Origin of the sequence: Flavobacterium sp. (assembly GCF_034111225.1) — a bacterium.
In the GTDB taxonomy this organism is placed as follows: Bacteria; Bacteroidota; Bacteroidia; order Flavobacteriales; family Flavobacteriaceae; genus Flavobacterium.
Genome location: NZ_JAWUXR010000016.1, coordinates 57,672 through 115,342 on the forward strand (window position 1 = coordinate 57,672; position 57,671 = coordinate 115,342).

The 57,671-nt window shown below is 30.7% G+C and carries 54 protein-coding genes (2 of these 54 cut by a window edge); 30 read left to right on the forward strand and 24 right to left on the reverse strand.

From position 1 onward, the window contains the following. A protein-coding gene (gene truB, locus UXY25_RS11445; RefSeq protein ID WP_320816157.1) for a tRNA pseudouridine(55) synthase TruB crosses the window boundary here: on the forward strand, positions 1-11 show its end. The gene continues 688 nt to the left of window position 1, outside the view; the window shows 11 of its 699 coding nt (coding positions 689-699); its start codon lies beyond the left edge, outside the window; it ends in the stop codon at positions 9-11. Then, entirely contained in the window at positions 1-618 is a 618-nt protein-coding gene (locus UXY25_RS11450; protein WP_320816158.1) for a YiiX/YebB-like N1pC/P60 family cysteine hydrolase, read from the forward strand. Before truB ends, UXY25_RS11450 begins: the two co-directional genes overlap by 11 nt. Here UXY25_RS11450 and UXY25_RS11455 read toward each other — a convergent pair. Continuing rightward, positions 610-1,218, reverse strand: coding sequence for a thioredoxin family protein (locus tag UXY25_RS11455; protein ID WP_320816159.1), 609 nt, complete (start codon positions 1,216-1,218; stop codon positions 610-612). The two genes, UXY25_RS11450 and UXY25_RS11455, sit on opposite strands and share 9 nt — an antisense overlap. A gap of 81 nt (positions 1,219-1,299) precedes the next feature. Between UXY25_RS11455 and UXY25_RS11460 the strand changes: the two genes are divergently transcribed. The 8 genes from UXY25_RS11460 to UXY25_RS11495 all read left to right on the forward strand — a co-directional run bounded on the left by UXY25_RS11460 (position 1,300) and on the right by UXY25_RS11495 (position 12,194). Then, entirely contained in the window at positions 1,300-2,079 is a 780-nt protein-coding gene (locus tag UXY25_RS11460) for a patatin-like phospholipase family protein (protein ID WP_320816160.1), read from the forward strand. Between the two features lie 95 nt (positions 2,080-2,174). After that, on the forward strand, positions 2,175-2,882 hold the full coding sequence (gene pyrH / locus UXY25_RS11465) for a UMP kinase (protein WP_320816161.1): 708 nt from the start codon (positions 2,175-2,177) through the stop codon (positions 2,880-2,882). Positions 2,883-2,945: 63 nt separating this feature from the next. Next, positions 2,946-3,509 (forward strand): ribosome recycling factor, encoded by a 564-nt coding sequence (frr, locus tag UXY25_RS11470; protein ID WP_320816162.1) that lies wholly within the window; start codon positions 2,946-2,948, stop codon positions 3,507-3,509. 72 nt (positions 3,510-3,581) lie between these two features. Then, positions 3,582-6,065 (forward strand): DUF5686 family protein, encoded by a 2,484-nt coding sequence (locus tag UXY25_RS11475; protein ID WP_320816163.1) that lies wholly within the window; start codon positions 3,582-3,584, stop codon positions 6,063-6,065. A 74-nt stretch (positions 6,066-6,139) separates the two neighbouring features. Continuing rightward, positions 6,140-8,545: an efflux RND transporter permease subunit gene (locus UXY25_RS11480; protein ID WP_320816164.1), complete on the forward strand. Its 2,406-nt coding sequence runs from the start codon at positions 6,140-6,142 to the stop codon at positions 8,543-8,545. A 67-nt stretch (positions 8,546-8,612) separates the two neighbouring features. Next, positions 8,613-10,046: an asparagine--tRNA ligase gene (gene asnS / locus UXY25_RS11485; protein WP_320816165.1), complete on the forward strand. Its 1,434-nt coding sequence runs from the start codon at positions 8,613-8,615 to the stop codon at positions 10,044-10,046. Between the two features lie 68 nt (positions 10,047-10,114). Continuing rightward, entirely contained in the window at positions 10,115-11,572 is a 1,458-nt protein-coding gene (rpoN, locus tag UXY25_RS11490; RefSeq protein WP_320816166.1) for an RNA polymerase factor sigma-54, read from the forward strand. A gap of 1 nt (position 11,573) precedes the next feature. Continuing rightward, entirely contained in the window at positions 11,574-12,194 is a 621-nt protein-coding gene (locus UXY25_RS11495; protein WP_320816167.1) for a hypothetical protein, read from the forward strand. Here UXY25_RS11495 and UXY25_RS11500 read toward each other — a convergent pair. The 8 genes from UXY25_RS11500 to UXY25_RS11535 all read right to left on the reverse strand — a co-directional run bounded on the left by UXY25_RS11500 (position 12,189) and on the right by UXY25_RS11535 (position 18,521). Next, on the reverse strand, positions 12,189-12,869 hold the full coding sequence (locus tag UXY25_RS11500) for a porin family protein (protein WP_320816168.1): 681 nt from the start codon (positions 12,867-12,869) through the stop codon (positions 12,189-12,191). The two genes, UXY25_RS11495 and UXY25_RS11500, sit on opposite strands and share 6 nt — an antisense overlap. A 72-nt stretch (positions 12,870-12,941) precedes the next feature. Beyond that, the gene (locus UXY25_RS11505) at positions 12,942-13,415 is read right to left on the reverse strand and encodes a biopolymer transporter ExbD (RefSeq protein ID WP_320816169.1); all 474 of its coding nucleotides are present in this window, start codon (positions 13,413-13,415) and stop codon (positions 12,942-12,944) included. A gap of 19 nt (positions 13,416-13,434) precedes the next feature. Then, complete coding sequence (locus UXY25_RS11510; RefSeq protein WP_320816170.1) at positions 13,435-14,049, reverse strand: biopolymer transporter ExbD; 615 nt, start codon at positions 14,047-14,049, stop codon at positions 13,435-13,437. A gap of 2 nt (positions 14,050-14,051) precedes the next feature. After that, positions 14,052-14,471 (reverse strand): hypothetical protein, encoded by a 420-nt coding sequence (locus UXY25_RS11515; protein ID WP_320816171.1) that lies wholly within the window; start codon positions 14,469-14,471, stop codon positions 14,052-14,054. Between the two features lie 25 nt (positions 14,472-14,496). Then, on the reverse strand, positions 14,497-15,288 hold the full coding sequence (locus tag UXY25_RS11520; protein ID WP_320816172.1) for a MotA/TolQ/ExbB proton channel family protein: 792 nt from the start codon (positions 15,286-15,288) through the stop codon (positions 14,497-14,499). A 243-nt stretch (positions 15,289-15,531) separates the two neighbouring features. Next, positions 15,532-16,563 carry an asparaginase gene (locus tag UXY25_RS11525; RefSeq protein WP_320816173.1) on the reverse strand — a complete coding sequence of 344 codons (1,032 nt, stop codon included), beginning with the start codon at positions 16,561-16,563 and terminating at the stop codon, positions 15,532-15,534. Then, a complete protein-coding gene (locus UXY25_RS11530) occupies positions 16,550-17,689 on the reverse strand; it encodes a 1-acyl-sn-glycerol-3-phosphate acyltransferase (RefSeq protein ID WP_320816174.1) in 1,140 nt (379 codons plus the stop codon). The genes UXY25_RS11525 and UXY25_RS11530 overlap by 14 nt, the downstream gene beginning before the upstream one ends. Positions 17,690-17,753: 64 nt before the next feature. After that, positions 17,754-18,521, reverse strand: a complete 768-nt coding sequence (locus UXY25_RS11535; protein ID WP_320816175.1) for a TatD family hydrolase — start codon at positions 18,519-18,521, stop codon at positions 17,754-17,756. Between the two features lie 51 nt (positions 18,522-18,572). Here UXY25_RS11535 and UXY25_RS11540 point away from each other — a divergent pair, with 51 nt between their 5' ends. Beyond that, on the forward strand, positions 18,573-19,010 hold the full coding sequence (locus UXY25_RS11540; RefSeq protein WP_320816176.1) for a retropepsin-like aspartic protease: 438 nt from the start codon (positions 18,573-18,575) through the stop codon (positions 19,008-19,010). A gap of 75 nt (positions 19,011-19,085) precedes the next feature. Here UXY25_RS11540 and odhB read toward each other — a convergent pair whose 3' ends face one another. Beyond that, positions 19,086-20,297, reverse strand: coding sequence for a 2-oxoglutarate dehydrogenase complex dihydrolipoyllysine-residue succinyltransferase (gene odhB / locus UXY25_RS11545; RefSeq protein WP_320816177.1), 1,212 nt, complete (start codon positions 20,295-20,297; stop codon positions 19,086-19,088). Positions 20,298-20,362: 65 nt separating this feature from the next. Next, entirely contained in the window at positions 20,363-23,143 is a 2,781-nt protein-coding gene (locus UXY25_RS11550) for a 2-oxoglutarate dehydrogenase E1 component (protein WP_320816178.1), read from the reverse strand. 115 nt (positions 23,144-23,258) lie between these two features. Here UXY25_RS11550 and UXY25_RS11555 point away from each other — a divergent pair, with 115 nt between their 5' ends. After that, a complete protein-coding gene (locus UXY25_RS11555; protein WP_320816179.1) occupies positions 23,259-23,804 on the forward strand; it encodes a hypothetical protein in 546 nt (181 codons plus the stop codon). 5 nt (positions 23,805-23,809) lie between these two features. Continuing rightward, the gene (locus UXY25_RS11560) at positions 23,810-24,169 is read left to right on the forward strand and encodes a hypothetical protein (RefSeq protein WP_320816180.1); all 360 of its coding nucleotides are present in this window, start codon (positions 23,810-23,812) and stop codon (positions 24,167-24,169) included. On the opposite strand, the gene UXY25_RS11565 is transcribed toward UXY25_RS11560, so the two are convergent. Together UXY25_RS11565 and UXY25_RS11570 are read right to left on the reverse strand one after the other, a co-directional pair. Then, entirely contained in the window at positions 24,166-24,516 is a 351-nt protein-coding gene (locus UXY25_RS11565; protein ID WP_320816181.1) for a hypothetical protein, read from the reverse strand. The two genes, UXY25_RS11560 and UXY25_RS11565, sit on opposite strands and share 4 nt — an antisense overlap. Positions 24,517-24,574: 58 nt before the next feature. Beyond that, on the reverse strand, positions 24,575-25,549 hold the full coding sequence (locus tag UXY25_RS11570) for a polyprenyl synthetase family protein (RefSeq protein WP_320816182.1): 975 nt from the start codon (positions 25,547-25,549) through the stop codon (positions 24,575-24,577). 163 nt (positions 25,550-25,712) lie between these two features. Between UXY25_RS11570 and UXY25_RS11575 the strand changes: the two genes are divergently transcribed. The 4 genes from UXY25_RS11575 to UXY25_RS11590 are packed head-to-tail and all read left to right on the forward strand — an operon-like array spanning position 25,713 to position 32,332. Continuing rightward, positions 25,713-26,315: a TetR/AcrR family transcriptional regulator gene (locus tag UXY25_RS11575; RefSeq protein ID WP_320816183.1), complete on the forward strand. Its 603-nt coding sequence runs from the start codon at positions 25,713-25,715 to the stop codon at positions 26,313-26,315. Positions 26,316-26,318: 3 nt separating this feature from the next. Beyond that, a complete protein-coding gene (locus UXY25_RS11580) occupies positions 26,319-27,662 on the forward strand; it encodes a TolC family protein (protein ID WP_320816184.1) in 1,344 nt (447 codons plus the stop codon). Between the two features lie 11 nt (positions 27,663-27,673). After that, positions 27,674-28,837, forward strand: a complete 1,164-nt coding sequence (locus UXY25_RS11585; RefSeq protein WP_320816185.1) for an efflux RND transporter periplasmic adaptor subunit — start codon at positions 27,674-27,676, stop codon at positions 28,835-28,837. Between the two features lie 12 nt (positions 28,838-28,849). Next, positions 28,850-32,332 carry an efflux RND transporter permease subunit gene (locus UXY25_RS11590; RefSeq protein WP_320816186.1) on the forward strand — a complete coding sequence of 1,161 codons (3,483 nt, stop codon included), beginning with the start codon at positions 28,850-28,852 and terminating at the stop codon, positions 32,330-32,332. A gap of 71 nt (positions 32,333-32,403) precedes the next feature. Here UXY25_RS11590 and UXY25_RS11595 read toward each other — a convergent pair whose 3' ends face one another. From UXY25_RS11595 to UXY25_RS11605, 3 genes are all read right to left on the reverse strand, one after another. Then, positions 32,404-32,748 (reverse strand): membrane-binding protein, encoded by a 345-nt coding sequence (locus UXY25_RS11595; protein ID WP_320816187.1) that lies wholly within the window; start codon positions 32,746-32,748, stop codon positions 32,404-32,406. Between the two features lie 154 nt (positions 32,749-32,902). Next, positions 32,903-33,898: a TlpA disulfide reductase family protein gene (locus UXY25_RS11600; RefSeq protein ID WP_320816188.1), complete on the reverse strand. Its 996-nt coding sequence runs from the start codon at positions 33,896-33,898 to the stop codon at positions 32,903-32,905. 21 nt (positions 33,899-33,919) lie between these two features. After that, entirely contained in the window at positions 33,920-34,918 is a 999-nt protein-coding gene (locus UXY25_RS11605; protein ID WP_320816189.1) for a TlpA disulfide reductase family protein, read from the reverse strand. 137 nt (positions 34,919-35,055) lie between these two features. Between UXY25_RS11605 and aspS the strand changes: the two genes are divergently transcribed. From aspS to UXY25_RS11620, 3 genes are all read left to right on the forward strand, one after another. Then, on the forward strand, positions 35,056-36,810 hold the full coding sequence (gene aspS / locus UXY25_RS11610; RefSeq protein ID WP_320816190.1) for an aspartate--tRNA ligase: 1,755 nt from the start codon (positions 35,056-35,058) through the stop codon (positions 36,808-36,810). Positions 36,811-36,812: 2 nt separating this feature from the next. Next, a complete protein-coding gene (locus UXY25_RS11615; protein WP_320816191.1) occupies positions 36,813-37,046 on the forward strand; it encodes a hypothetical protein in 234 nt (77 codons plus the stop codon). 88 nt (positions 37,047-37,134) lie between these two features. Next, positions 37,135-37,335 carry a cold-shock protein gene (locus UXY25_RS11620; RefSeq protein WP_320816192.1) on the forward strand — a complete coding sequence of 67 codons (201 nt, stop codon included), beginning with the start codon at positions 37,135-37,137 and terminating at the stop codon, positions 37,333-37,335. Between the two features lie 47 nt (positions 37,336-37,382). On the opposite strand, the gene dusB is transcribed toward UXY25_RS11620, so the two are convergent. Continuing rightward, the gene (gene dusB / locus UXY25_RS11625) at positions 37,383-38,381 is read right to left on the reverse strand and encodes a tRNA dihydrouridine synthase DusB (protein WP_320816193.1); all 999 of its coding nucleotides are present in this window, start codon (positions 38,379-38,381) and stop codon (positions 37,383-37,385) included. Between the two features lie 261 nt (positions 38,382-38,642). Here dusB and lepA point away from each other — a divergent pair, with 261 nt between their 5' ends. Continuing rightward, positions 38,643-40,439 carry a translation elongation factor 4 gene (gene lepA, locus UXY25_RS11630; RefSeq protein ID WP_320816194.1) on the forward strand — a complete coding sequence of 599 codons (1,797 nt, stop codon included), beginning with the start codon at positions 38,643-38,645 and terminating at the stop codon, positions 40,437-40,439. Between the two features lie 132 nt (positions 40,440-40,571). After that, complete coding sequence (locus UXY25_RS11635; protein WP_320816195.1) at positions 40,572-44,738, forward strand: choice-of-anchor L domain-containing protein; 4,167 nt, start codon at positions 40,572-40,574, stop codon at positions 44,736-44,738. 32 nt (positions 44,739-44,770) lie between these two features. On the opposite strand, the gene UXY25_RS11640 is transcribed toward UXY25_RS11635, so the two are convergent. From UXY25_RS11640 to UXY25_RS11655, 4 genes are read right to left on the reverse strand one after another with little or no spacing between them, the layout of a single operon-like run. Next, entirely contained in the window at positions 44,771-45,700 is a 930-nt protein-coding gene (locus UXY25_RS11640; RefSeq protein ID WP_320816196.1) for a pseudouridine synthase, read from the reverse strand. Between the two features lie 30 nt (positions 45,701-45,730). Beyond that, positions 45,731-46,651 (reverse strand): geranylgeranylglycerol-phosphate geranylgeranyltransferase, encoded by a 921-nt coding sequence (locus UXY25_RS11645; RefSeq protein ID WP_320816197.1) that lies wholly within the window; start codon positions 46,649-46,651, stop codon positions 45,731-45,733. A gap of 5 nt (positions 46,652-46,656) precedes the next feature. Beyond that, positions 46,657-47,595 (reverse strand): mevalonate kinase, encoded by a 939-nt coding sequence (locus tag UXY25_RS11650; RefSeq protein ID WP_320816198.1) that lies wholly within the window; start codon positions 47,593-47,595, stop codon positions 46,657-46,659. A gap of 35 nt (positions 47,596-47,630) precedes the next feature. Next, complete coding sequence (locus UXY25_RS11655; RefSeq protein WP_320816199.1) at positions 47,631-48,707, reverse strand: diphosphomevalonate decarboxylase; 1,077 nt, start codon at positions 48,705-48,707, stop codon at positions 47,631-47,633. An 84-nt stretch (positions 48,708-48,791) separates the two neighbouring features. Between UXY25_RS11655 and UXY25_RS11660 the strand changes: the two genes are divergently transcribed. Next, a complete protein-coding gene (locus tag UXY25_RS11660) occupies positions 48,792-49,268 on the forward strand; it encodes a TspO/MBR family protein (protein WP_320816200.1) in 477 nt (158 codons plus the stop codon). Here UXY25_RS11660 and UXY25_RS11665 read toward each other — a convergent pair whose 3' ends face one another. Both UXY25_RS11665 and UXY25_RS11670 read right to left on the reverse strand, forming a co-directional pair. Beyond that, positions 49,269-50,477 carry an NAD(P)/FAD-dependent oxidoreductase gene (locus UXY25_RS11665; RefSeq protein ID WP_320816201.1) on the reverse strand — a complete coding sequence of 403 codons (1,209 nt, stop codon included), beginning with the start codon at positions 50,475-50,477 and terminating at the stop codon, positions 49,269-49,271. It lies immediately after the preceding gene. Then, positions 50,474-51,154: a glycerophosphodiester phosphodiesterase gene (locus tag UXY25_RS11670; RefSeq protein ID WP_320816202.1), complete on the reverse strand. Its 681-nt coding sequence runs from the start codon at positions 51,152-51,154 to the stop codon at positions 50,474-50,476. The genes UXY25_RS11665 and UXY25_RS11670 overlap by 4 nt, the downstream gene beginning before the upstream one ends. A gap of 94 nt (positions 51,155-51,248) precedes the next feature. On the opposite strand from UXY25_RS11670, the gene UXY25_RS11675 reads away from it, so the two are divergent. Continuing rightward, positions 51,249-51,686 (forward strand): hypothetical protein, encoded by a 438-nt coding sequence (locus UXY25_RS11675; protein ID WP_320816203.1) that lies wholly within the window; start codon positions 51,249-51,251, stop codon positions 51,684-51,686. Positions 51,687-51,690: 4 nt separating this feature from the next. On the opposite strand, the gene UXY25_RS11680 is transcribed toward UXY25_RS11675, so the two are convergent. Then, a complete protein-coding gene (locus UXY25_RS11680; protein WP_320816204.1) occupies positions 51,691-52,512 on the reverse strand; it encodes a hypothetical protein in 822 nt (273 codons plus the stop codon). A 450-nt stretch (positions 52,513-52,962) separates the two neighbouring features. Here UXY25_RS11680 and UXY25_RS11685 point away from each other — a divergent pair, with 450 nt between their 5' ends. The 6 genes from UXY25_RS11685 to UXY25_RS11710 all read left to right on the forward strand — a co-directional run. Further along, positions 52,963-54,342 (forward strand): phage integrase SAM-like domain-containing protein, encoded by a 1,380-nt coding sequence (locus tag UXY25_RS11685; protein ID WP_320816205.1) that lies wholly within the window; start codon positions 52,963-52,965, stop codon positions 54,340-54,342. Beyond that, positions 54,332-55,081 (forward strand): hypothetical protein, encoded by a 750-nt coding sequence (locus tag UXY25_RS11690; RefSeq protein WP_320816206.1) that lies wholly within the window; start codon positions 54,332-54,334, stop codon positions 55,079-55,081. The genes UXY25_RS11685 and UXY25_RS11690 overlap by 11 nt, the downstream gene beginning before the upstream one ends. A gap of 90 nt (positions 55,082-55,171) precedes the next feature. After that, positions 55,172-55,450, forward strand: a complete 279-nt coding sequence (locus UXY25_RS11695; RefSeq protein ID WP_320816207.1) for a helix-turn-helix domain-containing protein — start codon at positions 55,172-55,174, stop codon at positions 55,448-55,450. A gap of 4 nt (positions 55,451-55,454) precedes the next feature. Next, positions 55,455-55,874 carry a hypothetical protein gene (locus UXY25_RS11700; protein WP_320816208.1) on the forward strand — a complete coding sequence of 140 codons (420 nt, stop codon included), beginning with the start codon at positions 55,455-55,457 and terminating at the stop codon, positions 55,872-55,874. A 101-nt stretch (positions 55,875-55,975) separates the two neighbouring features. Then, positions 55,976-57,220 (forward strand): hypothetical protein, encoded by a 1,245-nt coding sequence (locus tag UXY25_RS11705; RefSeq protein WP_320816209.1) that lies wholly within the window; start codon positions 55,976-55,978, stop codon positions 57,218-57,220. A gap of 208 nt (positions 57,221-57,428) precedes the next feature. Next, on the forward strand, positions 57,429-57,671 hold the 5' end (the start) of the coding sequence (locus UXY25_RS11710; RefSeq protein WP_320816210.1) for a hypothetical protein. Its footprint extends 750 nt past the window's final position; 243 of the gene's 993 nt are visible here — the first part of the coding sequence; it begins with the start codon at positions 57,429-57,431; its stop codon lies off the right edge, out of view.

Consider the following 57,671-nt stretch of genomic DNA (forward strand, 5'->3'; position numbering starts at 1 on the left):
ATGAAATTTAAATTTTTAATTTTTATAATCATCATACAGTTTAGTTTTTCGCAAAATATAAAACTAAAAACTGGCGATATTATTTTTCAATCTATGAATTGCGGACCTTTATGTGAGGCTATTAATCAGGTTACTGAAGGTTATAAAGGAAATGATTTTAGTCATCTTGGCTTGGTTTATATCCAAAATGATTCTATTTACATTATTGAAGCTGCCGGAAGTGCAGTTCAATTGACTCCACTTAAAAAATTTAAATCTTATACAAACGAAACTATGTTTGTAGGGAGATTGAAAAGAAAATACAGGAAGCACATACCGAGTGCAATTACTTTTTCATTGGAGCAAATAGGGGTTCCTTATGATAATGCTTATTTGTATAATAATGGAAGTTATTATTGCTCTGAATTAATTTATGATGCCTTTTTAGACGCTTACGGCGAACCTTTTTTTGAGTTACAGCCTATGACATTTAAGGCGCCAAATTCTGATGCTTATTTTGAAGTATGGCAAGAATATTACGACAAATTAGAAATGGAAGTCCCAGAAGGTCAATTAGGCTGTAACCCTGGCGGAATTTCCAATTCAAACAAACTAAAAGTTATTGGAACTTTAGACTAAAACTTCCTTTGGCATTAAAGCCATAATTTCGTTTTGAGTAGAAATTCCTTTGTCATGTAAATACCATTTTTGTAATTCAATTTTAGCTTCTTCATCCACTACTCCATTTGCAGCTTTATAATCAGCAATAAGTTTTCGGGCAGGTTCAGGTCTAGGTCCCCAATCAGCTAATATTTCATTAGAATCTGCATCAAGAATGATTAATTTTGGAATTGCTTTTCCACCATTTGTTAAAAATTTATTCATTAATACATCATTATCATCTCTTAAAACAATTTGTAAATCAATAAAATTTGACACTTCAGCCATTTTATTAATTATAGGTAGAATTTGAGCTGCATCACCACACCAACCTTCAGAAATAACCAACCAAGTAAGTTTTTTAGATAAATTACCTAATTGTTTTTCAATTTCCGGAACCACTTTAATGTTTTTGTCAAGGCGTTTTAACCTTGTTTCGTTTAATTCTGAATAATGCAACAAATCTTCTGTTTGAGTATGACCTGTAGATTTACCCTCCTCAATTAATTTTGAAACATATTCTCTATACGTTTTGTAAGAAAAACTGCTTTTTAAAGATTTTTGTATGATATTTTTCATATTTACAATATTTACTTGGCAAAAATAATCTTAATTTTGAAAATAGAATGTAAGCTTTATTACATAACTTAAAAATCAACCATGGATTTAAATTCTAAAAATATTGGATTAGTACTTTCAGGTGGTGGTTCAAAAGGGATTGCTCATGCAGGAGTAATTAAATTTTTGGAAGAAAAAAAAATAAAACCCTCAATAATTAGCGGAACTAGTGCAGGTGCAATTATTGCAGCGCTCTATGCTTTTGGGAAAACTCCAAATGAAATTCTTGATTTTTTTAAATCAATTTACTTTTTTCATTGGAGCCATTTTACATTAAAAAAAGCAGGAATTGTAGATTCAGAATCATTTAAAGATTATTTCGATAAAATTTTTGGAGAAACAAAAATTGGAGACCTTGAACTTCCAATTATAATTACCGCAACGGATATGGTAAAAGGAAAATTGAAAATATTTAGACCCGAAACTAAATTATCAGATGCTGTATTAGCTTCATCTGCATTTCCAGGTATAATTTCACCTTATAAAATAAACAAAAGCTTGTATAGTGATGGCGGAATTTTAAACCACTTCCCCACTGATTTAATCCAAGGAAGGTGTGATAGCATAATAGGTGTTTATGTAAGTCCAATTCAAGATATTGTAGAAAAAGATTTGAATTCAATTAAAGCAGTAACAACTAGAGCTTTCGACCTACTTTCTGCTCAAGGTAATTATCAAAAGTTTAGCTTATGTGATTTGGTTATAGAACCAAAAGAGCTTTCAAAATACAGTACGTTTGAAACCAATAAAATAAAAATGGATGCTATTTTTAACATTGGTTATGAAGAGGCAAAAAAATCATTTGAAGAATTAAACGTATAATTTAAACTACATTTTTTTTGCAATAGATATATATTTATATTTGCATCATAATTTTGAATCCTAATTATAGGATTCAAAAATAAATTCAGAATAAAATGAAATATAAAAGAATTCTTCTTAAACTTAGTGGTGAGGCTTTAATGGGCGATAGACAATATGGAATTGACCCTATGAGATTAGCTGAATATGCGCAAGAAATAAAGCAAATTCATGAAAAAGGTATAGAGATTGCTATTGTTATAGGAGGAGGAAATATTTTCAGAGGAGTTGCTGGCGCAAGTAATGGAATGGACAGAGTTCAAGGAGATTACATGGGAATGTTAGCAACTGTAATTAACGGAATGGCTTTGCAAGGAGCGCTTGAAGAAGCAGGAATGCAAACTAGGCTTCAAACTGCCTTAAAAATTGAAGCTATAGCTGAACCTTACATTAAAAGAAAAGCAACTCGACATTTAGAAAAAGGCAGAATTGTAATTTTTGGTGCTGGAACAGGAAACCCTTATTTTACAACTGACACTGCTGCAGTTTTAAGAGGAGTTGAGGTTGGTGCTGATGTTATTTTAAAAGGAACAAGAGTTGACGGTGTTTACAATGCAGATCCTGAAAAAGATAAAACAGCTGTGAAATTTGATTTCATTTCATTCGAAGATGTTTTAGCTAAAGGATTAAATGTAATGGACACAACAGCTTTTACATTAAGTCAAGAAAACAAATTACCTATTATTATATTTGACATGAATAAAGAAGGAAACTTATTAAAGGTTTGTGAAGGACAAAACATAGGAACTACAGTTACAATATAAGTACAAAAGAGAAACAAAAGGGAAAATTAAGTAAAAGACATTATATCTGAAAATCTAAATAAAATGACAGAAGAAATTAATTTTATACTAGACGGAGCAAAAGAATCAATGAACGGTTCTATTTCTCACTTAGAAAAAGAGTTATTAAACATTAGAGCAGGGAAAGCATCTCCTCAAATGCTAGGCGGGGTTTTTGTAGACTATTATGGCTCACAAACTCCATTGTCGCAAATTGCTACTATTAATGCCGCAGATGCAAGAACATTGACAGTTACTCCGTGGGAAAAACCAATGTTACAACCTATTGAAAAAGCAATCATGATTGCAAATTTAGGCTTAAACCCAATGAATAATGGCGACAACATTATTATAAACATTCCGCCATTAACAGAAGAGAGAAGAAGAGACTTGGCTAAACAAGCTAAAAGCGAAGCTGAAGACGCAAAAATTGGTGTTAGAAGCGCTCGTAAAGATGCTAATGACGACATTAAAAAAGAAGAGAAAAATGGTACTTCTGAAGATATTTGTAAATCAGCAGAAGATGAAATTCAAAAACTAACAGATTTTTATAACAGAAAAATAGACGAAATTCTTTCTGTAAAAGAAGCAGAAATAATGAAAGTATAACTTAATTAAAATCCCGAATATATCGGGATTTTTTTATTTAAAAACTGTACTTTAGCAGTTCAAATTCATTGAATGAGACAGATTCTATTATTAGTAATTTTTTTTCTTAGTTATTTTTCGGAAGCTCAAACCAAAATTAACGGTCAAGTTATTGATTTTGATACAACTATACCAGTTGCTTTTGCTAAAATAACCTACGAAAGCAAAACCTTTATGACTGATTGGGAAGGCAAATTCTCAATAGAAGTTTCTGACTTTAAAAAACCTGTTTATGTCACATATAAAGGCTACTATGAAAAATCTTCATATCCAGTAAACAATGGGAAGCTATTCATTGTAAAAATGATAACTAATATCAATATTAAAAATAACGAAATTTATTCTGACCAAAAAGTAAACCTTATCATTAAAAAGGTTTATGAAAACCAAAGTAAAAACGACCCTGAAAAAGCACTTTCAAACTTTCAATATAAAAATTACGAATACCTTCACATTAGCGCTAATCCGGATAGTATTTCAGGAAAAATTGATACAATTCATAAGAGAACTATTTTTGGAAGACATAAAATAAAATTAGACTCATCAAATTACAAATTCAAAAAATTAGTTGAGAAGAACCACATCTATCAAACTGAAAAGGTAAATTTAATTCAACAAAATAAAAGCACGCAAAAAGAAACTATTCTTGCTACAAGAATGGCAGGTTTTAAAGAACCGATTTACGAATATTTAGGATTAAAATTATTGTCTTATTCTGTTTATGAGAACCCTTTTGAAATACTTGAAACGCCTTTACAAAACCCAATTTCAAATATTGGAAGAAGACTATATGTTTATAATTTAATTGATAGTATTCAACACCAAGGGAGAAAAACATATCGCATATATTTTCAACCGAAAAAAATTCGTTCAAACAGGCTAAGAGGACTTTTACATATTGATGCAGAAAGTTTTGCAATCTCAAAAGCACAATTTAGAATTTATGGAATTGTGAATATTGAAGCAACTTATACCTTTGATTACTTAAAAGAGCATAGTATTTGGTTCCCTAAAAAAAGAATGTTTTTTGTAAAAAAAGGAACGAATAATCAAGATTTAAAAATTTTAGGAAATACTATAAAATTTAACTCTAGTTCTGAAGAAAAAATTAGTAAAAACGCAAGTGACAGAGCGTATTTAACAATAGAATCAACACCTTTCGATTTAGAAATTGGAAACTATCAACAAATAAACGATCCAAAAATTAAAATTGACTTACCTAGAAGCAGTTTCAATAAAGATGAAAAATATTGGGCAAACTTTACAAAAGATCCAATTGATAAAAGAAAATTAAAAACATATGTTTCATTAGACAGTTTGTCAACTGCTAACAGAATTGAACACAAACTTTTTTTAGGTAAAAAAATATTCAATGGATATATCCCAATTAGTATTTTAGATGTAGACTTGAGAACTCTAATTAAATATAATAACTACGAAGGTTTTAGGATTGGACTAGGCGGCGTAACAAATTCTAAATTATCAGAAAAATACAAACTTGGATTTTATAGTGCTTTTGGATTAAAAGACGCCGAATTTAAATATGGAATTACACCATCATATTTACTAAATAAAAATAGTGAAACTTGGGTAAGTGCATCTTATTCAGATGATGTAAGTGAGTTGGCCCAAACTAACTTTGTTACCGATTCTAGAAAATTCAGATTATATGACCCAAGACCTATTAATATTTCAACCTTTTACAATATTAAAACAGCGGCTATAATATTAGAAAGTAAGATTTTGCCAAAATTAAACAGTTACTTTTCTGTTTCACAAAATGAAATTCAACCTTTGTTTGATTATACATTTGTGAATAACGGCAAAAACTATACGGAATATTCTATTTCATCTGTGTTACTGGGCTTACAATGGAATCCTTTTAGTAATTACATGAATACGCCTTTAGGAGTAATTGAAATTGAAAAACGTCATCCAAAATTTTCACTTCAATACACACAAACACTTCCAGATGTTTTAGGAAATGATTTTACTTTTTCAAAAATTGATTTCAAAACATTCTATGAAGTACCTTATTTATCTGGGCAAAAAAGTTCTGTTTTATTCCAAGGAGGAATAGCATTTGGAGATGTTCCGCTAACTCATTTGTATAGTGTTGCTCCAAATAATATTAACAAAGATGCTATTTTACAGAGATTGACATTTGCAGGAAAGAATAGTTTTGAAACCATGTACTATAATGAGTTTTTCTCAAATAAATATGCTTCATTACAATTTAAACATACTTTTAATAAAATTGATTTAGGCTATAAGATAGCGCCTGAATTCTCAGTCGTTACTAGAATGGCGTGGGGAGAAATAAATAAAGAAAATCAACATCTTGGCTTAAATTTTAAATCGCTTGAAAAAGGTTTTTTTGAAAGTGGAATTGAAGCAAATAAAATTTTTAAAGGCCTTGGTTTAACTGCTTTTTACAGATACGGACCTAACCAATTAGCTCGATTCGATGATAATTTATCAATTAAAATCTCATATTTCATAGATTTAGGTTTTTAAACCGCTCTTTCTTTAGCTTGAAATTTAGCTAATTAAGCAATATTCCTTACCTTTGCGCTCTAAAAATTTTCAACATGTTAAAGTGGTTAAGCACTAGTTTTTGGGATTTTATTGCACGGTTTATTTTAAGAAATAGAATAATATTACTAATCACCTTAGTGCTATTTACTGTTTTCATGGCTTTCCAGTGGAAAAACATGAGATTTACGTATACCGAAGCCAATTTATTACCTGATGATCATATAATAAATCAAGAATACAATTCATTTCTAGACAAGTTTGGAGAAGAAGGAAACCTTGTGGTTATAGGCTTTAAAGATTCTACATTCTTTACTGAAAAAAATATTTTGCTTTGGGAAAGCTTCATTTCTGAAATTAAAAAAGATAAAGCTGTAGACTTTACCTTATCTATTGAAGATTTAAAAGTCCTAAAAAAAGACACTTTAAATCAAAAATTAGTACTGGTTCCTTTTATAAACAAATCGGAGTTTAGCCCTAAATATCTAAAAGAGAAAGAAAACGAGTTTTACAACAATCTTCCTTTCTATGAAGGAATGTTGTTTAATAAAGAAACTGGTTCAGTGCGATTTGCAATTTACATGAACAAAGAAATTGTAAACACTGCTGCTCGTAAAGATTTTATTTTAAAGTATCTAAGCAAAGAAAAAGTTGCCAAATTTGAAAAAGAAAGTGGCATTGACCTGAAAATTTCAGGTATGCCTTACATTCGAACTTTAAATTCTCAAAGTATAATAAGCGAAATTGGCTTGTTTGTTTTCGCTGCTTTATTCATAACGTCATTATTATTTTTCTTTTTCTTTAGAAGCTTTAGAGCCACTTTAATTTCGATGTGTATTGTAATTATAGGTGTAATGTGGTCTTTTGGAACACTTGGTTTATTGAATTATGAAATAACTGTTTTAACAGCAATTATTCCGCCTTTAATTATTGTAATTGGAATTCCAAATTGCATTTTCTTGATCAACAAGTACCAGCAAGAAATTAAAAAACACGGTAATAAAGCCAAATCATTACAAAGAGTAATTTCTAAAGTTGGAAACGCTACTTTAATGACCAACTTAACTACTGCTGCTGGTTTTGCAACATTCATGGCGACCGATAGTGAGCTGCTTACTGAATTTGGTATTGTTGCTTCATTAAATATTATCTTTTTATTTTTCCTTTGCTTAATTATAATCCCAATTATTTATAGTTATATGCCTCTTCCTAAAGAAAAGCATTTGGCTCATTTAGGAAAAAACTACATTAAATCTTTTGTAGATTGGACAGAAAACACGGTAAGAAACCATACTGTAAAAATATTTAGCACAGCTATTATATTATTGGCATTAGGCATCATTGGTATCTACCAAATAAAAATATCTGGGAGTATTATTGAAGACATGCCTAAGAAAACAGGTTTTTACGATGACATTTTGTTTTACGAAAACGAATTTGATGGAGTAATGCCTCTTGAGATAATGATTGATACCAAGAGAAAAAAAGGCGCATTAAAATCAGTAACTTTAAAAAGGATAAACGAACTACAAGAAACTATTGAAGAAATTCCCGAATTATCTAAACCTGTTTCTATTGTTAATTTAGTAAAATATTCAAAGCAAGCTTATTACAATGGCAACCCAGAGTATTATGAATTACCAACAAAGCAGGAAGAGGCGTTTATTTTGTCTTATATTAAAAACTCTACAAACGGTAATCAAAATATGATGAAAAGTTATGTAGACAGTACAGGTCAATACGCAAGAGTCACTACTTTCATGAGGGACATTGGTACTGATAAAATGAAAAAAATTGAAGAACGTCTACAAGAAAAGATAGATAAACTTTTTCCGAGCGAGCGTTATACAGTTACCATGACTGGTAAAGCTTATGTTTTTGAAAAAGGAACACACTATTTGGTTAAAAATTTAGTGCTTTCGTTATTGTTTGCAATTATATTGATATCACTTTTAATGGCTTATTTATTTAGATCGTTTAAAATGATAGTCATTTCATTACTTCCTAATTTATTGCCTTTAATCATCACAGCAGGCTTAATGGGGTTTTTAGGAGTTCCAATTAAACCATCAACAATATTAGTGTTTAGTATCGCATTTGGTATTTCGGTAGATGATACGATTCACTTTTTGGCAAAATACCGTCAAGAATTGATTGCAAACGACTGGAAAATTAAACGTTCGGTTTTCAGCACAATGAAAGAAGCTGGTGTAAGTATGTTTTATACTTCAGTAGTATTGTTTTTTGGGTTTTCAGTATTTACACTTTCTAGCTTTGGAGGAACCGTAGCCTTAGGAGGTTTAGTAGCAGCAACATTACTTTTTGCAATGCTTTCTAATTTAATATTATTACCGGCTTTGTTACTTTCGTTAGAAAAAACAATTGCCAATAAAGAAGAATTTTTAGAACCAACTATAGATATTTTAGTAGATGATTCAGATGATGAAATCTCTACAAATTAATAATTATATTTACATTTGTTACACAGTACGATTTGAGAACATCAAATTAAAAAAATAAAAAGAAAAGATGAAACATATTAAAGTTAAAGACCTTTTAAGTAACACAAAAACACTACAAGAAGTAATAGCAAAAGGTTGGGTTAGAACATTTAGAAACAATCAATTTATTGCGTTAAATGATGGCTCTACCATTAATAACATTCAGTGTGTTGTTGATTTTGAAAATACACCTGAAGAAACTTTAAAAAGAATTACAACTGGAGCTGCAATTTGTGTAAAAGGAACATTACAAGAAAGTCAAGGAAAAGGACAATCTGTAGAAATCCAAGTTTCGCAAATTGAAATTTTAGGAGATAGTGATGCCGAAAAATTTCCTATGCAGCCTAAAAAACACTCTTTAGAATTTTTAAGAGAAAATGCACATTTACGTGTAAGAACAAATGCTTTTGGAGCAATTATGAGAGTGCGTTCTGTATTATCATTTGCAGTTCATCAATATTTTCAAGAAAAAGGATTTGTATATGTAAACACGCCGGTTATTACAGGTGCTGATGCTGAAGGTGCAGGAGAAATGTTCCAAGTAACTTCATTACCATTAGAGAATTTACCAAAAAATGAAGAAGGAGATATCGATTACAAAAAAGATTTCTTCGGAAAACAAACAAACCTAACTGTTTCTGGACAATTAGAAGGTGAAACTTTTGCAATGGCATTAGGTCAAATTTACACTTTTGGACCTACTTTTAGAGCTGAAAATTCAAATACGTCTCGTCACTTGGCAGAATTCTGGATGATTGAGCCAGAGGTTGCATTTAATGATTTGCATGATAATATGGATTTGGCAGAAGATTTTATTCAATACGTAATTAAATATACGATGAATAAATGTGAAGATGATTTAAAGTTTTTAGAAAATCGTTTATTAGAAGAAGAAAAATCAAAACCACAAGCAGACCGAAGCGAATTAGCTTTGTTAGATAAATTAAATTTCGTTTTAGAAAACAACTTTAAACGCGTTTCTTACACCGAAGCTATAGATATTTTAAGAGATTCAACTCCAAATAAAAAGAAAAAATTCAACTACATAATTAACGAATGGGGTGCAGATTTACAAAGTGAACACGAGCGTTATTTAGTTGAAAAACATTTTAAATGTCCAGTAATTGTATATGATTATCCAGCAAATATCAAATCATTTTACATGCGCATGAATGAAGATCAAAAAACAGTAGCGGCAATGGATATTCTTTTTCCAGGAATTGGAGAAATTGTAGGTGGCTCACAAAGAGAAGAGCGTTATGATGTTTTAATTGAAAAAATGAAAGCAATTGGAATTGACGAAGAAGAACTTTGGTGGTATTTAGATACTAGAAGATTTGGTTCGGCAGTGCATTCAGGATTTGGATTAGGATTTGAAAGATTGGTTTTATTCGTAACGGGAATGTCAAACATCCGTGATGTAATTCCTTTCCCAAGAAAGCCACAAAACGCCGAATTTTAATATAATACTTTAATCGTTTAATCGTATATTTGTTTAATCAATTAAACGATTAGTATTTATATGTTATCATGTTAAAACACAGTTTACAATTTAAATTATCTCAAAAATTATCTCCTCAACAAATTCAGTTGATGAAGTTAATTCAACTGCCTACGCAAGCTTTTGAACAACGTCTTCAGGAAGAATTAGTTGAAAATCCTGCATTAGAAAGCGGTAAAGAAGAAACTGAAGAATTAGATGATTATAATGACAACGATGATTATGACAATGATGATAACGAAAGAATTGACACTGAAGACATTAATATTGACGAATATTTAAGCAACGACGAAACCCCAGATTATAAATACCAATCTAATAATTACAGCGATGACGACGAGGAAAAATCAATGCCTCATGCTGCAATTGTCAGTTTTCATCAAGATCTTCTTAATCAATTAAATACTTTTATTTTAGATGATGAAGAACGAGTTATTGCCGAGTTTTTAGTAGGTAGTATTGACGATATGGGCTATATTAGAAGATCTGTTCAAGATATTGTTGACGATTTAGCATTTACTCAAGGTCTTTATTCAGACAATGAAACAGTAGAAAGAATTTTGCAAATTGTACAAGAACTTGAGCCAGCTGGCGTAGGCGCTAGAGATTTACAAGAATGCTTATTGCTTCAATTAAAACACAAAACTCCTTCAGAAGCTGTTGAACTGGCTGTTGATATTATTGAAAATCAGTTTGATGCATTTACCAAAAAGCATTATGAAAAACTGATTCAAAAATATGATATTTCTAAAGAACAGTTGAGAAAAGGAATTGAAGAAATTGAAAAATTAAATCCGAAACCAGGTGGCGCTTTTGATGGAAATCTAAAGCCTATTGAGCACGTTATACCTGATTTTACGATACGAATTATTGAAGACGAATTAGAATTACTTTTAAACGGAAGAAACGCACCTGAACTTCATATTTCGAAAGATTATCAGGAAATGTTGAAAAGTTATAAGGATACCAGTGAAAAAAGTAATTCTCAAAAAGATGCCGTTCAATTTATAAAACAAAAACTTGATGCTGCAAAATGGTTTATAGACGCAATCAAACAACGTCAAGAAACCTTATTTGTAACTATGAATGCCATTTTGCATTATCAAATGGAATATTTCTTAGAAGGCGATGAAGCTAAACTAAAACCAATGATTTTAAAAGACATTGCAGATTTAGTTGGCTTAGATATATCTACTGTTTCTCGTGTTGCAAATAGTAAATACGTCGATACACCTTACGGAACAAAATTGATTAAGGAGTTTTTTAGTGAATCAATGAAAAATGATCAAGGTGAAGATGTTTCAACAATTGAAATAAAGAATATTCTACAAAAAATAATAAAAACTGAAGACAAACGCAAACCATTTCCTGACGATAAATTAGCTGAAGAATTAAAAGAAAAAGGCTACCCTATTGCAAGAAGAACAATTGCAAAATATAGAGAACAGTTAGATATTCCTGTAGCTCGTTTACGAAAAAAAATATAGTATGTCTGCCTTAAAGAAAGTACTTCCACTATTTTCCTATATTTATCATCCTATATTTATATCGATATATGGTACATTATTCTACTTTTTGGTTTCGCCTAGTTATGATTACATTCCGTTAAATAGAATCTATTTAATTTTAATACAAGTAGTAATACTAACGCTTTTACTTCCACTCTCTTTATATTTTTTATTTGTTTCCTTAGGCGTAATTTCATCATTTACAGAAGCTAGTTTAAAAGAAAGAAGGATTCCAATAACCATTCAAGCATTTCTCTTATTTTTTCTGTTAAAATTCAGCGTTTCTTTAGATGAATTACCTGAACTGTATTACTTTTTCCTTGGCGCTTTTTTAAGCAGCTTACTTGCTTTAACTTCAGTTTTATTAAAATTTAAGGCAAGTCTTCACATGATTGGAATTAGCTCTTTAGCAACCTTTATTTATGGTTTAGCAACGTTGTATGAATTGCCTTTAGCAAATAGCGTAGCGCTTTCTATTATTTGCATAGGATTAGTTGCTTCATCGAGACTATACATGAAATCACATACTAATATAGAATTATTAGTAGGCTTACTAATTGGAATACTTTCTCAAATGAGTTTATGGTATTTTTGGCTATAGAATATAAAAGATAAAACCAACATTAAAATTATTCAAATCTAATGTTTCTCCATTTGATAATTTAGTGTCTTTAAAAAGAGGGCTTAACCCATAATAAGCATAAAAATTAATAGTATTATAACCCCAGCTAAGGTATGGACCGTATTGAATTTTATTTAAATCTGTATTATTACGGCTTATTTCACTAAGGCCATTGAACTTATAAACCGATTTATTTCCAAACAAATAACTCACTTTAAACCCAGTATAAATTCGCCAAAATTTGTGTGAATCAACTGTTGAATTTCTCCATCTAATTTCTAATGGAAATTCAACATAATGTAAAACCAACTTATTCTTGTCGTAATTGCCGTTCACACTATAAATGTTTTCAGGTTCACTATTTTCAATAATTAAATTGTGCTTAATATTATTGTAAGAATAGCCAATGCCAGTCCCTATTGCCCAATGTCTGTTTTTTGTAATAGGAAAATCCCTAATAAAACCTAATGACAATCCGGTTGAGAAAGAATACTGATTGTAGCCTGAAGGTCTATTTTGTAATAGATTATAATTCAAAGAAGCATAAAACTGGTCTTCTCTATATAAAGAATCAGAAACTTTATTTACAGTAACATCTTGAGCAAAAATGATACTGCAAAAAAACAATGTTGTTAAAATAAAAAAAGACTTCATTATAATTTTTTATAAAAATAATAAAAAAAGGCACGCAATTGCGTACCTTTTAAATATACTTAAAAAAAGTGACTACTCTACAGGGTTTCCTTGAGAGGTAGTATAATTCACTTTTAATTGATCAACTTTTCTTAATTCTTGTTTAATATCTTGAACCAATCCCATTTTAACATTTTTGTCAATTTTTAGGGAAGCAGTTAAATATTTCTCATCTTCAGAATTACGAGATGCTCTTTCGTTAATAACAAAATTTCTAACCTCCGAAACTGGCGCTATTTTATCTGCCATTTGAACACGATCAGACCCTCCTAAAGAGTTTCTATAACGTTCACTTGGCTTACCAGCATAGATATACATTACATATTGTTTTTTATGCAATTTTGCAGTCTGGTTAGCTTTTGGAAGCTTATTCTCAATCTTAAGTTCGCTATCTTTCATTGTAGTAGCGGTCATAAAGAAAAACAATAGCATAAATACAATATCCGGTAAAGATGCTGTAGAAATTTCAGGAAGTTTACCTGATTTTTTCTTTTTAAACTTAGACATAGTTTCTAAAATTTAAAGGTTAAAAGTTCTTTTTAGGCTCTGCTTCAGAAAGTCTCATAGGAAACATTTCTTGAATCAATTTAACCTTAGGCTCTAAATCTTCGATTAGACCTTCAGTTGCTTTTGAAGCAGGATCATTGTAAATATATTCCATTTCAGAAAAAGACATGTTATATCTTCTTTTACATTCTCTATCTCTTAAAAAAGTATAAGCTGCAACTAATTCGTTTTGAACAGCTATATACATTCCATAAGTTGTTAAACCGTCATTTGACAATGATATAACAGCTTTGTCTGGATGATCAGAAGAACTTGGGTCCTTTTTTCCTGTAAAACAGTAATTACAATTCCCCTCACCATTGTTTTCTAAGAAATCAATAGCTGTTTGTCTTAATTCTTTAATATTAATCACCTTTTCATTAACCAACAATTGATTGTCTTTGTTAACTAGTACAGGTAAAATATTTCTTTTATTAATAGGCGGGACTGGAGGATTCTCTTCATACCTAGGCAAAAGTCTATTAATTCCCTGATCAACTCCTATGGTAGTAGTAACCAAAAAGAATATCAAAAGCAGGAAAGCAATATCCGCCATAGAGCCGGCATTTACCTCTGGCACATCTCTTTTTGCCATAATTATTTTTTAAGTTTATTAAACCCTGTCCATCCCATGGTTACCATAGAAATAAGAGCTAAGAAATAAAACATGTTAAGACCTGTACTAACTAGTTTAGAAGTCATTCCTGAAACATTTTCGTCTCCTACTTTTACATCAGAACCATCGGCTAATATAAAAGAAATAAGAACTACTCCTAAAAACAAACCTATAGAAATCATTGTTTTCTTTAAGTTTTCTTTATTAGAAAATAGGTTTTTAAATACGTATACTAAAACTATTGCTATAGATGCAAACAGTACAAAGTACGACATATATATCATTGGAGAAATCCAACTGTTATCTGCATCATCACTAGATGTCATAAGTCCTGCTAAAAACACAATACTTATAACTGAAATGACAATAGCAGCTATTTTTGTTAACTTATGTAAGTTCATAATAGTTACTATTATTTATGAGTTATTATTTTTTGTAATCAGACAATACATCAATTAAGCTAATTGAAGCGTCTTCCATATCATTAACGATAGAATCGATTTTAGCAATGATATAGTTGTAAAAAACTTGTAAAATAATTGCAACAATAAGACCGAATACAGTAGTTAATAAGGCAACTTTAATACCTCCAGCAACTAATGATGGCTCCATAGAACCCGCAGATTGAATTTGGTCAAACGCCTCAATCATACCGATTACAGTTCCCATGAATCCTAACATCGGAGCTAATGCAATAAATAAAGAAATCCAAGAAACGTTTTTCTCTAATTGTCCCATTTGAACACCACCGTAAGCAATAACCGCCTTTTCAGCAGATTCGATACCATGTGAATGCCTATCTAAACCTTGGTAAAAGATTGACGCTACAGGTCCAGCTGTATTTCTACAAAGTTCTTTAGCTGCATCAACACCTCCAGATTTTAAAGCATCTTCCACTTCAGAGATTAATTTTTTTGTATTTGTTGTAGAAAGATTTAAATAAATAATTCTTTCGATAGCAATTGCTAATCCTAAAATTAAACAGATTAATACAATTCCCATAAATGCTGGTCCACCTTCAATGAAACGAGTTTTCATTTTTTGTGTAAAAGTTGGTTCCGCAGCAGCTTCTTCCGTAGCTACAGCAGCTGTTTCGTCAGCAGCAGTTTCTTGTACTTGTTCTGTTGCTACTTCCTCAGTTTGAGTAGAATCTTGTGCTTGAACACTTCCGAAAGTCATAAGCCCAGTGATTGCTAAAATAGAAAATAATCTTTTCATTGCTTTTGTTCTTAATTTTAATTAGTTAATTGGGTTAAAGGTATAAAAATAATTGTAAAACTTAAAAATAATATCTACATCTAAAAAATAATATGTCTTTTTGTATAATTCCTTTTATTCAAAAAAACTAGTAAGCTTTAAAACAAGCTCATTTATAACACTTATTTGCTGTAAATCTAAATCCAAATTCAGTGTGCTAAATAACATAAAAAAAATGATGTATGAAAGTTTTAAAGTGTCTTTTTAATGCATTTCTCCACGTAATGAAGTCTCAAAAATAGTTTTAAAGACAGAACTAGATACATTTTGTCCAAGCAAATACATTAATTTTGTTATTGCTGCCTCTGTAGTTATATTAAATCCTGAAATAACACCTATGCTTTTTAGCTTTGTACTTGTTTCATACTGACCCATAGAAACTGTACCTCCGCTGCATTGAGTTACATTAACAACGTGGATATTTTTATTTATTGCCTCTTGCAATACATCTACAAACCATTTTTCGCTTAAAGCATTTCCCGCTCCATAGGTTTCTAAAACAATTCCTTTTATATTTTTAATATTAATTATTGCATCTAAGACATTTTTATTGATGCCTGGAAACAACTTCAAAATAAAAACATTATTGTCTAATTTTTTATTTACGATTAATTTTTTATTAGGCTGCTGCCTAAGAATAACTCCTTCGTTAACCCTTAGATGCACGCCAGACTCTGCTAGCTCAGGAAAGTTTGGGGACATAAATGCATTGAAATGTTCTGCAGAGATTTTAGTTGTTCGATTTCCACGATACAATTTATATTCAAAATACAGACACACCTCTTGTATTGTGGGCTTTCCTTTTTTTTGCAGTGAAGCAACTTGAATTGCGGTAATTAAATTCTCTTTTGCATCGGTTCTTAAATCGCCTATTGGTAATTGAGAACCTGTAAAAACAACTGGTTTTCCAAGATTTTCCAGCATAAAACTTAATGCAGAGGCACTGTATGACATTGTATCTGAACCATGAAGCACTACAAATCCGTCATAAGATGTATAATTTTCTTCGATTAGAATAGCAATGCTTTTCCAATGCTCAATATTCATATTAGAAGAATCTATTGGAGTTTTAAACGAGACCGTTGCAACATTACAATCTAAAAGATTTATTTCCGGAATATTACTTAATAACTCTTTAAAGTCAAACGATTTTAAAGCTCCAGTTAACGAATCTTTAATCATACCAATTGTACCACCAGTATAAATCAACAAAATTGTTGGCTTAACTGATTGCATTTGAATATTTTAATTTATTAACTACAGGATTAGCATACATTGCCAAAAAACCTTCTTTTAAAGTGTCGTTCCCTGAATTTATTTTAAGCTCTAAACGTCTTTCAAAAAGTTGTTTTTCTTTTTCAGAATATAAATTTGAGAATTTATCGGTGTTGTTTAAAATGTCGTAAGCAATATAATTTGTTGGCCACAATTTATAAGATTGCAAAATAGAATCATCTATTAACTGTGCAACTGCTTGAATTTGTTTATTTGTATTGTTATTTTCAAGGACTATATCGTCTAATTCTTTATCTAAAACATCTCCAACATGAATATGAATTCGCTTCTTCTGACCAATAATTCCACTTAACAAAGTGATGAAATCCTCATTTTTGTCCTTAATATATACCTCATCTTTTGCCTGAGCCAATAACTGAGGCATTTTTAAAGCATCGGTTGGATCGTATTCATAGGAAATAGAAACCGGAACGATTTTAATTTTCTTAAAATAATCAATACAATTTTTTTCATCTGAAGCCATTGCAACCATTTTCAAAACACCTGGATGAGTTGCATCATTTCCATCTTTAGTTCTTCCTTCCCTTTGGGCAATCCAAACTGAACGATTTTCTTTCGAAAGAAGGTGATACATATATTCCGCCATTAATTTAGAACTTTGCAACAATTCTCTTGGCGACAAACCTCTTTGAACTAAGAAATTTCGATTTAACTTAGAAAGCTTTAGAACAAATTCTTTTTGCACCAAGTTATCTCCAATTGCAGAAGCAGTCATAATCAATCCATGATCATATAAAGAAACATTCAATAGTGAAGTATCTAAAATAATATCTCTATGGTTTGAAATAAACAAGTAAGAAGAATTAGGTTCTAGTTTTTCAAAACCAGAAGTAGTTAATCCTTCTGAACTATTTTCTAATATTTTCTGTATAGACTTGTAAACAAAGTTAATTTGAAAGTCACGTATAGAATGTGTTTTTTTTAATTGCTCTTTCCAAGTTTCCTCTTCATCTTCAGGAAAAGTAAAGCTCATCATAGCTTTCATCATAGGATGATTCAACGAGGCACAAAGCGCTTCGTTTACTTCAGAATCATAATAGGGACGAATATTATCGAATTTTGGCATATTGGTTTTAAAAAGTCAATCTACAAATGAACAAAATTTTTGGGAAACGAATGCTTTTTCTACGTTAAATTCCGAAAATTTTCTTTGAATTTTCAGTAGTTATATGAGCAATTTCCTCAACAGCAACATCATAAATACTTGCTAATTTTTCTGCAACTAAATAAGTATATGAACTTTCATTTCGCTTACCTCTATATGGAACTGGTGCTAAATAAGGGGAATCGGTTTCTAAAACTATTTCCTGAAGGTCAATTTCATTTAAAAATTGGTCGATTTTTCCATTTTTAAAAGTAGCTACTCCACCAATTCCTAATTTCATTCCTAACGATATTGCTCTTTGGGCTTGACCCAAATCACCCGTAAAGCAATGAAAAATTCCGAATAAATCTTCTGCTTTTTCACTCTCCAAAACTTCGAAAACCTCATCAAAAGCATCGCGACAATGAATATTAATTGCTAATTTATACTTCTTAGCTAATTGAATTTGATGTTGGAAAGCATGTTGCTGTTGTTTTAAAAAAGTTTTGTCCCAAAATAAATCAATTCCTATTTCGCCAATTGCTTGAAACTTTCTCTTTTCTAATTCCTTTTCAACATGAGCCAATTCGTCTAAATAGTTTTCTTTAACATAAGTAGGATGCAAGCCCATCATTAAAAAAACATTTTCAGGAAATTGTTTTTCTAAATCATACATCTTTTGTGTATAAGAAGAATCAATTGAGGGAACAAAAAAGCGAGAAACTCCTTTTTGAATTGCTCGTTCCATCATATCGTTTCTATCTCCATCAAATTCTTCCGAATATAAATGAGTATGCGTGTCTGTTAGTATCATTAATTTGTTTTTCAAAGTGCAAATTTACAAAGATTAAATTACTTTTGGATTATGGAAGACTTACAAGACTTTTTAAAAGGTAAAAAATACAAGAAAATTAAGTTTACTGTTTTAAAAACCCAACATTTAATGATTAAAGCTAAAATTAATTCTTTTAGTGGAAACTTTATACTTGACACTGGCGCAAGTAACAGTTGTGTGGGAATTGAAGGAATTGAAAAGTTTCAATTATTTGCAGAAGCTTCAGAAACAAAAGCTGCTGGAGCTGGGGCAACTGGCATGGAAACACAAATTTCTAAAAGCAATATTTTACAATTGAGCAGATGGAAATCGGAAACTTTAAATTTAGTGGTTTTTGACATGAGTCACGTAAACGAAGCGTTGAAAAGTTACAAAACTAAACCTGTTGACGGCATTATTGGTGCTGATATTTTATTAAATGGAAAAGCAATTATTGATTATTACAATCATTATTTATATTTAAAATAAGTTTGACCAAAAAGTTCACAAATAAAAAATCCCAATCATTAGATTGGGATTTTTCTATTTATTTATTTTGAAATACTATAATTCTAATGCTTTCTTAGGATTGTTATCTAATAATAACTCCATAGGGTTTTCTAAAGCTTCTTTAACCGCAACTAAGAAACCAACTGATTCACGACCATCAATAATTCTATGGTCGTAAGAAAGCGCTACATACATCATTGGGTGAATTTCAACCTTACCGTTTACTGCAATTGGACGCTCAATAATGTTGTGCATTCCTAAAATTCCAGATTGTGGAGGATTGATAATTGGAGTAGACAACATACTTCCAAAAACACCACCATTTGTAATAGTGAATGTTCCACCTGTCATATCATCAACCGTAATTTGACCGTCACGAGCTCTAATAGCTAATCTTTTAATTTCAGCTTCCACACCTCTAAATGTTAAGTTTTCAGCATTACGAACAACAGGAACCATTAATCCTTTTGGTCCTGAAACTGCAATTGAAATATCAACAAAATTATAAGCCACTTTATAATCACCGTCCATCATTGAATTCACATCTGGATATAATTGTAAAGCTCTTGTAACTGCTTTTGTAAAGAATGACATATATCCTAAACCTACACCATTGTGTTTTGCTTTGAATTCGTCTTTATATTGGTTACGAATAGTATTAATAGGCGTCATGTTAACTTCATTAAAAGTAGTTAACATAGCTGTTTCGTTTTTAGCCGCAACTAAACGTTCAGCTACTTTTCTACGCAACATTGAAAGCTTAGATCTTTCAGAACCACGGCTTCCTCCTGTTGGAGTTCCCATTGACGGCACTGCATTTACTGCGTCGTCTTTAGTGATTCTTCCATCTTTACCTGTTCCTACAATATCAGAAGGTTGAATGTTTTTTTCGTCTAAAATTTTACGAGCAGCTGGAGAAGGAGTTTGAGAAGCATATGTTTTTTCTGCAACTGGCGCAGCTTTAGGAGCTTCTTTTTTCTCTTCAACTTTTGCTTCTGTTTTAGCCGGTGCGTTTCCTTCAGGTCTTGCTGCACTTGTGTCAATTAGACAAACAACTGCTCCTACATTTACAGCATCACCTTCTTCTGCTTTAAGTGTAATAATTCCACTTTCTTCAGCTGGTAATTCTAATGTAGCTTTGTCTGAATCTACTTCAGCAATAGCTTGATCTTTTTCTACATAATCTCCATCTTGAACTAACCAAGTTGCGATTTCTACTTCTGTAATTGATTCACCCGGTGAAGGGACTTTCATTTCTAAAATCATATCTTAATAATTTTAATCTTTTAAGGACTTATCTATTTGTGTGTTGCTACTCTAAAGTAGTTGTTTTATTGAAATAATGTTTTATCAAAAATCATTGCTATTGCATTAGCTTGACGTCTTTTTGAACGCTCATAACTTCCTGATGCCGGTGCACTATAAGCTTTTGGCGAAGCTAAACGTAATTTCACCAAATCAAAATTCATTAACATAAAACTATATGCCCCCATGTTTTTAGGCTCTTCTTGCGCCCAAACATAATCATTTACATTCGGGTAACTCGCTATAACTTCTTTAATTTGCTCTATTGCCAAAGGAAATATTTGCTCTAAACGCACCACTGCAACATCGTTTCTTTCTAATTCTCCTCTTTTTGCAATAATATCGTAATATACTTTACCCGTACAGAAAACTAGTGTTTTTATTGCTTTTTTATCTGTAACATTTGGGTCGTCTAATATTTCTTGGAACTCACCATTTGTTAAATCTTCAATTTTTGAAACGGCTAATGGATGACGTAATAAACTTTTTGGAGTAAACACAATTAATGGTTTACGAAAGGTTGATTTCATTTGTCTTCTTAACAAATGGAAGAAGTTTGCAGGCGTAGTACAATCTGCAATATACATATTGTGTTTTGCACACATTTGTAAATAACGCTCCATACGTGCTGATGAATGCTCTGCTCCTTGGTTTTCGTATCCATGAGGCAATAAGAATACTAATCCGTTTTGATTATTCCATTTATCTTCTCCTGCAGAAATGTATTGGTCAATCATAATTTGAGCTCCATTTGAAAAATCTCCAAATTGTGCCTCCCAGATTGTTAATGTATTTGGAGATGCTAATGCATAACCATATTCAAAACCTACAACGCCATATTCCGACAAGTGTGAATTGTAAATATAAAAGTTGCCTTTTTTATCTTTTATCTCGTTTAGTAAAACAACCTCTTCTTCAGACTCTTCAACTTTAACAACAGCATGTCGGTGAGAGAATGTACCTCTTTCAACATCTTGACCTGAAATACGAACGTCATATCCTTCTTTTAACAAAGAACCATATGCTAATAATTCACCCATTGCCCAGTCTAAATTATCATTTTCGAAATACATGTTATTTCTGTCCTTGATAATTTTAGTAATCTTACTAATGAATTTTTTATCTGAAGGCAATTCGCAAATTGTTTTTGCAATTGCTGTTAATTCTTTTTTATCAAAAGTTGTATCGATTTTTTTAAGCATTCCCTCATCAGAAACTTTGTCAAAATCCTTCCAAACCTTTTGCATAAAAGGAGAAATAACCGTTAAATCTTTTTTACGAGATTCTTCAAGGTTTTCATCTAATTTAGCTTTGTATTTTAATTCTAATTCTTTTACATAACCAGCGTCAATAACGCCGCTTTCTTTTAATTTTTCCGCATAAATATCGCGTGGATTTTTATGTTTTGAAATTAACTTGTAAAGTTTTGGTTGTGTAAAGCGAGGTTCGTCTCCTTCGTTATGACCGTATTTTCTATAACCTAATAAGTCAATAAATACATCTCCACCAAACTCCATTCTATAATCTAATGCAAATAACATTGCGTGTACAACTGCTTCTGGATCATCTGCATTAACATGTAATACTGGTGATAAAGTTACTTTTGCAATATCTGTACAATAAGTAGATGAACGAGCGTCTAAATAATTTGTTGTAAAACCAACTTGATTGTTAATTACAAGATGGATTGTTCCACCTGTTTTATAACCATCTAAATTTGCCATTTGAATAATTTCATAAACTATACCTTGACCAGCAATAGCTGCATCACCGTGAACGGCAATTGGCAATACTTTTGAAATATCATTTGGATGATTTCTATCTTGTTTTGCTCTAGCAATACCTTCAATTACTGCACCTACTGTTTCAAGATGCGAAGGATTTGGCGCTAAATTTAAATTTATTTTCTTTCCTGAACTTGTTACTCTATCAGATGTAAGACCCAAATGATACTTAACATCACCATCAAAATGCATATCATCATCATAATCTTTTCCGTCAAATTCAGAGAATATGTTTTGTGTGTTTTTTCCAAATATATTAGCTAAAACATTTAAACGACCACGGTGTGCCATTCCCATAACAAACTGCTCAACACCTTTTTCAGCTGCGGCTTCAATTAATGCATCTAAAGCAGGAATAGCTGACTCACACCCTTCTAATGAAAAACGTTTTTGTCCTACGTATTTTGCATGAAGGAATGTTTCAAAAGAAACAGCCTCATTTAGCTTCTTTAAAATATTTTTCTTTTGGTCTGCATTAAAATTTGGCTGGTTATCATTTAAATCCAGTCTATTCTTAATCCAATCTTGTGTTTTAGGGTTACGAATATACATGTATTCAACACCTATAGACTGGCAATAAACACGTTCTAAATGCTTAATAATATCTGCCAAAGTACTTGGAGGCATGTTTATTATTTTGGCAGCGTCAAAAACAGTATTTAAATCTGATGAAGCTAATCCGAAATTCTCTAACGCTAAAGTAGGAGAATATGTTCTTCTGTCTCTAACTGGATTTGTTTTGGTAAACAAATGTCCGCGAGTTCTGTAGCCCTCAATTAATCGGAGCACATCAAATTCTTTTTGAGTTTTTTCAGAAAATTGTCCGTTTGAAGAGCCTCCAGACGCAATATTTGCAACTTGTTGACCTACCTCATCAGAACCATAGCTAGCTTGCCCAAAGTCAAATCCTTGGAAAAAACTCCTCCAACTTGGTTCTACGCTATCTGGGTTTTGTAAATATTGTTCGTATAAATCTGCAAAAAACGCAGTGTGTGCGGCATTTAAAAAAGAAAACCTATCCATATTTGTTGTCTAAAACGACGTTTTGGTTAAAAAATCTATGCAAAAATAAAACATTTGTGATAATCTTTTAAAGATTTTTATACTTTTATATCATTAATTTTTTAGAAATCGATTTATGAAAAAGAATTCCTTAACAAATTTAACATTTTTATTGCTTTTTGTGTTTTCAATTTGCAATGTATTTAACATTACTGCCCAAGGTTTAAATGAAAACAAATCAAAAAGTGATTTTTGGAATCATGTACAGTTTGGAGGTGGTCTAGGATTAGGTTTTGGCAGTGGATATACAAATATTACAATTGCGCCAAGTGCGATTTATAATTTTAATGAAAAAGTTTCTTTAGGTATAGGAACACAGTACAGTTATGTAAACCAAAAAGGGTTTTACAAATCTAATATTTATGGAGGAAGTATTATTGGACTTATTAATCCAATTGAACAAATTCAACTTTCGGCAGAACTAGAACAATTAAAAGTTAATAATTCCTATCTAACAGGTGGAGGAAGTATTAAAGATGGCTTTTGGAATACTGCTTTATTTATTGGAGCAGGTTACAGAGCTGAAAATATTACTATTGGTCTTCGCTATAATGTTTTACACAAAGACAGAAACAATGTGTATGTAGACGCTTTAATGCCTTTTATTAGAATTTATTTTTAACGAATATGAAAAATGTTTTATTTTTAATTCTTTTTGGATGTCATTTCAGTTTTTCACAAAATCCCGCTCTTTCAAAAAGCTTACAAAGCTATAGCTTCGATAAAGAAATTTCATTTGAACCATTCGAATGTAAAGCTTCTTTTACAAACCAAAAAAACAATCTCACTTTTTACAACTCTACTACTGGCATTAATAATACATATACAAAAGTTGGTGAAAATTATTTTCAAAGTAATATAAAATCTTTCTCAACAATAAACATATTAGAATTAAACAGGATAAATTCATTTAATCCAAATGGCACTAATGATTTTGGAAACGCTTTGATTTTTGGTGTGTTAAATTTAATTTTAGAAAAAAACTAATATTTATTTCTAAACCACACTTTTTGCCATTCTCTTTTTAAAATCAAGAAAGTAACTTGCTCGGAAAGCTCAGAAATATCAGAACCATCTAACTTTTTTATTTGTTCTTCAGATACATCGATAATGTAAAGGAGGTTTAAATATTCAGCAAATTTGTTTTGAATCAGTTTATATATTTTTTCTTGAACACATTCTTTAAAATGTAATGGAAAAACATCTAACGGAACATCAATAGCTTCATTCGCTAGAGCAAAATCTTTATTCGTTTGCTCAATAAGCTTAAAATACAAGTGTTCTTCTTCTGCTTGAGAAATTAAAGAATCTATATTTTTTGGAAATTCAAACATAATTTTTTAAGTGCAGTTTTAATTTAATTTTTGAAACTGTACTTGCTTTTTAAAATTGTTAAACATTTCTATTCATAAGTTGTTCTCCAAATTTTCTCAAAATTTTCTTTTTATCTTCAGAAATATCAATTTTAGAAAGTATTTCGAAAGATTTTTGAGTATAGTTTAAAATTGCATCTTGTGTCGTTGCACTTGCTCCAGACTCGTCAAAAATTGTTTTTACTGAAGCTATTTTGTCGCTATTATCTGAAGGCTGTACAGAAAACAAATGCGATAACATTTCTTTATTTTCTGGTGTTGAGAACTCCATTGCTTTTAAGTAAAGGTATGTTTTTTTATTTTCAATAATATCGCCTCCTATTTGTTTTCCAAAAGTTTCAGGGTTTCCAAAAGCATCTAAATAATCGTCTTGTAACTGAAATGCAATTCCAAGGTTAATTCCAAAATCATAAATTAAATTGGCATTTTCTTCAGAAGTCTCGGCAACAATTGCTCCCATTTTCATGGCTGCACCAACCAAAACCGCTGTTTTATACTCAATCATTTTTAAATACTCTGCAATAGTTACATCATCACGAGTTTCAAAATCCACATCATATTGTTGACCTTCACAAACTTCAAGAGCTGTTTTACTAAACAACTTTGCTAATTGGTGAAAAACAATTGGTTCATACTCTTCAAAATATTGATAAGCTAAAATTAGCATTGCATCTCCCGAAAGAATTCCGGTATTTAAATCCCATTTCTCGTGAACCGTTTCTTTACCTCTTCTTAATGGGGCATCGTCCATTATATCATCATGAATTAAGGAAAAATTATGAAACACCTCAATTGCAGTAGCTGCATTTATTGCTTTATTGTAATCAACATCAAAAATTTCTGTAGTCATAAGGGTTAAAACAGGGCGCAACCTTTTTCCTCCTAACGATAAAATATAAGTTATTGGATCATATAGACCCTTAGGCTCATTTGGGGTAGAAAGAGACTTGAAATGCGTAGAAACAATTTCTTGATATTGAGCAATTGAATGCATAAAAAACAAAGAATTAGAAAATGAAATACAAATTAAGTCAAAAAAAAATGAAATAAGAAACATCAAAATACATATTTAACAATGTTAAATAAATGTAAAACTTTGGAAACTTTTTTTGTTTTAAAAGTTTTCTACATATTTTTGCACCATAAAATTTATAAAAATGAAATGTCCAATATTAACTAAAGCTACAGAAATGTTTTTGACCTTAGGTTTTAAAAGCGTGACTATGGATGATATTGCTTCGGAAATGGGTATTTCTAAAAAGACAATTTACCAACATTTCTCAACAAAACCAGATCTTGTTAAACAAGCCACTTTAGAATTGTTTGAATCTATTTCTTGTGACATTGACTCAATAAGAGAATTGAAAAAAGACCCAATCGAAGAGTTGTTCGAAATTAAAAAAATTGTTTCGCATCATTTGAAAAACGAAAGCGTATCATCAATTTATCAATTACAAAAATACTATCCTAAAATTCACGCTACATTAAAGAAAAAGCAATTTGAAAAGATGGACGATTGTGTAATTAAAAATTTAAACCAAGGAATTCGTTTAGGACTTTATAGAAAAGAAATTAGAGTTGATGCAATTGGCAGATTTTATTTTGCTGGAATGACTTCCATAAAAGATGTTGATTTATTTCCGGCAACTATGTTTGATGTAAAAGAATTACAAAGCCATTATTTAGAATACCATTTAAGAGGTATATGTACCACAAAGGGATTAAACAAACTAGAACAATTATTAAAAACAAATAGTTAAAAAATGAAACATAGTATAATAGTTACTTTATTGCTGTTCATAAGTCTTTCAAATGCTCAGGAGAAAAAAGAAAGTTTTTCTTTTTCGCTTGATCAAGCAATTGAATATGGTTTAAAAAACAATTATGCCGCAATTAATGCTGGAAAAGACATTGAATCGGCAAAACAAAAAAAATGGGAAACAACAGCTGCGGGATTGCCTCAAATTAATGCAGGATTAGATTATAGTAAAAACTTTGTGTTTACACAACAAGGAATTTCTGGCAATGCTTTTAATCCAGGTGGCGATCCAAATGCGGTATCTACAATTGCCTTTGGAACAAAAAACAGCATGAACGCTAGAGCAAGTTTGAGTCAACTTATTTTTGATGGTTCCTATATTGTTGCACTACAAGCTTCAAAAACATATTTGCAATATTTTCAAAACGCCAAAACAAAAACAGATAATGATATTCGCGAAATGGTTACGAATTATTATGGAAATGTCTTACTAGCAGAAGAAAATATTTCAATTCTTGAAAAAAACAAAGCAACGTTAGAAAAGAACTTGTTTGAGGCAAAAGAAACGTATAAAAACGGGTTAATTGAAGAAGAAACTGTAGAGCAGATTCAAATAACGCTTGCGTCAATAAATAGTAGTTTAAACAATGCATCAAGATTAGTTGATATATCAAATAAAATGCTGAAAATCACATTAGGACTTGATATTGATGATGAGTTAATTTTAACAGAAAAACTAGATGACTTAACCATTAAAAATGTAGATCTAACTACTACTAATCAGTCATTTAATGTAAATGGAAATGTCGATTATCAAATTGCAGAAAATTTTAAAGAACAAAGAAGACTAGAATACAAAACTCAAAAAGCTAGTTATTTACCTTCATTAGCAGCTAATGTTAACTTTGGTTATAATGCTTTTAGTAATAACTTTTCGTTTTTAAATCAAAACCAACAATGGAATAATTTTTCTAATCTTGGTGTCAGTTTAAATGTGCCAATCTTTAGTAGTTTTGGTAAAAGAGCAAAAACACAACAAGCAAAAATTGCATTTGAGCAAGCTCAAACACAATTAACTGAAGCTGAACAAATGCTTAAACTTCAATATGATTCAGCAAAAAGTAATTATGAATATAGCATTGAACAATATGTTACTTCAAAATCAAATTTAAAATTAGCTGAACGAATTGAAAACAAACAACAAATCAAATTTAAGGAAGGTTTATCAACAAGTTTTGAATTTACAGAAGCCCAAAGACAACTTTATTCAGCTCAACAAAATTACCTTCAATCTATGATTGATGTAATCAATAAAAAAACAACATTAGACAAATTAAACAACCAATAATCAATACAACAATGAAGAATATATTTACAATACTAATAGCATCACTTATTATATTATCATGTGGTGGCGATAAAAAAAATTCAACAACTTCTGTAATTGAAAACGGAACTCTAGAGCAATTAAGAGCTAAAAGAACCGAATTAATTCAACAAGCAGATGCTTTAAACAAAGAATTAGCACTTATAGATGATGCAATTGGTGAAAAAGATGATAATCATAAACTAACTTTAATTACGGTTATTTCCGCAAAAGATACTGTTTTTAACCACTATTTAGAGTTACAAGCAAATGTTCAAACCAAAGAAAACATTGTTTTGAATGCTGAAATGGGCGGAATATTACAACAAGTTTATGTTACTGAAGGTCAAAGTGTGACTAAGGGACAAACTTTAGGTAAAATTGACGATGGTGGATTGGGTTCTCAATTAGCACAAATTGAAACTCAAGCATTATTAGCAAAAACCACTTTTGAAAGACAACAAAATTTATGGAATCAAAAAATTGGTTCTGAAATTCAATATTTACAGGCTAAAACAAACTATAATGCTCAACTAAAAGCAGTAGCTCAAATAAAGTCTCAGTTAACTAAAACAACCATTAGAGCTCCTTTTACAGGAACTATTGACAATATTGTGACAGAAAGAGGAAGCGTAGTAGGTCCTGGAACTCCAATCATGAGAATTGTAAGTCTTACAAATATGTATTTAGAAGCAGAAGTGCCTGAGAAAAACATCAGTTCTGTTAAAAAAGGGTCAGAAGTAATTGTAAACTTCCCTGTATTAGGAGAATCATTAAATACTAAAGTTACTCAAGTAAGCAATTATATTAATCCCGAAAATCGTTCGTTTAATATTCAGATTGCAGTTCCTAATAAAAATGGAAAAATAAAACCTAATTTGACTTCAAAAATTCAAATTAAAGATTATTCAAATCCAAAAGCAATAACAGTTCCTATTAGCATTATTTCTGAAAATGCTGAAGGAGAGCAATATCTTTATATAGCTGATAATCTTGACAAAGACGGAAGTGCTATTGCTAAAAAAATAATCATCAAAACTGGTCAATCTCAAAATGGTTTAGTAGAAATTACTGAAGGAATTAAAGATGGTGATCAAATTATAAATGAAGGTGCTCGTAGTGTAAAAGACGGACAAAAAGTATCTATAATTAAATAACAGAACTAAATTATGAGTACTAATAAAACAGAAAAAGAATTTAAATTATCGTCTTGGGCCATCGAAAACAAGATGACCATTTATGTAACGATGGTTATGTTCTTGTTTTTAGGATTGTCAGCATATTACGGCATGCCAAGAGAAGATTTTCCTGAAATTAAAGAAACTAAAATATACATCAGTACGGTTTATCCCGGAAACACTGCAGAAGATATTGAGCGTCTTATTGTAGATCCATTAGAAGAAGAACTTAGAAACGTAAGTAACGTGGTAAAAGTTCTATCAACTTCGCAAGAAGATTATGGAATTATTACGGTAGAATTTGACGAAAAAATAACGGTAGAGTCTGCAAAACAAAAAATAAAAGACAAAATTGATGCAAAAACAAGCGGTGAAGACTGGCCAACATTTAATGGTGCTAAAGTGGAACCTAGTGTTTTTGACCTTAACATGTCTGAAGAAGTTCCTATTGTAAACATCAATATTAAAGGAGATTATCCAACTGATAAATTAAAATTATTTGGCGAATATTTAGAGGATAAAATTGAAGCTTTAGACGAAATTAAGCAAGTTGATATTCGTGGAGCACAAGAAAAAGAAGTAGAAATTGCGGTTGACATCTATAAAATGATGGCTTCTAGAGTAAGTTTTGACGATGTAATCAATGCGGTTAGAAATGGTAACGTAACCATGTCAGCAGGAAATCTTATCTCTAACGGACAAAGAAGAACCATTAGAATTTTAGGAGAAGTAGAAAACCCTTCAGAATTAGAAAATTTTGTAGTTAAAACTCAAGGTGGAGCAATTTACTTAAAAGATATAGCAAAGGTTACTTTTAAAGATGTAGACAAAACTACTTACGCAAGAGAATTTGGCAAAAGAGTTGTTATGCTAGACGTTAAAAAACGTGCTGGTAAAAACATGATTGAAGCTGCAGAAAAAATTAAAATAATAATTAAAGATGCACAAGAAAACGCATTTCCAAAAGACTTAAAAGTAACAGTAGCAAATGATCAATCTTCAAGAACTTTAAATCAAGTTGATGACTTAGTAAACAATATCATTTTTGGTATTATTTTAGTTGTTGGTGTTTTAATGTTTTTCTTAGGGTTTAGAAATGCACTTTTCGTTGGGTTTGCAATTCCAATGTCTATGTTCATGTCGTTTATGATATTAAATGGGCTTGGATATACTATGAACACCATGATTCTTTTCGGATTAATTATGGGACTTGGAATGCTTGTTGATAACGGAATTGTAGTCGTTGAAAACGTTTACCGATTAATGGAAGACGAAGGCATGAGTAGAATTGAAGCTGCTAAAAAAGGTATTGGAGAAATTGCATTGCCTATTATTATTTCAACAGCAACAACGGTAGCTGCTTTCGTTCCACTTGGAATGTGGCCAGGAACAATGGGGCAATTCATGATTTATTTCCCAATAACCTTATCAGTTGTTTTAGGTTCATCATTATTTGTAGCTATATTTTTCAACTCGGTAATGGTATCACAATTTATGGATATCAACGAGAAAATATTATCTAAAAAAGCCTTAATTAAATTGACATTTATTCTTGGCGGATTGGGTCTTTTCATCTTAATTTTTGGAGGAGCGATGAGAGCATTAGGTTCAGTAATGATCTTTACTGTAATTATGTTCTGGATTTATAAGTACGTTGTAAAAGGATGGACACTTTCATTCCAAAATAATGTACTTACAAAATGGGAAAACTGGTATGAAAGCGGGTTAAAATTCTTCTTATCTGGCAGAAAACCGTTTCTTGTTGTTGGTGGAATGGCATTGATGTTCTTTGTAATTCTAGGATTATATTTTGGCTGGAGCGTTGGAAGCGGAAGAACTAAAGTTGAGTTTTTCCCAGACAATACACCTAATCAAATTATTGTTTATGTAGAATATCCACAAGGAACTGACATTGCAAAAACAAATGAAATTACTGAATCTATTGAAAAACGTGTTTATGCAGTTGTAAATTCTGCAGAATTTATAAATACAGAAGATAATACAAATTATTTAGTAGAAAGTGCTGTTGCTCAAGTGGGCGAAGGTGCTGGTAATCCTCAAACAGATGGTGGTTCTTCAGCTGAAATGCCTCATAAAGGGAAGATCACGGTTTCAATGAGAGAATATAAATTTAGAAATGGTTTAGATTCTGAAGATCTTCGTAAAAAAGTACAAGAATCTTTAAAAGACATCTATCCTGGAGTTTCTATTTCGGTTGAAAAAGATGCCGTTGGTCCGCCAGCAGGTTATCCAATTAATATTGAAATAAAAGGTGAAGATTATGCAGAATTAATAAATACTGCAGAAAAAATGAAAGACTTCTTAGATTCTAAAAACATTCCGGGTGTTGATGAATTAAAAATTGATGTAAACAAAGGAAAACCAGCTATGAAAGTAGTGGTTGACAGAGAAAAAGCTGGTGAAATGGGAGTTTCTGCCGGACAAGTTGGTAATCAATTACGTCGATCAATCTTTGGAGAAAAAGCAGGGATTTACAAAAAAGATGGTGAAGATTATGACATCTATGTTCGTTTTAACGAAGAAAACAGATACAATAAAAGCGCTCTTTTTAATCAAAACATTACTTTTAGAGATATGGCTTCTGGTCAAATAAAAGAAATTCCGGTTTCTACTGTAGCCTCACAAAAGAACACTTCATCATTTAGTGCTATTAAGCATAAACAAACGAAAAGAGTTGTTGTTTTGTATTCAGCATTAGCTCCTGGATTTACAGATGCTGGTGCAGCTGTAGCTCAAATTAAAGCAGAAATGGAAGCTGATTTTAATGTTTCTAAATCAATTGAGATTGATTATACGGGACAGCTAGAAGAGCAAGGAAAACAAATGGCTTTCTTAATGGGTGCTTTATTTACAGGTTTATTCTTAATTTTCTTAATCTTAATTTTCCAATTCAACTCGGTTTCAAGACCAGCCATTATTATGGTTGCTGTATTCTTGAGTTTTATTGGTGTATTCTTAGGATTAATGATCACGGGCTGGCCGTTTGTAATTATGATGACCATGATGGGGATTATATCATTAGCCGGAATTGTAGTAAACAACGGAGTAGTACTACTCGATTATACCGATTTATTAATTGCTAGAAGAAAAGAAGAGTTAAACCTTCCTAATGATGCTCAGTTAGAAAAAGAAGAGGTTTTTAATGCTATTGTTACTGGTGGAAAAGCGCGTTTAAGACCTGTATTGTTAACAGCAATTACAACGGTATTAGGCTTAATTCCATTAGCAATTGGTTTTAATATTGATTTCTTTAGCTTATTTGCTACAGGTAATCCTCATATTTATATGGGTGGAGATAATGTTATCTTCTGGGGACCTTTAGCTTGGACTGTAATCTTTGGATTAATCTTCGCTACATTCCTAACTCTAGTAGTAGTCCCTGTATTATTTTACTTAGTTAATCTATTTAAAATATGGTTAAAGACAAGAAAGTTAAAAACGATTCAAGAATAATTATTAAATAATTAAGCATAAAAAAAGCTCCTAAATAATTTAGGAGCTTTTTTTATGCTTAATTATTTTTTTTAGTTGTTTACTAATGCATCTTGAGACCATTTTTTAACAGCATCAATTTTACTTTTAGAAAAATCAACTTCACTTAAAGATTTATCATTCCAAAAGAACCATTTTCCAACTTTGGCTCCATTTTCATATTCACCAATTGTTTGTTTAGCACCAACTTCAGTATATGAAGTCCATTTACCATGTAACTTTCCTTCTAAATAAAAACCTTCTTGTTTTATTTGACCATTATCATGATAATATGTTGCTTTTACCATATTATCTACTATTTCGAATTTTGGTTTAACTTCTTGTGCAAAAAACATTCCTGAAACCAATAACGCAACTATTAAAATTATCTTTTTCATATTTTCTTTTATGTTTTAATTAATATTATAATAACAAATATAAAAAATAATTTACACTAACCAAACTTTTTCTTAACAATTTGGTAACATTGGATTTTTTAAAACAAAAAAGCCAATGTTTTTTACATTGGCTTTCCTATCTAATTTTACAGAATTACTTTAATATATTGTCAAACAATTCAATTAAAGATGGAGAAGAAGGTCTTGGTGCATCAGCATTAACAATTTCTCCGTTTGGTCCAACAAGAATAAATCTTGGAATTCCGTTAATTTTATAATCTTGAACAAACTTAGATTTCCAATCAGCCTCTGCTAACAATTGAATACCGCTTAATTCTTTTTCTGTGATAAATTTAGACCATTTTTCTCTGTCAGAAACTCTATCAATAGATAAACTCACAAACAAAATATTTTTTCCTTCATACTTTTTTTCTACCTCTTTTAAGAACGGAATTTCAGCAATACAAGGGCCACACCAAGTTGCCCATACATCAATATAGATGTATTTCCCTTTCAAATCGGCTAATGAAGTTGTACCTCCTTTTAAATTTTCAAAATTAAAATCTGGCGACATACTACCACTTAACTTTTTAGCTTCTAAAGTTTGCATATAATACGCTTTTAAACCATTTAAAGATTGTTCAGTCTCTTTAGAATAATTATCAGCAAATATTTTATCTAGTGACTTACCTTTTAAGGAAGCTAATACTTCCACTTTTCTTTCTTCAAACAACTTACTAAACACTTTCTCCTCAGAACTTAATAAAGTCTTGTAATCATAATTTTGAGAGTCTATCAAAGATTTTATCCAAAAATTATTTTCATCTGCTCCTTTACCTTTATAAGTAATTGATTGATATTCTTTTTTTGCATCCATATTCAAAACAAGGTCATAACCGTTTTTTAAATATAATTGCACATACATCTTACCATCATACATTTGATAAAACCCTTCTTCAATTTTAAAAGTGCTTTTAAAAACCCCTTTTTTATCAGCAATTATAATTTTAGAAAATTGATTTCCTCCTTTAAACATTAAAGTATCGCTGTTTCTATTTTCAATTTTTGCTGTAAATGTTACTTCATCGTCTCGTAAAAAAGTAAACGATGAAAAAATGGTTACTAAAATTAATAAAATTATTTTGTTCATGCTTTTTAAAGTTCTTAAAAATTACTTATTCAAAAGGCTTTCAAACAACTCAACCAATTCTGGTGACGAAGGTCTTGGAGCATCTGCACTTACAATTTCTCCATTTGGACCAACTAGAATAAACCTTGGAATTCCGTTAATTTGAAAATCTTTTACAAATTGTGAATTCCAATCGTTATCAGCAAATAATTGAATTCCTCCAAGTTCTTTATCAACAACAAATTGTTTCCACTTATCATGGTCTTTAGCTCTATCAATAGAAATACTTACAAATTCAATGTTTTTAGCATGATAAGCTTCTTCTACCCTCTTTAAGTGAGGAATCTCAGCTCTACATGGTCCGCACCATGTTGCCCAAACATCAATATAAACATATTTACCTTTTAAACTCTCTAACGATGTTTTTCCGCCTTTATGGTTTTCATAGTCAAAAGTGGGAGCTTTAGCGCCATTCATTTTTCTTACTTCTAATCCTTTTTGGTAATATTCCGCTAGACCTTTCATGCTTTTTTCGTAATCTTCTTTATATTTCGAAACAAAACCAGCATCTAATTTAACGCCTTCTAAAGAAGTCATCACCTTGGACTTTCTCTCTTCTAATAATTTCTTAAAAACTTCTTCATCAGAACCTAATAAAGTGTCATAATCATATGCTTGAGATTCTACTGCTGATTTTACCAAAAAGTTGTTTTCATTGGCACCTTTACCTTTAAAAACTATTGATTCATCAAATTTAGCTGCATTCATATTTAAGGTCAAATCAAAACCATTTTTCAAATATAATTGAGCATACTCTTTACCGTCAAACATTTGATAAAAACCTTCTTCGATTTTAAAAACACCATTGAATTCGCCATTTTTATTTACTACTAAAGTTTTAGAAAAATTATTTCCCCCTCTAATTATAAGGCTATCGCTGTTTCTATTTTTAATTTTTGCTGTAAAACTTACCTCATCTTTACCTAAAAAAGTAAATGATGAAAAAGCAATTACTAAAACTAATAAAATTATTTTCTTCATGATATAAATGTATTTTTCGTAAAGTTATTTATTTTTTTGAAATTAAAATTAAAAAAAAGTTAATCTTTAAGGTATAATGTTAGGATTAAACTATTAAAATTAAATTTTGTTAGTACTTTTGCAGAAATATTTTTCCAATGTACAGAAGTCATTCATGCGGAGCTTTAAACGCTTCACACATCAATACAGAAGTAACCCTTGCAGGTTGGGTTCAAAAATCACGTGATAAAGGATTCATGATATGGGTCGACTTAAGAGATCGCTATGGAGTAACTCAGTTAATTTTTGACGAACAAAGAACTGATAAAGCAGTTATTGAAAAGGCAAAATCATTAGGAAGAGAATTTGTAATTCAGGTTAAAGGAACAGTTATCGAAAGGGAGTCTAAAAACCCTAACATGCCTACCGGCGAAATTGAAATTTTAGTTTCTGAACTTAATATTTTAAACGAAGCGCTTCTTCCTCCTTTTACTATTGAAGATGAAACTGATGGCGGTGAAGACATTCGTATGAAATATCGCTACTTAGATATTCGTAGAAATCCAGTAAAAAACAATTTAATTTTCCGTCATAAAGTAAGTATGGAAGTTCGTAAATTTCTTTCAGACGAAGGTTTTTGCGAAATTGAAACGCCTTACTTAATTAAATCTACGCCAGAAGGTGCTCGTGACTTTGTAGTGCCAAGCAGAATGAATGAAGGTCAGTTTTATGCACTTCCTCAATCTCCACAAACGTTCAAACAATTATTAATGATTGGTGGAATGGATAAGTATTTTCAAATTGTAAAATGTTTCCGAGATGAAGATTTACGTGCCGACAGACAGCCAGAATTTACACAAATTGACTGTGAAATGGCATTTGTGGAGCAAGAAGACATTTTAAATATTTTTGAAAACTTAACACGTCATTTATTAAAAGAAATTAAAGGTGTAGAAGTAAATAAATTCCCAAGAATTACTTACGATTATGCTATGAAAACATACGGTAATGACAAGCCAGACATTCGTTTTGAAATGAAGTTTGGTGAATTAAATGCTGTTTCGCAACATAAAGAATTCCCTGTTTTCAATGCAGCTGAATTAGTAGTTGGTATTGCAGCTCCAGGTTGTGCATCTTACTCTAGAAAAGAAATTGATGCATTAATTGACTGGGTAAAACGCCCTCAAGTTGGTGCTTTAGGAATGGTTTACGTAAAATGCGAAGCAGACGGAACTTTTAAATCATCGGTAGATAAATTCTACGACCAAGAAGATTTAAAAAAGTGGGCTGAAGTTACCAATGCAAAAGCGGGTGATTTAATTTTAGTCCTTTCCGGACCAGCTGATAAAACACGTGCTCAACTTTCTGCACTTCGTATGGAATTAGCTACACGTTTAGGATTAAGAAAATCGGATGAATTTGCGCCTTTATGGGTTGTAGATTTTCCTTTATTAGAATGGGATGAAGATAGTGCTCGTTACCACGCAATGCACCACCCGTTTACTTCTCCAAAACCAGAAGACATTAAATTGATTGAAACAGAACCAGGAAAAGTAAGAGCAAATGCTTATGATATGGTTTTAAACGGAAATGAAATTGGTGGAGGTTCTATACGCATTCACGATAGAGAACTACAGTCAAGAATGTTTGATTTATTAGGATTTAGCAAAGAAGAGGCTGAAGCTCAATTTGGTTTCTTATTAAATGCATTCCAATATGGAGCGCCTCCTCATGGTGGTTTAGCTTTTGGATTAGATAGATTAGTTGCTATTTTAGGCGGACAAGAAACCATTCGTGATTTTATTGCTTTCCCAAAAAACAATTCAGGAAGAGATGTAATGATTGATGCTCCTTCAAGAATTGATAATAAACAATTGGAAGAGTTACACATTCAATTGAATTTAAAAAAATAACAATGAAATATATAATCAGATTACTTGTTCTTATAGTTATTTGCTTTGTTTCTTATGGATATTTTCATAAAAACCAAGGTAATATTGAAGGAGATAAGTGGGTAGGACTAGGGATTTTGATTATGGCTTTAGTTTTAATGCCGATATTTATTTACCATAGGTATAAATCCAAAAATGTTAAAGATTATATGTTTAAATCTTTACAAAAAGAAGACGAAAACATTGAAAATCAATAATTTTCAAAAGAAAATATCATTTCAGTTATGTCTTTTTAGAAAATAAGTATATCTTTGGCACATTATTAATTATTTTATATTACAAAAAATGGCAACAGGCACAGTTAAATTCTTCAATGAAGAAAAAGGTTTTGGATTTATTACTAATGACGAAACAGGTAAAGATATTTTCGTACACGCATCAGGTTTAAGAGTTGATTCTTTAAACGAAGGTGACAAAGTACAATTCGAAGAAGAAGAAGGAAGAAAAGGTATCGTTGCTGGACAAGTAGAAGTTATCGAAGACTAATAAAAGTTTTGATTACCAAAAAAAAACCCAGCAAAAGCTGGGTTTTTTTATTTTACATCAAACTCATAATTGGAATACACATCTGCTATTTCATCAAAAATATTAAATAATCCTTCCAAATCATCAGTAGTAACCAATCGTTGTTTGTATTCTTTAAAACTGTGAATTCCCTTGAAGTAGTTTGTATAATGTCTTCGCATTTCAACAATACCTACTCGCTCATTCTTCCATTCAACCGACCAAATTAAATGATTTTTTGCAGCTTCAATCCTATCTGTCATTGATGGCGGAGCAAGAATATCACCGGTATTAAAAAAGTGCTTTATTTCGTTAAATATCCAAGGATAACCAATCGCAGCACGACCAATCATCATCCCGTCTAAGCCGTATTTGTTTTTATATTCTAATGCTTTTTCTGGCGAATCAATATCTCCATTACCAAAAATAGGCATAGTAATTCTTGGATTGTTTTTTACACGTGCAATATGTGACCAGTCTGAATGACCTTTATACATTTGAGCTCTAGTTCTTGCATGAACAGTCAAAGCCTGAACGCCAATATCCTGAAGGCGCTCTGCAACCTCATCAATGTTTATAGACGCATCATCCCACCCTAAACGTGTTTTTACTGTAACAGGAAGACTTGTTCCTTTAATAACAGCCTTTGTTAAACGTATCATTAAATCAACATCTTTTAAAACACCTGCTCCTGCCCCTTTACACACTACTTTTTTAACAGGACACCCAAAGTTAATATCTACTAAATCGGGCTGAACAGTGTCTACAATTCTAGCTGACATTTCCATTGCCTCTTCATCTCCTCCAAAAATTTGGATTCCAACAGGTCGCTCGTAATCAAAAATATCCAATTTCATTTTGCTTTTCATAGCATCACGAATTAATCCTTCTGAAGAAATAAATTCAGAATACATTAAATCTGCTCCATGCATTTTACAAAGTCTACGAAATGGCGGATCACTCACGTCTTCCATAGGCGCTAAAAGCAAGGGAAAATCTGGCAATATTATGTTTCCAATTTTCGGCATTAACTATAATTTTTTGCAAAAATACAACAAGATTTTTAAATGTTGATTTATGAATGTTGATTTATGTATATTCTAGCCTCAAGAAACCAGTATCTTACTATAAGAATCCAAAGTTTTGGATTATATTTGCAGATTATATGTTACCATAGTGAAAGCGTTAAGGATTGAAGTGATATCCTTTTGTGTAAAGAAATGAAACAAAAGATATAGCGAAAAGCCTGACCGTAACGAAGAGGAGGTAACGCCCAAATAAAATGTAGGATGAAGAATATTAGAAACTTTTGTATTATTGCACATATTGACCACGGAAAAAGTACGTTAGCTGACAGATTGTTAGGTGCTACTCAAACCGTTACTGCTCGTGAAGAAAAAGCACAGTTGCTTGACAGTATGGACTTAGAGCGTGAACGTGGAATTACCATTAAGAGTCACGCCATACAAATGGAATATAAATACAAAGGAGAAGATTATATTTTAAATTTAATTGACACTCCGGGACACGTGGATTTTTCATATGAAGTTTCTCGTTCTATTGCTGCTTGTGAAGGCGCTTTACTTATTGTAGATGCAGCACAAAGCATTCAAGCGCAGACTATTTCAAATTTATATTTAGCCTTAGAAAACGACTTGGAAATTATTCCAGTTTTAAATAAAGTAGATTTACCAAGTGCCAACCCAGAAGAAGTTAGTGATGATATTATTGACTTATTAGGTTGTAAACTTGAAGACATTATTCACGCTTCAGGAAAAACTGGTTTCGGTGTTGAAAATATTTTAGCTGCAATTATAGAAAAAATTCCACCGCCAAAAGGAAATGTAGAAGAACCTTTACAAGCCTTAATATTTGATTCTCATTACAATCCTTTTAGAGGAATTGAAGTAATTTTCCGTGTTAAAAACGGTGAAATTAAAAAAGGGCAGAAGATTAAATTTATGGCAACAGGAAATGAATATTTTGCTGATGAAGTAGGAACATTGAAATTGAATCAGGTTCCAAAAGATAAAATTTCGACAGGTGATGTTGGGTATTTAATTTCTGGAATTAAAGAAGCTAAAGAAGTAAAAGTTGGTGATACTGTGACAGATGCAAAAACACCAACAACCAATATGATTAAAGGTTTTGAAGACGTAAAACCAATGGTATTTGCTGGTATTTATCCGGTAGATACTGATGATTTTGAAGACTTACGTGCCTCAATGGAAAAACTACAGTTAAACGATGCTTCTTTAGTATTTGCTCCAGAAAGCTCTGCAGCCTTAGGTTTTGGTTTTCGTTGTGGATTCTTAGGAATGTTACACATGGAAATCATTCAAGAACGTTTAGAGCGTGAGTTTGATATGACTGTAATTACTACAGTTCCCAATGTATCTTACCATGCGTATACTAAAAAAGAACCCGATACTATTTTAATTGTAAATAACCCTACTGATTTACCAGAACCTTCAAGACTTGACAGAGTTGAAGAGCCTTATATTAAAGCAACTATTATTACAAAATCTGATTTCGTAGGAAATGTAATGAGTTTGTGTATTGAAAAACGAGGTGTAATTACAAATCAAACCTATCTTACAACTGAACGTGTTGAATTAAATTTTGACATGCCATTAGCAGAAATTGTATTTGATTTTTACGATAGATTAAAAACAGTTTCTAAAGGATATGCTTCTTTTGACTATTCACCAATTGGAATGCGCGAATCTAAATTAGTAAAACTTGATGTTTTATTAAATGCTGCTTCAGTAGATGCTCTTTCTGCATTAATTCACGAAAGTAGTGCTTTCCATATAGGTAAAAAAATGTGCGAAAAGCTAAAAGAGTTAATTCCAAGACAACAATTTGATATTCCTATTCAGGCAGCAATTGGAGCAAAAATTATTGCTCGTGAAACTATAAAAGCATTACGTAAAGATGTTACTGCAAAATGTTACGGTGGAGACATTTCTCGTAAGCGTAAATTATTAGAAAAACAGAAAAAAGGTAAAAAACGTATGCGACTTGTTGGTAATGTAGAAATTCCACAAGAAGCATTTATGGCCGTTTTAAAACTAAACGACTAAATAATATTTAACAAATCATTAAAAAGTTTAAAGATGTCATAATTTTTAAACTTTTTTACTTTATAATTCTTTCTTATTTAAGATATTTTCTTAATTTTAATTAGAACTGAATCCTGCGGAAAAGATCCTACTATGAAAAAGATATACTATTTAATTATACTACTCTCATCAACACTATTTTCCCAAACAATTACAGTTGATGACACAGGTCGCACTCCTACAGATTTAGTTGCTTTACTATTAGGAAACTCGTGTACAGAAGTGAGTAATATCAATGTTTCTTCAACACAATCTGTTGCATATTTCAATCAAAACGGATCTGCTTTTCCTATTGCAGAGGGTATTATAATAAGAAATGGTCGAGCATCTTTTACACAAGGATTATATACCAACACTAATCTGAGTTCTCAAATAAACACAAATGGAGATGCTTTTTTACAGACTATTAGTAATAATAGTGGACAAACAGCAGGAATTACAGATGTTGCTTTTTTAGAATTTGATTTTATTCCATTGTCAAACAATTTTAGCTTTAACTTTCTTTTTGCGTCAAATGAATATGGACAATACCAATGTGGTTTTAGTGATGTATTTGCTTTTGAATTAATTGACATAGCAGCTGGAACTTCTACAAATCTTGCTGTCATACCCGGAACATCAACACCGGTAACCGTAAAAGACATACGAAATCAGATTTATAATTTTCCTGGTGAAACTTGCTTATCTTCAAACCCAAGTTTTTTTGGTGTATATAATGTTAATAATCCAGCTGCTTCAACTTTAAATATGCGAGGTCATACAGTTGTAATGAATGCTTCTTCAGCTGTAACTCCAAACATATCATATCGCATACGACTAGTTATTGGAGACTATAATGACTCGGATTTTGATTCTGCAGTATTTTTAGCAGCAGGAAGTTTTGAAACCACACTTGATTTAGGTCTAGATCAAATTATATGCGCAGGAGATAGTTATACATTAGACACAAATCTAGACAACACTTATACTTATGAATGGCTATTAAATGGTACACCTATACCTGGAGAAACAAATTCATCTTATGATGTAACTCAGCCTGGCACATATACAGTTGAAATAAGAAAAGGAACTTGTTTTATTACAGATACTATTATCTTCAATGATCTTTTTGTAAACAACCCCATCGACTTAGCAACTTGCGATACCGGAAGCGCTTCATATTTTTATGATTTAACAATTAATGATGAAAATTTACTTGGAATTGACAATGCTATTTATGACATTGAATATTTTGAATCTTTAGCTGACATTGCAAGTAACTCTCCTATAACTACTCCAAATAACTTTTCTAGTACCGGAGGGCAAACTATTTATATAAAAATTTTAAATACTACAACAGGTAATTATTGTGACGCTGTTTATGATTTTGATTTAACTGTAACCACTTCTGTTGTTGCGGGAACAAATATTACTGGAACTGTTTGTGAGGATAATTTAAATTATGACTTAAGTATTCATGATGTTGAAGTAATCAATGGACAAACCGGAACATACACCATAACTTACTATAATTCACAAGCAGAAGCGCAATCTTTATCAAATCCAATTAACCCAAATGTAACAATACCGACAGGTGTAAACAACATTACATACTGGGTAAATATACAAGATTCAACCAATTCATCATGTTTTGATGTTACAAGTATAGACATTACAATAAACCCTTTACCAATAGTTGATACAATACCAGATGTACAAGAATGTAGTTCATTTACATTACCTGTAATAACTAATGGGACTTATTATTTATTACCTGGGGGACCGACTACTCCAGGGCAAGTTCAATATAATGCTGGAGATCTAATTGACCTTGGCGGCACCTATTATATTTTTTCGGGACCAGACGCAAATGGCTGTACTAATGAAAGCATTTTCCAATTGTATTTTGTTGACGAATACACACCAACAATTGACAATTGTGGAGAGTTTATCATCCCAGACCCTCCTTATGGCATTGGAGCTTTTTATACTGATTTTGGAGGACCGACAGGTACAGGCACATTAATTCCCATTGGAACTACTTTTACAAATAATACACAAGCTACAATTATACAAACTGTTTATTTTTATGCTGAAGTAAATGGCCTTCCTTGTCGTGATGAACAATTTGATATAAACATCCACCCTATACCTTTAATTGACGACCCTGTGGACGAAACACATTGTAATTCCTTTACTTTACCTGCTTTAACAAATGGTTTTTACTTTACTGGTAGTGGAGCAAGTGGAACTCAACTTTTCGCAGGTGATGTTATTACAACAACTCAAACGCTTTTTGTTTTTAATTCTAATCCAAATTGTAGCATCGAAAACACTTTTGATGTAAATATTGTTGACACCACATTATTTACTTCTATTTCATCTTGTGGCAGCTATACTCTACCTGCAATTACATTTGGAGGGTACTTCGATCAACCTAGCGGACAAGGAATCCCTATTGACCCATCAATTCCTATAACTACCTCACAAGTGGTTTATTATTACACAACAACTTCTGTGTTACCAAATTGTACCGACAACCTAAACTATAATATTACTATAAATCCACTTCCTTTAGTTGACACTATTACAAGTGGAGTTTATTGTGGAGAATTTATTTTACCTGTTCTTAGTAACGGAACGTATTATACACTTCCAGGCGGATCATCAACACCCGGACAAGTGATGTTAAACGCAGGCAATGTTATAGACCTTTCTGGAATTAACTTACCGCCTGGTACTTATTACATATTCAATGGGCCTGATGCCAATACATGTACTAACGAGAGTAATTTTACAATTAATCTAAATGCCTTCCCTCCTATTGACGGAGTACTAAGTCGAACAGAGTGTGATCCTTATTCAATTACAACACCTACAAACGGAACTATTTATACTGAAAGTGGGGGACCTAATGGAAGTGGGGTTGTAGTTCAACCATCTGACACGTTTAATTATACTCATACTTTTTATATTTACAATATTGACAACTCTACAGGCTGTGAGATAGACAGGCCTTTTACAGTTACCTATAGCGGAAATAATCTTCCAGATTATCAAGATGTATTTGTATGTGAATTTGAAAACTATACATTACCCGTATTAACGCACCAAGCGCCTACTCCTTTTAACTATTCCATAGGGTACTATTATAGCCCAAACGGGGTTAATCCTGTCCCAAACGGAACTGTTTTTAACACCCCAAATACACAAACTACTATTTATGTTTATGCAACAAATGGGAATCGTATTATTTGCAATCAAGAAGACAGTTTTATTATTACCGTTTCAGAAACACCAACTTTAACAAGTTATTCAAACATTGTACGTTGTGGAACTTACACGTTACCTGCTTTGCCCGTTGGAAATTTCAATGTAAATTATTATACACAAACTGGAGGAGTTGGAATGATAAGTTCTTCAAACTACACCTTTAATACACCAGGCACATACGATGTTTATGTTTATGCTACTTCAATAGAAAATATTAATTGTAATGATGAAGAATATTTTCAAATTACAATATATCCTTTACTTGATTTGGTTATTCCTGGAGGTATTATTTGTGTAAATGCCGTAACTGGTGTAACCGAACAACCTTTGTTGTTAAATTCAGGATTAAGCCCTGCTGATTTTACTGTTGAATGGCATTTAAACGGAACGCTTATGGGAACTGGACCAACTTACTTAGCAACCACCGCTGGAACTTATGATGTTGTTACAATAAAAGTTTTAGCAGAAAATCCACCAGATTGCAATTACAACCCTACTACTGTTTTAGTAGAACAATCGAGTTCTGCAATTGCGACTGTAAGCATCAGTGAGCCCTTTGAAAATGTTGCGGTCATTACTGTAAATATTGATGTTGGATTTGGGAATTATATTTATCAGTTAGACAATGGTGAGTTCCAAAGCAGTAATCAGTTCTACGATGTTAGTTCTGGGGAACACACAATAACGGTTAGAGATATTTTTGGATATTGTGGAGATTTTATTTTAACAGCAACAATCATTAAATACCCTAAATACTTTACTCCAAATGGAGATGGGGTAAATGAAACTTGGAATATATTTGATCTGGCAATTGATCATCCTGAATCTATAATTTCAATTTTTGATAGATATGGAAAATTAATCAAACAAATATCACCTACAGGAACTGGTTGGGATGGAACCTATAATAACAAAAAGCTTCCTTCAACCGATTATTGGTTTAACGTGAATTATATTTATGAAAATAATGAGAAAATATTTAGAGCACATTTTTCATTAATAAGATAAAAAAAGACCGAGTAAAAACTCGGTCTTTTTTTTTAACTATTTTTTAAATTGATAACTTCTTGTTCTGTTAAAAATCTCCAATTTCCTCTTGGCAGATTCTTTTTTGTTAACCCTGCAAAAGTTACACGATCTAATTTAATTACGTTGTATTTTAAGTGTTCAAATATTTTACGAACAATCTTAACATTTGCCGTTTTCATTTTTATACCGATTTCGCTTTTAGGCTGATCTTCAATATAAGTAACTTCTTCAACGTAAACTCTAAATTCATCAATTGTTAAACCATTTGAAATTTTTTCCAAATCGTCATACTTAAGATTTTTATCTAAAGTGACTTGGTATAGTTTTGATGATCTTTGGTTTGGTGTAGTAAATTTGGTAATAATATCTGTGTCATTAGTAAACAATAACAAACCTGTTGTTGTTTTATCCATTCTTCCTACAGGTTGTAAAAAAGATTTTGAAGCTCCCTTTACTAATTCCAATACATTTGAATCACCTCTATTGTCATCATTTACTGTTGAAAAATTCTTAGGTTTATTCAAAAGAAGATATTCTTTCTTTTCAGGTGTAACTGTAGAACCATCAAATTGAACTACATCAGTCAATTTTACTTTATAGCCCATCTCAGTAACCGACACTCCATTTACCTTAACATTGCCGCTTTGAATATAAATATCTGCATCTCTACGGCTACACATACCCGAGTTAGAAATGTATTTATTTAATCTTATTTCATCTGGATTTTTAGGCTCTTTTGGTGCCTTTGGTGCTTTTTGCTCACCTGATTTAGTAGCAAATTTAGATGATTTTGATTCTTTTTGCTCTCCTGGTTTGGTTGCAAATTTTGATGCCGTTTTTCTTATCGGCGCATTTCCTCTAGCTGTACTTGGTTTTTTAGCTCCACCTTGTCTAGCTGAGGTTCCTTTTTTCTTACTGTTATCTCCTTGATGACGAGTCATTTTCTTAGTATATTTTTTGCAAAGATATAACTAATATGTGGATATCAATTTTTTTCCGTGCAACAAAACTTCTGGCTCTATTAAAACTATACAAAATACACCTGCAACAATAATAAATTTAATTAGAAAATGAAGTTTTAAAAATTCTTGTTTTGTTTTAGATTTCCATAATTTTAACAAGAAAAAAATGAGAACCAAATAACTTATATAGAAATAAATATCCATGTAGCCAACATCAAAAACATCTATTAAAAAATAAACAGGAACAATAGACAAAAGTGTTAAAAATGTAATTGTATATTTTGCTACTTCTTCTCCAAAAAGCACCGGAATAGTTTTATAATTAGCAACTAAATCTCCTTCAATATTCTCTAAATCTTTTACAAACTCTCTTATTAGAATAAGCAGAAATAGAAATGTTGCATGAGCAAAAACAACACTGTAAAAATTCTTATAGTACATTAACACTCCGAAAAAGGGCAAAACTGCTAAAAGAGCTGCCACAAGATTCCCAATAAAAGGAAACTTTTTCAATTTGTGAGAATAATACCAAATGATAAAAATATAAGTCGAAAAAAACAAAACTGCTCTCCACGAAATAAAACTTGCCAAAAAAGTGACAAATAAATTTATGGAAAAATAAACTTTTAATTTGGTGCTCTGGCTAACCAATCTATCCAACATTGCTTTTCTGGGACGGTTTATTAAATCTTTTTTACTGTCGTAAAAATTATTAATAATATAACCCGAAGCAATAGTTAAAGAGGATGCCATTACTATTAAAAACAACTTAACATCTAATAAAACGTCTAAAGCGCGCCTATTAGTTGCTAAAATAAATATTGCCGATAAATATTGTGCCAGTGCAACAACCGAAACGTTATAGCCTCTAACGACAGAGAATAAACTAAAAATTTTAGTTAAAAGTAATTTAGATTCTCTTGAAAGCATTTAAACTAAAATTGGTAGACTACTTCTAACTTATAGTCTTTAAGTGACTCTTTTGCTTTGTCAATATCTTGTGTAAATCCTAAAATATATCCGCCTCCACCAGAACCGCAAAGTTTAAGATAGTAATCGTTTGTATCAATCCCTTTTTGCCATATTTGGTGAAATTGCTCTGGAATCATAGGTTTAAAATGACTTAAAACAACTTTAGATAATTTTTTTGTATTTGCAAAAAGTGATTTAACATCACCATGTAGAAAATCATCTACACAGCTATCTGTATATTTTATGAATTGTGATTTTAACATTTTACGAAAACCATTGTCCTTCAAGCTTTCCATAAAAAGAGTAACCATTGGTGCAGTTTCGCCAACAATTCCTGAATCTATTAAGAAAACAGCTCCTTTTCCATCTAAACTCTGAGAAGGAATACCTGTTGGCTCAATATTATCTTTTGAATTAATTAATATAGGTAAACTTAGATAACTATTTAAAGGATCTAAACCAGAACTTTTTCCGTGGAAAAAAGATTCCATGTTAGAAAAAATTGTTTTTAATTTTAATAATTTCTCTCTAGTTAAATTTTCTAAAACAGTAATTTTATCTGTTGCATATTTATCATACATAGCTGCAACTAAAGCACCACTACTTCCTACTCCATATCCTTGTGGAATACTTGAATCAAAATACATTCCGCTTGCAACATCGCTTTTTAAAGCAACTAAATCAAAAGAAACCAATTCTGGCTTATCTTTTTGCAATTGACTTAAATAAGATGCAAATCTCGATAAACTTTCGTTAGATTTAATAGCCTCTTTTGAAGGGTTTTCAGAAACCTTTAAAGTTCCTTTGTAAAAATTATAAGGAATAGATAATCCTTTTGAATCTTCTATAATTCCATATTCACCAAAAAGTAATATTTTAGAATAAAATAATGGTCCTTTCATAATCTTTAGTATTCAGTTAAAGTAAATGTACAAAATTAAATTGATTTTGCGCCACTGCCAATATAGTCACAAATGTACTGCTCGTTTTGACAATAGCCAACTAATTCATTGTTAATAAATTGCAAAACTTTGTCTTTTACATTCTCCGGATACAAAACGTGCACATTTGCACCAGCGTCCAAAGTAAAACAAACAGGAACTTGAGTTGAATTCCTAAAGCTCCAAATTTTATTAATAATTTCTAAAGTATTTGGTTTCATCAAAATAAAATAAGGCATCGAAGTCATCATCATAGCATGTAAAGTTAAAGCTTCACTTTCTATAATTTTAATAAACTCTTCTATATTTCCAGAAGACAAAATACTCTTTACTTTTGATAAGTTAGTGTGTGCTTGTTCAAATCTTTGTTCAGCAAATGGATGCCCGTTCATTAAATCATGACCTACAGTACTAGAAACTTGTTTTTCTCCTTTATCGACTAACAAAATTGTGTCTTGATAGTTCTTGAAATTAGCGTGTAAGTTTTCAAAAGGAATGCCAAATAAGTTTGAAGAATTTTCAGTTTCCGCATGTTTTCCCCAAATAACCACTTCGCCTTTTACACTTCTACACGCACTACCCGAACCAAGTCTGGCTAAAAAAGAAGCTTTTTGATGAAAATAATCATCTGTCATTGTTGAATTTATTTCCTTTTCCAAACTCATTATATTCATTGCTATTGCAGCCATTCCAGAAGCGGAAGACGCAATTCCTGAACTGTGTGGAAATGTGTTCTCGGTATCAATTACAAAATGATATTCTTTTATATAAGGACAATATTGTTCTATTCTTTGAAAGAATTTTAAAATTTTAGGTTTAAAATCTTCTTTGGGTTTGCCTTCAAAAAACAAATCGAATGTAATTTCAGAATTGTCTGTTTTCTTAGTTACTGCTAAAGAAGTAATCGTTTTACAATTGTTCAACGTAAAACTGATAGAAGGATTTGCAGGAATCTGGTTTTCTTTTTTACCCCAATATTTTACCAATGCAATATTACTTGGAGCGCTCCATTTAAAATTTGCTTTTTCAACAGAAGAAAAATCAGTTGCAATAAAATCCTTTTCAGTTAACATAATCGTTTATTTTATGCAAAAATACCATTTTAGATTAATTTTTTTATGGGAATAATCGTTAATTTGTATCAAAATTAGTATTTCATGAACAAGTATTTAAAAATAACTTATTTAGTAGCTATCTGCTTAGCTGTTGGTTTCCTTTCAAGTTTGGTTACTCAATCTTCAATTGCCACTTGGTATCCAACCTTAGAAAAACCGGTTTTTAATCCGCCAAATTGGGTTTTTGCACCTGTTTGGACACTACTTTTCATTATGATGGGAGTTTCTGCAGGATTAATTTGGGATAAAATTACAGAGCAAAGAGAATTAGTCAAAAAAGGATTGTTGTTTTTTACAGTACAACTGGCTTTAAACGCCTTATGGTCGTATTTATTTTTTGGACTAAGTAATGTTTTATTAGCTTCTATTGAAATCGTTATTTTACTATTGGTTATTTTTGAAACGTATTTAATTTTCAAAAAAATAGACAAAAAAGCAGCAATGTTATTAATTCCTTATATGGTTTGGGTAAGTTTTGCTACGATTTTAACCGTTAGTATTTTAATATTGAATTGGTAATTAAATTGCTTCTGAAATTATAAAGCCGCCTGTCCAAGCATTTTGAAAGTTAAACCCGCCAGTAATGGCATCAATATTCAACACTTCACCAGCTAAATACAGGTTTGGCAACAATTTACTTTCCATCGTTTTAAAGTTAATTTCTTTTAAATCAACTCCACCTGCAGTTACAAATTCTTCTTTAAAGGTGCTTTTTCCATTTACCTGAAAAACTCCATTTGTAAGTTGTTCTGCTAATTGGGTAAGTTGTTTTTTAGATAAATCCGCCCATTTTGTTTCTTGAGTAATTCCAGAAGCCAAAACCAAACTTTCCCACAAACGATTTGGGAATTCAAAAGGCGATTTTTTAACAATTGTCTTTTTTGTATGCTCTTCTTTCAGGTTTTTCAAAACATCAACAGCTTCTTCCAAATCAACATCGTTTAACCAATTAACCAAAAGGGCAAATTGGTAATTTTTATCGGCTAATTCTCGTGCTCCCCATGCAGAAAGCCTTAAAATACCTGGTCCGCTCATTCCCCAATGCGTAATTAACAAAGGTCCGCTTGCGCTTAACTTTGAACCTTTCACTTTTACCGAAGCAAAAGCCGACAAACCCATTAAATCTTTAATTCTAGGATCTTTGATGTTGAATGTAAACAACGATGGAACGGGTGGAATTATAGAGTGACCTAGTTCTGAAAGCATTTCCCAAACTTTAGGATTACTTCCAGCTGAAATAATTAATTTTTTACATGCAAACGTCTCTTTATTGGTTTCTACTTTCCAAAACTCTTCGGTTTTAAACAACGACTGAACGCTTTGACCTGTTAAAACTTGAATGCCTAATTTATGAACATTATCCGTAAAACAATCAATAATAGTTTGTGAAGAATTAGATTCAGGAAACATTCTTCCGTCTTCTTCAATTTTTAATGGAACACCATGATTTTCGAACCACTCAATTGTATCTCCAGAACAAAAATGATGAAAAGGTCCACGTAGTTCTTTTTCGCCTCGTGGATAAAACTTCACTAAATCATTTGGTACAAAACATGCATGCGTAACATTACATCTTCCACCACCAGAAATACGCACTTTCGACAAAACTTCTTTACCACGTTCTAAAATGGCAACTTTTAAATGCTTGTTCTTTTCAGCAATATTTATAGCCGTAAAAAAACCAGCCGCACCACCACCTACAATAATTATATCAAAATTTGTGTTCATATTCTATCTGGAAAATCGGAAATAATTCCGTTTATATTATAATTCTTAATTCGTTCAATATCTACAACATCATTAACGGTCCAAGTATTGATTTTAAATCCTTTTTCGGTTGCCATTTTACAATTGTCTTCTGTTAACAACGAAAAATGAGGATGAATGTATTTTGCTGAAAACTCTTCCGCCCATTCCACGGCTTGTTCCACACTTGCTTGTGTTAAAATCGCTAATGGAATATTTGAATTCAACTGACTTACTTTGTAAAGTTCGTCTCTTTGGAAACTAGAAACAATGAAATTTTCCATTTTCCAATTGTATTCTTGAATATATTTTTCAATTGTTTGCACTGCTGGCTTTGCTGTATCGTGCCCTTTCAATTCAATATTAACCTGACATTTTTTGTTTATCAAATTTAAAACTTCTTCTAAGGTTGAAATTTCAAATACACCATCAACCTTTAGCTTTTTTAACTCTACTAAAGAGAAATTATGGATTTCTCCACTTCCATTGGTTATTCTATCTAAAGTAAAATCATGAAAGACTACTAATTCACCTGAAGCACAAACATGCACATCAAGTTCAATTCCATTAACATTTAAATCTAATGCTTTTTGAAATGAAGCCAATGTATTTTCACTTACATAGCCTTTTGCTCCGCGATGCCCAAAAGATTGAATCATATTAATTGAATTATATTAATTGAATTATATTTACAAAGATATAATAGATTCTATTGTATTCCGTTTAAATACAGAGAACACTTAAAAAAGAAATATGAAAAAGATTATTTTAGGAGCATTAGCCAGTTTATTCATAATGTGTAGTCCTATTAAAACTGAAGTTAGAGACGATTTTAGAAGCAGTTCTGAACAACAAAAAAAGGTCTTCTTAAAAGAAGTAAACGGAACTTCAGACTCTAAAAGTGTCTTGATTTTAACCAAAGGATACAAAGGTGAAAAGATAATGGCTACACAAGAAAGCAAAACGGTTTACTCAAAATACCCTATTACAAATCTGAAAACGCATTTAGCTGATTATTTTAGTTTTGAAAACAGTAAAATATTAATAATTACAGATAATTTCTCTAAACAAGAAGTTGTAATTGAACCTAAAAAAGCTACAAAATACAAGTTCATTTATTTAAGGAAAGACTATGAAAAAGATGTAGCAACTTATAAAATAACATTTAGCAATACTTTGAGAGCGATGTAAAAAATTATTTGTTTGGCATTGTTATCATTTTTACAGGCACTTTGTTAGACTCAATTACTCCATCAAAAATTGTATAGCCATTTTCTTCTATTTCTTTTATTTGATTTTCACTTAACATTGATTCTGTTTTTTTGGAAATATTTACCAATGTAAATGAAGCTAAATTTGGGTGAGTTTCTCCCATATCAGTAATCCAATTCACATTATCTTTTCTTAAAGGTAAATTAACTATAGAAGTAAAATATTTAGTTTCTCCAGGATAAATTATAAATGAATTATTTAGAACATCTCTAAAAAAAAGTGAAGGGTACTTTGTTCTATACAATTTTCTTTTAGTTACATTATCAATAAAAACTGAATCCATATAGATTTCCTTATATCGTTTTGATTTATAATATTCTAAATCAGTTTCATAACCTCCACCAGTTGTTAAAGTGGTTGCACCATTCATTAAAGAATCATTTCTATAAAGATTAAATGAAATTCCACTCCTTGTACTTGAGTCAATTCTGTTTTTAATAATTTTATGAGATAAGAACATATTTTCCATTACATCTACAAAGTTTTCATTTAAAACAACAAAATACTTTTTATTTGAATTATTAATTAATTTATAATTTAATACGTTTTTTGATAAACTATCATATAAATTAGTATGATACACATCATAATCATTTATATCTTTAATACAAACAACTTCATTAGTCAATAAAACTACTTTTAAGTCATCTTCATTATTGTTTGACAAGTCTTTTTTTAAATCCTCCTTGTTATTAAAGCAAGAAATTAATAAAAAAGTTAGAATCATAAATAATATTTTTTTCATATTTTTTATTAGATTAGGACACTATTAATCCCTTGTGGCATTATTTAATTACTAATGTGTAAAATAGTAAAACTTCACTAATTAAAACTCATAACGTTATTTTAACAAATATAGTATTTACGTATTTTTTAAAACACAAGAAGGAATAAAAATAAAAAACCTCTAACTACAATAGTTAGAGGTTCTTTCTGTGCGGGTAAAAGGACTCGAACCTTCACTCTATGCAGTACAATTTTAAGTTTCTTTATAATCAATCTAAACACTATAAAAATATCAAATAACTCTTTTAAATTCGATACTTACACAAACATACATAAAATTATAACAATAGAATAAAATAGAATGAAATAGAATGAAACAGTAAAATTGTTGGGCAATAGTTGGGCAAATATGTAAAACACAATAAAAAAAACATTATTTTTGTTATGTTCAATGTTCAAATCATACAAAATGGCATCAATTCAGTATAGAATACGTAGTAAGGCAAATAAAAACGTATCAATAAAAATTCGTGTTTCCAATGGTCGAAGTTTATCCCTCGAACAAAATACAGGGTTTTCTATAAATCCAAACGACTGGAGCGAATCAAACAACTTACCCAAACAAAACAACCCAACAAACAAACTTTTAAGTAGTAACTTAAAGAAGTTAGACAGTTATATTTTAGACAATCTAAACGAGGATTTAGCAAACAATGTACTTATTGATAAATATTGGTTAGAGGACAAAATTAAATCGTGTTTTGATAGGGTAGAAACAACCGACAACAACGTCTTAATTAACCACATTCAATATATCATAGACAACGCAAACACTCGCAAAGTCAAAACCAATGGAGGTTATAAAATTGGTTTAAGTAAGAACACAATTAAAAACTACAATATTTTCAAAAACATCATTTTAGAATATCAAATAAAAATAAAAAAACAAATCCATTTTGTAGAAATCACAAAACCCTTTGTAGATAGATATACAAATTGGTTAATCAATGCAAAAAACTATTCAACCAATTACGCGGGCAAACAATTAGAAATGTTAAAAACCATTTGTATTGATGCGGAAAAAAACGAAATCAAAGTTTCTACATATTCAAAAAACATTCAGCATTTTAGAGAAAGTGATAACGAACGATATATACAAACATTATCATTTAAAGAGCTGGAGCAAATAAAAAATTACGATTTTACAGATGTTAAAAAACTTGAAAAATTTAAAAAAGAAAATCCTAAACTAACAAAAGATATTTTAATAGCACCAAAGGAATTGATTAACGCAAGAAATTGGATTTTGTTAGGTTGTGAAATTGGGCAACGTGGCGGGGATTTACTTAAAATAACAGAAGATAATATTCGATATAAAGGCGAAAGTATTTATTTAGATGTTATACAAGAAAAAACAAATAAAGATGTTACAATTGGAGTGATTGAACCCTTTGCAATTGACATAATTAAAAATCAATTCCCAATTAAAATACCTCATCAAAAACTAAACAACTATGTAAAAATAATTTGTAAACTTTCGGGAATTGATGAGGTTGTAAAAGGCAAAAAATTAAACCCCGAAACAAATAGAATGGTTTTAGGATTTTATCCAAAATTTGAGTTAATTGCATCACACTCTTTTAGACGTTCTTTTGCATCAAATTATTATAAAATTATACCAACCCCAATTTTAATAAATACAACGGGGCATAGTAAAGAAAGTATGTTTTTAAAATACATAAACAGACGCGAGGACAAAGACGCAAATGCAGACCTTTTTATGCAGTTTTACGAGCAAATAAACAAAGACAAAGAACCAACTTTAAAATTGGTAAGAAATGGCAATTAATAGACCGAAATTAGATTATGAAAATCTTACTATTGAAATATTTGAAGATTGTTTACGTGAGTTGTATTCACTTTCTGCAGAAGTAAACAATTCAATTTCAAATAGAGAATTTGATAAAGATTTTACACCAATGATTATTAATTTATGTAATTATAGATTTAATAAACTATATACTTTTAGTTTTGAAAATTCAATTCATTTTGAGTATTGTAGTTTTAAAACCTATGTAGATAATTTTGAACAAAGATTTAAAAATTACAATTTAAAATATATAGATTGTGAGAGAAATGATTTTGTAAAAAATGAAATTGAATTGATTAATCATTATTATAGTTTAAATGAAAACAATACTATTTGGAACAACGATATAAAAGATATTTTCATTAATTCAAAATCAAAAAAAATAAATTTTTTAAATGATTTATTAAGTATAAATAGTAATGCACAAAAACACGAAAACATATTTTCAAATAATGGTTTTGTTTTATTTGAACATATTTTAAAAGAATATGTAAAAACAAAAAGAGGGCGTTTAAGTGATATTCATTTTTTTTATTGGTCGATGCACAACAATACACCACAATATATACACCAACGCCCCGAGCGTTTTAAAGAATGGTTTTTTAATAACTATGATAATGAAGATTTAGGACAAATCAAACAAACTTATCAAATTGAAAACCCCGACAGACTTAAACATTATTCAAATGCATTAGACTGGTTTAAAACACAAAAATAACTTTGTACCGCAAAAAGTACAAACTCGTACTTACAGCAGTACAACCGAATTGAAATCTTTGCCGAAGTATTAACAACAAAATATTTCGATATGAGTACAATTCAATTTATTCAGACGACCCCGCAAGATTTACAAAATCAAATTAACGAGGGTATTCAAAAACAATTAGAAGGGTTTTTAAAACATTTTAAACCTAAACAACCAAACGAGTATTTAACACGTCAAGAGGTTGCAAAAATGTTTAATGTAGATATTTCTACAATTCACAACTGGTGCAAAAGTGGTAAATTAAAACCGCTCGGACTTGGTGCAAGAGTTTACTTTTTGCGCTCGGACATTGAACAAAGTTTACAACCTTTAAACGTTTAATGTTATGTTCGTAGGCACTAAAAACACACCCGAGTTTATTCGACACACTTACAAAGTAAGTAAAGAATTAAAAAGTTATTCTATTTATGATTTAGTTGAGGTTGACAAAACCAACCAATTAACCGAAACGTTAAGAATTGAAATTTTTAACGGAAAATCAAACGCAACAAACATAAAAGAATATTTACGTTTAAGAACCGCAACGAGCTGGAGCAAATCCGATAAAATTACAGGATTAAGACCAACACAAAAAGAGGGTTTATTTTACGGGGATAGAATAACAAAAAAAGAAAACAAAGTAAATACAAAACACCTTTTAGTATTTCAGTTTTCAAAAGACCGTAAAACCCTAATAATTGACTTTTATAGGGGTTTTTATCCGAAACACAACGGAATACTTCAAAACATTATTTTAAACTATTAAACTAACATTAAAGGACAAAAAAAGGGGAATTGTTCACGTTCCCCTATTTGTTCAATGTTCGTTTTCATAGGCATACAAAAACTATTTACAAATATACACTTTTGATTGACTTCATAAAAATATTAGTTAAGGATTTACACCCCTCTATTTTAGAGGCAAATCCCCTATTGGATTTTTACGACAACATCAATTTAAGTACTGGAGAAATCAAAACAACAAACCACAAAGGGCAAAAGATAACACCATATAAAAACGCCTTTTATAATAGTTTAGAATTTAAAATATTTGAGAATGGAACTATCACAATAAATGGAAGTTTACACAAATACAATAATTCGGGCGCACACAACTACAATGACTTTAATTTTAGTGCATTTTTAGGCGTTTTAAACGACTTAAAACAAAAGTTTAGCATAGACTTAAACAATTGTATTTTAAGGTGTTTAGAAATAGGAATAAACATAACACCTCCAAAACCAACAAACCAAATATTAGAGTATTGTTTCCTACACAAAACAAGAAACTTTGAATATAGAATTAATTCAGATGAGGGAAAATATAAACAATGCCAACACTCGCAATATATTATAAAAATCTACAATAAGGCGCTACATTATAAATCAAAAGGGTTTAAAATCAATACCGAAATATTACGTTTTGAAATTAAATATACTAAAATGGAACGCCTTAATAAATTAGGGGTTTTCAACTTAAACGATATTGCAAAAATGGGGTTTAAATACTTTGAAAAAGAACTTATAACTGAATGGGAAAACGTTTTATTTTATGACAATACAATTGTTTCAAATAGCAACAGAATAAACAACTACAAAAACCCTTTATACTGGTGCAAATTGATCGAAAGTAATTCAAAAACTAACTACTATAAACACAAAGGAATATTAAAAGATTTAACCTCTAATAATTCGGACAAAGTACAAAGTCAAATAACCGAAATAATGAGAAATAAAATTACCTTTTTAAGTCAAGAGGGTGCAAGTTTTGACACTTTATATATAAAGTCAATTCATACACCCCACAATCAAACCACAAACACAATAAACAATAATATTTGCAAGGTTACAAAGGTTAATATATCAATGCAAAAAGACAATAGTATTTTGTTGTCGCATACTGGTTTAAAGTACTACTACAAAACAGATAAAAAGATTTACAAACAAATCAAAAGAAATTACTTATCTAAACGTTGGTTTAATTCAGATTTTGAAACTCAAATAAAAGAAATTGCGCACAATATTAGAAACAAAAAGAGCAACGGAAAAACTAAACAAATAAAAATTTATCAACCTCAACAAATAAATTTATTATCGTATTTCAACTTATAGTATTTTTGAATTATGATTAAATTACTATTGCACAAAATCAAAAAAACACCTTTAAACTTGTACGAAGAACTAGAAGAAGAACTAGAATACACACACCCTAAATTAAGATTTATACCAACATTTATATTAAAACTATTTAGTTTGTTAATATGGGGCGTAATATTGCTTTTAATAATCAAAACAGGGTTACAGACTTTAACAAACCTATTTGATTAAAGTTTGGTTAAATTCATCAAAATATTTGAATCATAATCATAAATTTGATTACATTTGGACTATGGAAATTGACTTAAATAAAGGTATAAGTTTAAAAATAGAAGGAGAGTTAGGTAGATACCAAACATTGTCGATTGACTCACTTATTAAAATCGCCGAAACTTTACAAGAATTAATTTTAACTATTGCCAAAAATGACCTGCCTGTAAATGAAAGTATTGATTTAAACAACTTT

Bases quoted from the DNA above. Each gene is read 5' to 3' on its own strand.
- UXY25_RS11555 (WP_320816179.1), top strand. From the start codon at position 23,259: ATGAAAAAGAATTCCTTAACAAATTTAACATTTTTATTGCTTTTTGTG.
- UXY25_RS11570 (WP_320816182.1), bottom strand. From the start codon at position 25,549: ATGCATTCAATTGCTCAATATCAAGAAATTGTTTCTACGCATTTCAAG.
- UXY25_RS11560 (WP_320816180.1), top strand. From the start codon at position 23,810: ATGAAAAATGTTTTATTTTTAATTCTTTTTGGATGTCATTTCAGTTTT.
- UXY25_RS11595 (WP_320816187.1), bottom strand. From the start codon at position 32,748: ATGAAAAAGATAATTTTAATAGTTGCGTTATTGGTTTCAGGAATGTTT.
- UXY25_RS11505 (WP_320816169.1), bottom strand. From the start codon at position 13,415: ATGTCTAAGTTTAAAAAGAAAAAATCAGGTAAACTTCCTGAAATTTCT.
- UXY25_RS11620 (WP_320816192.1), top strand. From the start codon at position 37,135: ATGGCAACAGGCACAGTTAAATTCTTCAATGAAGAAAAAGGTTTTGGA.
- frr (WP_320816162.1), top strand. From the start codon at position 2,946: ATGACAGAAGAAATTAATTTTATACTAGACGGAGCAAAAGAATCAATG.
- UXY25_RS11540 (WP_320816176.1), top strand. From the start codon at position 18,573: ATGGAAGACTTACAAGACTTTTTAAAAGGTAAAAAATACAAGAAAATT.
- UXY25_RS11680 (WP_320816204.1), bottom strand. From the start codon at position 52,512: ATGAAAAAAATATTATTTATGATTCTAACTTTTTTATTAATTTCTTGC.
- UXY25_RS11695 (WP_320816207.1), top strand. From the start codon at position 55,172: ATGAGTACAATTCAATTTATTCAGACGACCCCGCAAGATTTACAAAAT.
- UXY25_RS11615 (WP_320816191.1), top strand. From the start codon at position 36,813: ATGAAATATATAATCAGATTACTTGTTCTTATAGTTATTTGCTTTGTT.
- UXY25_RS11655 (WP_320816199.1), bottom strand. From the start codon at position 48,707: ATGTTAACTGAAAAGGATTTTATTGCAACTGATTTTTCTTCTGTTGAA.
- UXY25_RS11535 (WP_320816175.1), bottom strand. From the start codon at position 18,521: ATGATACTAACAGACACGCATACTCATTTATATTCGGAAGAATTTGAT.
- dusB (WP_320816193.1), bottom strand. From the start codon at position 38,381: ATGCCGAAAATTGGAAACATAATATTGCCAGATTTTCCCTTGCTTTTA.
- UXY25_RS11585 (WP_320816185.1), top strand. From the start codon at position 27,674: ATGAAGAATATATTTACAATACTAATAGCATCACTTATTATATTATCA.
- UXY25_RS11500 (WP_320816168.1), bottom strand. From the start codon at position 12,869: ATGAAGTCTTTTTTTATTTTAACAACATTGTTTTTTTGCAGTATCATT.
- aspS (WP_320816190.1), top strand. From the start codon at position 35,056: ATGTACAGAAGTCATTCATGCGGAGCTTTAAACGCTTCACACATCAAT.
- UXY25_RS11650 (WP_320816198.1), bottom strand. From the start codon at position 47,595: ATGAAAGGACCATTATTTTATTCTAAAATATTACTTTTTGGTGAATAT.
- UXY25_RS11660 (WP_320816200.1), top strand. From the start codon at position 48,792: ATGAACAAGTATTTAAAAATAACTTATTTAGTAGCTATCTGCTTAGCT.
- UXY25_RS11640 (WP_320816196.1), bottom strand. From the start codon at position 45,700: ATGACTCGTCATCAAGGAGATAACAGTAAGAAAAAAGGAACCTCAGCT.
- UXY25_RS11495 (WP_320816167.1), top strand. From the start codon at position 11,574: ATGTCTGCCTTAAAGAAAGTACTTCCACTATTTTCCTATATTTATCAT.
- UXY25_RS11600 (WP_320816188.1), bottom strand. From the start codon at position 33,898: ATGAACAAAATAATTTTATTAATTTTAGTAACCATTTTTTCATCGTTT.
- UXY25_RS11475 (WP_320816163.1), top strand. From the start codon at position 3,582: ATGAGACAGATTCTATTATTAGTAATTTTTTTTCTTAGTTATTTTTCG.
- UXY25_RS11645 (WP_320816197.1), bottom strand. From the start codon at position 46,651: ATGCTTTCAAGAGAATCTAAATTACTTTTAACTAAAATTTTTAGTTTA.
- lepA (WP_320816194.1), top strand. From the start codon at position 38,643: ATGAAGAATATTAGAAACTTTTGTATTATTGCACATATTGACCACGGA.
- UXY25_RS11460 (WP_320816160.1), top strand. From the start codon at position 1,300: ATGGATTTAAATTCTAAAAATATTGGATTAGTACTTTCAGGTGGTGGT.
- rpoN (WP_320816166.1), top strand. From the start codon at position 10,115: ATGTTAAAACACAGTTTACAATTTAAATTATCTCAAAAATTATCTCCT.
- odhB (WP_320816177.1), bottom strand. From the start codon at position 20,297: ATGATTTTAGAAATGAAAGTCCCTTCACCGGGTGAATCAATTACAGAA.
- UXY25_RS11565 (WP_320816181.1), bottom strand. From the start codon at position 24,516: ATGTTTGAATTTCCAAAAAATATAGATTCTTTAATTTCTCAAGCAGAA.
- UXY25_RS11590 (WP_320816186.1), top strand. From the start codon at position 28,850: ATGAGTACTAATAAAACAGAAAAAGAATTTAAATTATCGTCTTGGGCC.
- UXY25_RS11480 (WP_320816164.1), top strand. From the start codon at position 6,140: ATGTTAAAGTGGTTAAGCACTAGTTTTTGGGATTTTATTGCACGGTTT.
- UXY25_RS11580 (WP_320816184.1), top strand. From the start codon at position 26,319: ATGAAACATAGTATAATAGTTACTTTATTGCTGTTCATAAGTCTTTCA.
- UXY25_RS11530 (WP_320816174.1), bottom strand. From the start codon at position 17,689: ATGCCAAAATTCGATAATATTCGTCCCTATTATGATTCTGAAGTAAAC.
- UXY25_RS11685 (WP_320816205.1), top strand. From the start codon at position 52,963: ATGGCATCAATTCAGTATAGAATACGTAGTAAGGCAAATAAAAACGTA.
- UXY25_RS11700 (WP_320816208.1), top strand. From the start codon at position 55,455: ATGTTCGTAGGCACTAAAAACACACCCGAGTTTATTCGACACACTTAC.
- UXY25_RS11675 (WP_320816203.1), top strand. From the start codon at position 51,249: ATGAAAAAGATTATTTTAGGAGCATTAGCCAGTTTATTCATAATGTGT.
- UXY25_RS11690 (WP_320816206.1), top strand. From the start codon at position 54,332: ATGGCAATTAATAGACCGAAATTAGATTATGAAAATCTTACTATTGAA.
- UXY25_RS11450 (WP_320816158.1), top strand. From the start codon at position 1: ATGAAATTTAAATTTTTAATTTTTATAATCATCATACAGTTTAGTTTT.
- UXY25_RS11510 (WP_320816170.1), bottom strand. From the start codon at position 14,049: ATGGCAAAAAGAGATGTGCCAGAGGTAAATGCCGGCTCTATGGCGGAT.
- UXY25_RS11635 (WP_320816195.1), top strand. From the start codon at position 40,572: ATGAAAAAGATATACTATTTAATTATACTACTCTCATCAACACTATTT.
- UXY25_RS11665 (WP_320816201.1), bottom strand. From the start codon at position 50,477: ATGAACACAAATTTTGATATAATTATTGTAGGTGGTGGTGCGGCTGGT.
- UXY25_RS11670 (WP_320816202.1), bottom strand. From the start codon at position 51,154: ATGATTCAATCTTTTGGGCATCGCGGAGCAAAAGGCTATGTAAGTGAA.
- UXY25_RS11575 (WP_320816183.1), top strand. From the start codon at position 25,713: ATGAAATGTCCAATATTAACTAAAGCTACAGAAATGTTTTTGACCTTA.
- UXY25_RS11515 (WP_320816171.1), bottom strand. From the start codon at position 14,471: ATGAACTTACATAAGTTAACAAAAATAGCTGCTATTGTCATTTCAGTT.
- asnS (WP_320816165.1), top strand. From the start codon at position 8,613: ATGAAACATATTAAAGTTAAAGACCTTTTAAGTAACACAAAAACACTA.
- UXY25_RS11605 (WP_320816189.1), bottom strand. From the start codon at position 34,918: ATGAAGAAAATAATTTTATTAGTTTTAGTAATTGCTTTTTCATCATTT.
- pyrH (WP_320816161.1), top strand. From the start codon at position 2,175: ATGAAATATAAAAGAATTCTTCTTAAACTTAGTGGTGAGGCTTTAATG.
- UXY25_RS11550 (WP_320816178.1), bottom strand. From the start codon at position 23,143: ATGGATAGGTTTTCTTTTTTAAATGCCGCACACACTGCGTTTTTTGCA.
- UXY25_RS11525 (WP_320816173.1), bottom strand. From the start codon at position 16,563: ATGCAATCAGTTAAGCCAACAATTTTGTTGATTTATACTGGTGGTACA.
- UXY25_RS11455 (WP_320816159.1), bottom strand. From the start codon at position 1,218: ATGAAAAATATCATACAAAAATCTTTAAAAAGCAGTTTTTCTTACAAA.
- UXY25_RS11520 (WP_320816172.1), bottom strand. From the start codon at position 15,288: ATGAAAAGATTATTTTCTATTTTAGCAATCACTGGGCTTATGACTTTC.